The organism is Streptomyces sp. (genome assembly GCF_031181705.1).
Classification (GTDB): Bacteria; Actinomycetota; Actinomycetes; order Streptomycetales; family Streptomycetaceae; genus Streptomyces.
The window spans coordinates 1-55610 of the sequence record NZ_JAPSKN010000001.1 but is presented as its reverse complement, the minus strand read 5'-3'; the positions used below and the strand labels follow the sequence as shown (position 1 = coordinate 55610).

Here is a 55610-nt window from a genome sequence, read left to right as displayed (position 1 = left end):
ACGTCGGCATCCGCGAGCAGCTCCTGGTCGGGGCGGCGGCGGGACTGGCGCTGACCGGGCTGCGGCCCGTCGTGCACACCTTCGCCAGCTTCCTGGTCGAGCGGCCCTTCGAGCAGGTCAAGCTGGACCTCGGGCACCAGGACGCGGGCGCGGTGCTGGTGAGCGCGGCCGCCTCCTTCGACTGGCCGGCGGGCGGCTACACCCACATGGCGCCCGGCGACGTGGCACTGCTCGACACCCTGGACGGCTGGACCGTCCACGTCCCGGGCCACCCGGACGAGGCCGAGACACTGCTGCGGCACGCGGTCGCCGCGGGCGACGACAAGGTGTACGTCCGGCTCTCCGTGCAGTCCAACCGGCAGGGGCTGTCCGTCGACGGGCAGCGGTTCAGGACCGTCCGCGAGGGGCGCTCCGGCGTCGTCGTCGCCGTCGGGCCGATGCTCGACGCCACGCTCGCCGCCACCGAGGGCCTGGACGTCACCGTCCTCTACGCGACCACCGTCCGTCCCTTCGACGGGGCCGCCCTGCGCCGGGCCACCGAGGCGGCCGGGACGGACGTCGTCCTGGTCGAGCCCTATCTGGCGGGCACGTCGACGGCCGCGGCGAACGACGCCCTGGCGGAGGTGGGGCACCGGATCCTGGGACTGGGCGTGGGCCGTCGGGAACTGCGCCGCTACGGGCAGGTGGAGGAGCACGTCGCCGCGCACGGTCTCGACGCCCGCTCGCTGCGGAAGCGGATCGGGGGCTTCCTCGGGGCGGCGACGCCCGCGTGAGACCCCGGGGGCGTCAGTGTGCCGGGAGTCCGAGCCGGGGATGGGCCTCCAGCAGCCGGACCGGGGCCGCCTGGCGCCAGGAGTCGGCCAGGATGTCCCGCAGCTCGGCCTCGTCCTCCAGCGCGTCGAGCCGGGCGCGGACCCAGGCGAACTGCGCCTCGTGGTCGGCGATCCAGAACTTGCCCGGCTCGGCGAGCACCAGCTCGTCCCGCTCCTCCTTGGGGCAGCGCACGGCCAGGGAGGTCTCGTCCTCCGGCAGCGTGGCGAACATCTTCCCCGCGACCCGGAACGTGGGCATGCTCCAGGCGATCTTCTCCGTCGTGTCCGGCAGGGACAGGGCGATACGGCGTACGTCTTCGGCGTCCGGCATGGCAGGAACCGTAGCGCCCGGCACTGACATTCACCTGGTGGGAGCGGTCGCCGGCAGGCGCTTGTAGTAGAGGGTCGTCGGGCGCAGCACCCCGTCGGGGCGCGCCGCGTAGTCGGGGATCGCGCCGACGGGTGTCCAGCCGGCTGACCGGTACAGCCGCTCGGCGGGGCTGTCCGTCTCGGTGTCGAGGTGCAGCAGGGTGATGCCGGCCGCCGCGGCGGCGTCCTCCGCGGTGGCCAGGAGCCGGCGGCCGAGACCGCGCCCGCGGGCGTCCGGGTGCACCATGAGCTTGACGAGCTCGGCGCGGTGACGGCTGTTGGCCTTGGCCGGGAACGCGAGGCTCACGGTGCCCAGCACCCGGTCGCCGTCGGGCACGGCCCACACGGCGAGCCGGCCGGCGGCCACGTCGGCGGCCCGCTCCTCCCACCAGGCGAGGGCCTCGGCACGGCCGAGCGGGGCGAGGAAGCCGACCGAGGCTCCCGCGTGCACGGTGCCGGTCAGCAGGTCGGCCAACGCCCCGGCGTGGCCGCGCAGTCGCGTCGCGTCCAGGCGGATCACGGCCGCACCACCGCCAGCAGGTACCGGACACCCCCGGGACCGGCGCACCGGAAGCGCGTCGGCCCCCACACCCGCATGCGCAGGCAGTCGCCGCTGCCGAGGTGGTGCCCGGCGTCCTGCGCGGTCACCTCCAGGGCCCCCTCCAGCACCCAGATGTGCTGCTCCAGGCCGGCCACGGGCGGGCGGTCGTAGGCGATGTCGGCGCCGGCGTCCAGGCGTCCCTCGACGAGTTCGCCGCGCAGGGCGGGGTGCGGCGGGGAGACCGACCGGCGGACGAAGCCGGAGGACCGGTCCTGCCACACGTGCTGGGCGTCGGCGCGCACGACGGGAGCCGGCGCGGCCTCGACCTCGCTGAGCAGCTGGGACATGGTGCGGCCGTAGACCGCGCACAGGCGGTTCAGCACGGAGGCCGTGGGACTGGTCTCCGCGCGTTCGGCCCGGGACAGGGTGGATCTGCTCACGCCGCTGCGCTCGGCCAACTCGCCCAGGGACCAGCCGTGTTCGGCCCGCAGCTCGGCCAGTCGGGTACCCAGCCGGGCATCGACGGCGTCCGCATCGCTTCTCATATCCGGGAAACTATCCCGAATGCGAGACGGCCCGGTTACGGAGTCCTCACACCCGGGCCGCGGCGTCGAGCGCGTCCAGCACCGGGCGGATCAGAGGATGCTCCTCGGCTCCCCGGCGCACGGCGGCGAAGACCCGGCGGGTGGGCGCCGTCCCGTCGACCGGGCGGACGACCACACCGGCGAGATCCATGCCGCGCAGCGCCGAGCGCGGCACCAGCGCCACGCCGGCGTCGGCCGAGGCCAGCGCCACGACCGCGCGGAAGTCGTCCGAGGAGTGCTCCATGCGCGGCTGGAATCCGGCGCTCTCGCAGGCCAGGACCACCACGTCATGGCAGGGGTTGCCGGGGTACGGGCCGATCCAGGGGTCCTTGGCCAGTTCGGCGAGGGGCACCTCGGCCGCGTCGGCCAGCCGGTGGGTGACGGGCACGACCGCGTCGAAGGGCTCGGCGTACAGCGGTACGTGGGTCAGCCGCGGGTCGTCGGCGGGCGGGGCGCCCCGGTACTCGACGGCGACGGCGACGTCGACCTGCCGGTCCAGGACCATCGGCAGGCTGGCGTCGCCCTCGGCGTCCTGGACGCGGATGCGGATGCCGGGTGCCGACTCGGCGAGCCGGGCCACCGCGGGCGCCACGACCAGGGCGATGCCGGTGGCGAAGGAGGCCACCGTGACCGTGCCGGCGGCGCCCGAGCTGTACGCGGCGAGCTCCGCCTCGGCCCGCTCCAGCTGGGCGAGGACCGCGTTGGTGTGATTGAGCAGGATCTCCCCGGCCGGGGTCAGGCGTACGCCCTTGGCGCCGCGCTCGACGAGCCGGTGACCGGTCTCCTGCTCCAGCGCGGCGAGTTGCTGGGAGACGGCCGACGGGGTGAGGTACAGCGCGGCGGCAGCCGCCGTCACCGTGCGGTGGTCGGCCACCGCACGGAGGATGTGGAGCCGCCGCGCCTCGATCATGCGACCGATTCTCTCAGGTCACCGGCGGTTTTCAGCCGTCCAGCTCCGCCCGGGCCGCCACGAAGGCGTCCACGGCGCGGTGCACGTCGTCCGTGGAGTGCGCGGCGGACAGCTGGACGCGGATGCGGGCCTGGCCCTGCGGCACGACCGGGTAGGAGAACCCGATCACGTACACACCGCGCTCCAGCAGCAGTTCGGCCATGCGGCCGGCCTTCGCCGCGTCGCCGATCATGACCGGGGCGATGGCGTGGTCGCCGGGGAGGACGTCGAAGCCCTCCTCGGTCATCCGGCCGCGGAACAGGGCCGTGTTCTCGGCGAGCCGGACGCGCAGGTCGTCCGCCGACTCCAGCAGGTCGAGGACCTTCAGGGAGGCCGCCGCGATCACCGGGGCCAGCGTGTTCGAGAACAGGTACGGCCGGGAGCGCTGGCGCAGCAGGGCGACGATCTCGGCGCGGGCGGCGACGTAGCCGCCGGAGGCGCCGCCGAGGGCCTTGCCGAGGGTGCCGGTGACGATGTCGACGCGGTCCATGACGCCGTGCAGCTCGGGTGTGCCGCGGCCGCCGGGGCCCACGAAGCCGACGGCGTGCGAGTCGTCGACCATGACCATCGCGTCGTGGCGGTCGGCGAGGTCGCAGATCTCGCGCAGCGGGGCCACATAGCCGTCCATGGAGAAGACGCCGTCGGTGACGATCAGCTTGCGCCGGGCGTCTCCGGCGGCCTTGAGCCGGGCCTCCAGGTCGGCCATGTCGCGGTTGGCGTAGCGGAAGCGCTGCGCCTTGCTGAGGCGGATGCCGTCGATGATGGAGGCGTGGTTCAGGGCGTCCGAGATCACCGCGTCCTCGGGGCCGAGCAGCGTCTCGAAGACGCCGCCGTTGGCGTCGAAACAGGAGGAGTAAAGGATCGTGTCCTCCTGGCCGAGGAACGCCGACAGGCGTGCCTCCAGTTCCTTGTGCACCTCCTGGGTGCCGCAGATGAAGCGCACGGAGGCCATGCCGTAGCCCCAGCGGTCCAGGGCCTGGTGGGCGGCGGTGATCACCTCGGGGTGGTCGGCGAGGCCGAGGTAGTTGTTGGCGCAGAAGTTGAGGACCTCGCCGGGGCGGCCGCCCGCGGTGACGTTCACGGTGGCGGACTGGGGGGTGCCGATGACGCGCTCGGGCTTGTGCAGTCCGGCGGCGCGGATCTCGTCGAGGGTGGCGCGCAGGTCGTCGCGCACGGAGTCGAACATGGGGAAGCTCTCCTGAAGGTGCTCGCGGGGAAGGGGGTTTCGCGCTCGCGTGGCGTGCTACGCGGTCCAGTCGAGGATGACCTTGCCGCCGCGGCCGCTCGCCGCGTCCTCGAACGCCGCCTCGAAGTCGCGGTGGCCGTAGCGGCCGGTGATCACCGGGGCGAGGTCGAGGCCGCCCTCCAGCAGGACCGACATGGCGTACCAGGTCTCGAACATCTCACGGCCGTAGATGCCCTTGATGGTGATCATCGAGGTGACGATCCGCGCCCAGTCGACGGGGAACTCCTGGGCGGGCAGGCCGAGCATGGCGATGCGGCCGCCGTGCGTCATGTTGGCGATCATGTCGCGCATCGCCTCGGGGCGGCCGGACATCTCCAGGCCGATGTCGAAGCCCTCGCGCAGTCCGAGCGTGCGCTGCCCGTCGGCGATACCGGCCTCGGCGACGTTGAGCGCCAGGCTGACGCCGATCTTGCGGGCCAGCTCCAGCCGCTCCTCGCTGACGTCGGTGATCACGACATTGCGGGCACCGGCGTGCCTGGCCACGGCCGCGGCCATCAGGCCGATGGGGCCGGCGCCGGTGATCAGGACGTCCTCGCCGACGAGCGGGAAGGACAGCGCGGTGTGCACGGCGTTGCCGAACGGGTCGAAGATCGCGGCGACGTCGAGGTCGACGGGCACCCGGTGCACCCAGACGTTGCCGGCGGGCAGCGCCACGTACTCCGCGAACGCGCCGTCGCGGCCCACGCCCAGCCCGACGGTGGCCCGGCACAGGTGCCGGCGGCCCGCCTGGCAGTTGCGGCACTTGCCGCACACCAGGTGTCCCTCGCCGCTGACCCGGTCGCCGACGGAGACGTCGGTGACGTCGCGCCCGGTCTCGACGACCTCGCCGACGAACTCGTGCCCGACCACGAGCGGGGTGCTGATCGCCTGCCGGGCCCAGCCGTCCCAGGCCCTGATGTGCAGGTCCGTTCCGCAGATGCCGGTGCGCAGCACCTTGATCAGGACGTCACCGGGACCGATCACCGGCTCGGGGACGTCCGCGAGCCACAGGCCGGGCTCCGCCTTCTGCTTGACCAGCGCCTTCACCGCTACGGCTCCTGGGGGTGAGTCCCGGCTCCGGGCATGCCGAAGGAGCCCCTGGGCCGGGAGAGGAGTGGAATCGCACAGCAATCTGCCGTACGACGGCGCACCGGTCCATCGAGGTTTTCTTAAGCGCCGCCTCAGCTTTCCTTCACGCCCACGGCGGGAGCGGCCGGAGCCGCGGTGTTCCGGGCCGGGTGCGACTCACCAGGGCAGCAGGCCGCCCCCGCTCTCCAGGTGCACGACCAGCTCGGCGGCGTGTTCCTTGATGACCGTCAGGCCCGTCTTCCCCCACGGCCGCGGCGCGACGTCGGCGACGCTCACCGTGCCGAGCACCAGGCCCGTGCCGTCGATGAGCGGTGCCCCGAGGTAGGAGCGGATGCCGAACTCGTCGACCACCGGGTTGCCCGCGAACCGGGGGTAGTCGGCGACGTCCTCCAGGACCAGGGCCTTGCGGCGCGCCACCACATGGGGGCAGAAGCCGTGGTCGCGGGGCAGGGCACGGCCGAGGCACGCACCGGTGCCGTCGCTGCGCACCACCGGCGCCACGGCCGGCACGCACAGGCCGGCGTAGAACTGACCGTGCTCGCCGGGGAAGTTGACCATGGCGTACGGCGCCCCGGTGAGCTGGGCGAGACGCTGGGCGAAGGCGTCCAGGGCGGGTTCGGGGCGCTCCCCCAGGCCCATCCCGCGCAGTCGGCGAGCGCGGGCCGGGGCCTCCTTGTCCTCGGGTGTGAGCAGCAGACGACCGGCCGGGCGCGGCGGGTCGTAGCTCATGGGCGTGCTCCCGGAGTGTGGGCATGTGTCATACAGGTTCTCCCTGACGGGTGTTGGGATGTCACATGTGGGCGCCGTACCCCGTCGGGGTGGCCGGCGTGTGGGCGATCAGGTGGCGCACCAGGGTCAGCAGGGTCTGGACCCCGGAGCTGGAGATCCGCGCGTCACAGCACACCACGGGGACGTCGTCGGACAGGTCGAGGGCACCGCGCACCTCCTCGGGGTCGTAGCGATGGGCGCCGTCGAACTCGTTGACGGCGACGATGAATTCGAGGCCGCGCTGCTCGAAGAAGTCCACGGCCGCGAAACACTCCTGCAGGCGGCGCGTGTCGGCGAGGATGACCGCCCCGAGCGCGCCCTCGCACAGCTCGTCCCACATGAACCAGAACCGTTCCTGGCCGGGGGTCCCGAACAGGTACAGCACGTGTTCCGCGTCGAGCGTGATGCGGCCGAAGTCCATGGCCACGGTCGTCTCGACCTTGTTCTCGATGCCGTCGAGGTTGTCGGTCGCGGCGCTGACGGTGGTGAGCAGCTCCTCCGTGCTGAGCGGTGCGATCTCGCTGACCGCGCCGACGAAGGTCGTCTTGCCCACCCCGAACCCGCCCGCCACCAGGATCTTCAGCGCGGTCGGGAAGGGGTCGGCGCCGCGGTCGGCGCGGTCGGCGTGGTCAGAGCTGTCGTCGTAGTCCATCGAGCACTGCCTCCAGAAGAGCCCGGTCCGTCGGGTTGTGGTGGAACGCGGGGGGCTTGGTCGTCAACGCCCCGCAGTCGACGAGGTCCGCCAGCAGCACCTTGGTGACGGCCACCGGCAGTTTGAGATGGGCGGCGACCTCGGCGACCGCGACGGGCACGCGGCACCGTTCGAGCGCCTGCGCGTGTTCGGGGCCGAGATAGCCGAGGGGGGTCGCCCCGGTGGCCATCACCTGCGACATGAGGTCGAGCGCGACGGTGGGACGGGTGCGGCCGTTGCTGACCGTGAACGGCCGCACCAGCCGCCCGGCCGCGTCGTCGAGCCAGGGCCCGTCGCCGGCCGCCGTCACGTTCAAGCCCTCATCGCCGATGATTCGACGGACTGCTGGCGGGGAGCGGTCACCAGGTACGGCCGGACGCTCTTGACCAGCATCGCCATCTCGTAGCCGAGCACGGCCGCGTCGGCCTCGCGGCCGGCGAGCACGGCCAGGCAGGTGCCGGAACCGGCGGTCGTGACGAACAGCAGGGTCGAGGCGAGCTCGACGACGACCTGCCGCACGTCGCCGCCGTCGCCGAAGCGGACTCCGGCGCTGCGGCCGAGGGAGTACAGGCCGGAGGCCAGAGCGGCCATGTGGTCGGCGCTGTCCGGGTCCAGGCCGTGCACGGATTTCACGAGCCCGTCGCAGGACAGCAGCACCGCGGCACTCGTGTGCGGTACGCGCTGCACGAGGCCGCTCATCAGCCAGTCGAGATCGGATACGTGGGCGGTCGGCGCATCGCTCGCCATGGTGGATCGACTCCTTGGGGTACGAAGGTCTGCGGGAGCGCTGGGGGTGGGGGTGGAAACGGGGGTGGTCATCCGGCGGGTGCGCTCCCGTCGTGCCGGGTGGTGGTGTGGTCGGGGCGGGACACGTCCCGGTCGGCCGGGGTGGTCGAGGACGTCGGCCCGGTCGGGTACGAGCCCCGGGGGGACGGCCGCAGAGGGATCGGGTCCCTGGGGGCGGCCTCTGCGTGCGCCGGGTCCACGTGGGTCGGCTGCACGTGGGGGGACGCCGTGTGCGGAGGCGCCGTGTGCGCGGAGTCCATGTGCGTGGAATCCATGGGTGCGGACGACACCGTATGCGAGGGCTCCGCGGGTGCGGTCGCCGTGCCCGTCGACTCCGGATGCCCGGGCTCCCCGTGGCCCGGCTCCATACGACCAGGCTCCATATGGCTCGGCCCCATGTGGTCTCGCTCCATGGGTGCCGTCTCCCTGGATGCGGCCTCCATGTGCTGCTGGGCCTCGGCGAGGCTGATGCCGCGCTGGAAGGCCGCCATCAGACCGGGGTCGTGGCCGACGAGGACTTCGGAGTCCTGGCGCGGCACCGGGCCGTCGCGCAACTGGGGCGCGATGTGCTCCTGCGCGCGGCGGCGGGGCAGTTGGGGCTTGCCCATGGTGCCGCGCACGGCGCCGTTGCGAGGGGTGGGCATCGCGGTCACGTTCTCCGCGAGGACGCGCCGGTCGTCGTCGCTGATGCCGGGCCGGGCCTCGGCCGGGGTGGGCCGCTCACGGTGGGCGCCGCGCACGGGCAGCGGCGCGGGCCGGCCGGTGTCCCGGCCCCCCTCCGGGCCCGGTTCGGGCGCGTGATGCCTGCCGCGCGGTGCCGCGGGGATTCCGCTCGGGGCCGGGGGCCGCCCGTCGGACGCGGCCCCGGTGCCGGACCCGGCACCGCTCTCCGGAGCGAACCCGGAGGCCGACGAGGGGGCGGACGGCAACCCGGGCAACACCACGCCCGCGCCCGCGGCCTGCGCGCCGGACGCGCCCGCGCCCCCGGTCCGGGAGCCCTCCCCCGCTCCGCCTCCCAAACGGGCACCGGCCGATGCCCGCCCGTCCCGCCCGTCCCGCCCCGTGCCCCCGGCCGGAGACGCCCCGGCCTCCGCCCCCAGCAGCGCCTGCGGCACCACGAGCACCGCCTGCACCCCGCCGTAGATGTTGCTCTGCAGGCGGACGGTGATGCCGTGCCGCCGGGCCAGCTGCGAGACCACGTACAGGCCGATGCGGCCGTCCGCGAGGAGCCGTGCGACGTTCACCTGGTCGGGGTCGGCGAGCAGCGCGTTCATCCGCGTCTGCTCCTCCAGTGGCATGCCGAGCCCACGGTCCTCGACCTCGACCGCGAGCCCGGAGGTGACGAGGTTGGCGCGGAGCAGCACCTGGGTGTGCGGGGCGGAGAACACCGTGGCGTTCTCGACGAGTTCGGCCAGCAGGTGGATGACGTCGGCGACGGCGTGACCGCGCAGGGTTCCGTCGATCGGCGGGACGAGTTTGACCCGCGAGTACTGCTCGACCTCGGCGATGGCCGAGCGCAGCACCTCGGTCATGGAGACCGGGTTGCTCCACTGGCGGCGGGAGACGGCTCCCCCCAGCACGGCGAGGTTCTCGGCGTGGCGGCGGATGCGCGTGGCGAGGTGGTCGACGTGGAAGAGCCCCTTGAGCAGATCGGGGTCCTCCATCTCGTTCTCCAGCTCGTCGAGGATGGAGATCTCGCGGTGCACCAGCGACTGCAGGCGCCGCGCGAGGTTGACGAACACCTCGAGCTTCTGTTCGCTGCCCGCCTGGCTGGAGAGCTGCGAGGCCTGGACGACGGCGGTGACGGCACCGTCGTGCGCCCGGGCCAGGTCGCCCGCGAGGAGGTCGAAGTCGTCGGCGTCCTCGTCGGTGCCGGCGCGCCGGCTGTGCGGGGTGTGCTGCGGGGGCCCGTCGCCCCGGCGCAGCGTCTCGACCAGGGTGCGCAGATCGGCCTCGCGGCGTGCGGTGGCGCGGCGCAGCGCGCCGATGCGGTCGTGCACGGAGCGGGCGGCGCGGCCCGCGGCCACCGCGGCGACGGCGATGCCCACCAGGGTCACGAAGACGGCTCCGCCGAGTACGGCCCACAGGGTCGGTCCCGGCCGCGCTCCGGTGGACCGGACCGTGAAGAGGACGGCGGCACAGCCGCTCAGCGCGACGGCGACCGGCGGCAGGACGGCGAGACGCAGCAGCTGGAACCGTATGTGGGTCTCGGGCAGCGCGGGGGCGGTGCGGGCGGCGGGCCGCCCGTGCCGCGCGCCCTCACGGCGGTCCGCTCGTGCGGCCGGGGCGCGGAGGTGAGACATCGGTGTCCTCGTACTGGTCCGTCGGGCCTGGGTGCCGGGGGAGCTCGCGGGGGCGCGCCCGGGCTCCCGCGGCCGCTTCCGCGCGCCCCGGTCCGTCCGCCCGGAATTCCTGCGCGCCGTCCGCCCGGGTTCCTTAGGCGTCGTCCGCCCGGATTCCGCTCGCGTCGTCCGCCCGGACTCTCCCGGCGACCTCCCGGCGGCTTCCCGGACCGGTTCGGCCGGCCTCCGACCGCCGGGGGCCGGGGCGGTGCCCGGGCCGGCGTCGGTGGCGCGCGGGCAGCGGGGATCGCCCTCGCGTCGGCTCCCTCGTCCGCCTTGCGCCTGCACGTGCCGGCCCCCGCTCCCTGATCCGCCCTGCTTCCGACGGCCACTGACAGTAGTCGCCAGCGCATCATGTGCGGTGGGCAGTTGACAAACTCATACGGTGAGCGTCCCGCTCTGGTATGAGGTCTCGTACGACAGACCGATAACCCCGCCACTGAACCCGCCGTGAACGGTAAGTGTTCGATCAGACCTGGTCAGCAGTGGTCACACACAGACGGCGAGGGCCGGGGAGCATCTCGCTCCCCGGCCCTCGCCGTCGCCTCGCGCGCGTCCCGGATCAGCCCGCCGGAAGCGCTTCGGAGCCTTCGGTGCCCTTGTCCGCACTCCCCCGGTCGTCACTTACCGTATCGGCCTGGGCCATGGCTGCCGCGTCGGACGCGGTCCTGATCGCGGCGTCGGTGACGGCCTGCCCGGCCCGGGCGGTGCCACCCGCCGATGTGCGCGCCACCCCACGCCACCACGGCTCGGACGGGATGGTCCCGGCCGTGGGCTCGAAGGGCTCGCCCGGGCGGGGCAGGGCGATCCGGGCGCCCACCGCGGCGGCGGCCGAGCGGGTCCCCTCGCCCGGTTCCGCCCAGGGGTGCGTGGCCAGGTTGAAGGTGGCCCAGTGGATCGGCAGCATCGGGCCCCCTTCCGGTCCGCCCTGGAGGTCGAGGTGGGCGCGCATGCCCTCTTCCGGGGTCATGTGGATGTCGGGCCAGAAGTCGGAGTAGGCGCCGATCTGGATCATCGTGGCGTCGAACGGCCCGTGCTCCGCGCCGATCTCCTTGAAGCCCCCGAAGTAGCCGGTGTCCCCGCTGTGGTAGACCCGGTGGTCGCCGCCGGCGACCACCCAGGAGGCCCACAGGGTGTGCTGGGTGTTGCGCAGGCCGCGGCCGCAGAAGTGCCGGGCCGGGGTGGCGGTGAGGGTGAGGCCGGCGACCTTGGTCGTCTCGTGCCAGTCCAGTTCGCGCAGCCGGTCGGCGGGGACGCCCCAGTGCTCCAGGTGCGCCCCGACGCCGAGCGGCACGGCGAACAGCGTGTCCGTGCCGGCCAGGGCCTTGATGCTGGGCAGGTCCAGGTGGTCGTAGTGGTCGTGCGAGATGACGACGACGTCGACCGGGCCGAGTGCGGCCAGCGGCAGGGGCACCGGGTGCAGGCGCTTGGGGCCGGCGAAGGGGAACGGGGAGCAGCGTTCGCCCCACACCGGGTCGAACAGCACGCGCCGGCCGTCGATCTCCGCGAGCACGCTGGAGTGCCCCATCCAGGTCAGCCGCAGGCCGGTGGCAGGGGGCCGCGAGATGTCGGCGAGGGTGGTGGTGTGCACCGGCACCGGGCCCTGCGGGACGCGGCGGGGCCGGGTGTCCTTGTCGAAGAAGACCTTCGCGAAGTCCAGGGTCGAGCCCGAGGGCCGGGTCCGCGCGGGGCCGCCGGGGTTCTGGAAGACCCCGTCCTTGAAGTGGGGCGATCTGCGGATGCGCGCCATGCGCTCACCGCGCGGGTCCGCGCCGAACGCTTCGGGCCGCAGGGTGCGGAGCCCGGCGCTCAGGGTACGGAAACCGGCCACGGTACCTCCAGGTGGAGTCGGTCAGGCTTTCCATTATGGTCGGCCCCTCCGGCACCAGCGGGGCGCAGGGGTCCCTCCCGGCGCGATACTGACCGGCGATTCAGTTACCCTGCGAAGGAGATCCTCATGGCGGCCGGCCCCCTGCTGTCCCTCACCTGGACCGACCACGTCACCGGCCGGCAGGGCTTCCTGGTCGTCGACCGGCTGGTGCGCGGCGTCGCCAGCGGCGGACTGCGGATGCGCCCCGGCTGCACGCTGGACGAGGTCACCGGTCTGGCCCGCGGCATGACCATGAAGGAGGCCCTGCACTACGACCCGGCGAGCCGCTACGTCCCGCTCGGCGGTGCCAAGGGCGGCATCGACTGCGACCCGCGCGACTCCGGGGCGTACCCCCTGCTGGTGCGCTACCTGCGCGCGATGCGGCCGTACGTCGAGAGCGTGTGGACGACGGGCGAGGACCTCGGGCTCTCCCAGGACACGGTGGACCGGGCCGTGGCCGAGGCGGGGCTGGTCTCCTCCGTCCAGGCCGTGTATCCGCTGCTGGACGACGAGGCCGGGGCACGCCGACGGCTGGCGGACGCGTTCGCCGTCGAGGTGGACGGCATCGGGCTCGACGAACTGGCGGGCGGCTGCGGCGTCGCCGAGGCGGCCCTCACGGCGCTGGACCGGGCCGGTGTGCCGCACGCGGGGACCCGGGTCGCCCTCCAGGGGCTGGGCACCATGGGCGGTGCCACCGCACGCTTCCTGTCACGGGCGGGGCTCGGGATCGTGGCGGTCGCCGATCTCAAGGGCACGATCGCCAACCCGGCCGGACTCGACGTCGAGGCCCTGCTCGCCGCGCGGGACGCCCACGGCACGGTGGACCGCTCCGCGCTGCGGCCAGGCGACCTGGAGCTGCCCGGTGACGCCTGGCTGTCGGCCGACGCCGAGGTGCTGGTGCCGGCGGCGGTGTCGTACGCCGTCGACGCCGAGAACCAGCGGCACATCACGGCCCGCTGGATCGTCGAGGCGGCCAACATGCCGGTACGGCCGGAGGCGGAGCTGCTGCTGGCCGGGCGCGGGGTGACCGTGCTGCCGGACGTGGTGGTCAACTCCGGGACAAACGCCTGGTGGTGGTGGACGCTGTTCGGGGACATCGGCGCCGACGCCGAGGAGGCGTTCGCCCACACGCGCCGCTCCATGCGGGCCCTGGTCGAGCGGATGCTCACCCGCGCGCGGGCCGACGGGACGACACCGCGCGCGGCGGCCCACGCGCTCGCCGCGGACCGGCTGCCGGTGATCGCGCGGCGGTACGGCTGCTACCGCTGAGGCAGACCGGATCCGCACGTCGGCGAGACCGAGCGCGTGGGTAGGGTGACGGCGTGACGAGAGTCCGGTTGAGCGTGGCGGAACGGCGCGGGGAACTGCTGCGCGCCGCCGTGGAGCAGATCGAGGCCCGGGGCGTGGCCGCGGTCCGGATCGCCGACGTGGCCGCGGCGCTCGGCGTGAGCAACGCGCTGGTGCTCTACCACTTCGCGTCCAAGGAGCGGTTGGTCGCGGCGGCGTTCCGGCACGCGGCCGAGGCCGACCTCGCGCACCTGCGCAAGCTGCTGGGCCGCCGCACGTCGGCGCTGCGACGGCTGCGGTCGGCCGTCCGCTGGTACGCCCCGACCGGCCAGGCCAAGGGCTGGCGCCTGTGGATCGAGGGCTGGGCGGCGTCCCTGCGCGAGCCGGCGCTGCGGGAGGTCACGCAGGACCTCGACCGCCAGTGGAGGGCCGCGCTCGCGGAGGTCATCGCGGAGGGCGTGGCGGCGGGCGAGTTCCACTGCCCGGACCCGCAGGCCACGGCCCTGCGCCTCACCGCGTTCCTCGACGGCCTGGCCGTCCGGCTGACGTCCTACCCCGGCGCGATCCCCCGAGCCTGGGCCCAGCAGTGGACGGAGGACGCCCTGGCACGCGAACTGGGCCTGGAGCCGGCCCCTTTGACCCCGCCGATGAGCAACCCGGCCTAGGACCGCCCAGGCGGCACCCGAGCCCGCAGCCACGCGAAGGACCACCCGCACCCGCCGGACGACGCGAGGGGCCGTGCCTGGGGGTGTCCGCCCGCAGCGGTGGGCACGTCAACGGACAGTGGGTCGGCACGCAAGTCGATCGCGCCGTTCCGAGGACGGACACCCCCGGCGCGGCCCCGCCCCACCACCCACGGTCAGGCGAAGACGCGCACCCCCACACGCCCTCACGCCACAGCGGCGATCCGCATCCGGATGTCCGCCGGCGACAACGCGCCCTTGGCCGTCACATGGTCTCCGGAGGACTCCCCCCGCAACCGCCGCCCGATCCACGGCACCAGGAACTCCCGCGCCCAGTGCACATCGTCCCGCCGCACCTCCAGCGTCCCGCGCGGCGGCAGCGGCGGCCACGGCTGCTCGGGATCGGCCGGCACGTCCAGCCCCAGCACCTGCCCCGCGCGCAGCGCCACGCGCGTGTGCCCCTCGGGCGACAGGTGCAGCCGGTCGGCGTCCCAGGCCCTGCGGTCCTGCAGACTGCGCAGGGACCACAGGTCGAGCACCGGGCAGCCGTACCGGTCGGCGATGGCCCGGACATGCCCGTTGTACGTGGCGATCTTGCCCCGCAGATGCTTGAGCACGGGCACGCCACGCGTGTCGAACCCGGTCGTCACCATCACCGTCCCGGCCACCGCGGTGAGCCGCGCCAGCGCCCGCTCGAAGCGCTCGGCCACCTCGTCCGGGTCGGTGCCGGGCCGGATGATGTCGTTGCCGCCGGCACAGAACGAGACGAGGTCCGGGGCCATCTCGATGGCCCGCGGAACCTGGTCCGCCACGATCTGGTCGAGGAGTTTTCCGCGCACGGCGAGGTTGGTGTACTGGAAGTCGCCCTCGGGCCGGAGGTCGGCGAGCAGGACGGCGAACCGGTCGGCCCAGCCGACGAACGCCCCGTCGGGGCCGGGATCACCGACGCCCTCGGTGAAGCTGTCCCCCACCGCCACGTACGACCCGATCACTGCTCTGCTGTCACTCTTCGAATCGTCTGCCACAGCCGCTCATGATTCACCCTCGAATGTGACCTACGCGACCGTAGGAAAGGGTTGACGGGCGGTGAGATAAGCCACTCCCAAAGTGTTCACCAATTCCGGAATAGCCGACGCGTCAGGGGTGTTGGAGGGTGGGCCGCCAGACCCGGAAGCCACCGATCCGGAAGTGGCTCCGGGCGGTACGGAAGGCGGAGTGACCACCGGTGCACGGCTGCGGGCCGACGTGGTGGAAGACGAGCCGCCCGTTGTTCCACGAGGTCGCCCGGGGAGCGGACGTCGGTGGCGTTCGAGGAACGCGCACACCGAAGGCCGGACCCCGTTCCCCGGGGTCCGGCCTTCGGTGCGTGCCAGGCGTATCAGCCATGCCGGGCAGCTGGTGGCGCGATCGGTCAGCCGACGGAGACGCCGTGGGAGCGCAGGAAGGCGACCGGGTCCACGTCCGAGCCGTAGCCCGGGGCGGTGCGGATCTCGAAGTGCAGGTGCGGTCCGGTGACGTTGCCGGTGGCGCCGGACAGGCCGACCTGCTGCCCGGCCGTCACGGTCTGGCCGGCCGAGACGGACAGCTGGGACAGGTGGGCGTACTGGGCGTAGTGGCCGTCGTTCAGCTTGATGACGACCTGGTTGCCGTACGCGCCGCCCCACCCGGCGGAGACGACCGTGCCCGCGCCGACGGCCTTGAGGGAGGTGCCGGTCGGGACGACGAAGTCGACGCCGGTGTGGTAGCCGCTGGACCACATGCTGCCGGACATGCGGTACGGGGTGCCGACGGTGGCGCCGTCCACCGGCGAGCTGTAACCGCCGGCGTTGCTCTGGGCGGCCGGCTTGGCGGCGGCCGGCTTCGCCGCGGTCTCCGTCCCGGCGGACGATCCGGCGGACGAGGACTTCTTCGCGGACTTCTCCGCGGACTCCTTCTCCGCCTTCTCGGCCGAGGCCTTCGGCGCGGACGGCGCGGACGCCTCGGGGGCGCTCGCGGCGGCCTTCTTGCCGAGGGTGAGCTTCAGGCCCGGGTGGATCAGCGACGGGTCGTCGCCGACGGCGTCCCGGTTGTCGGAGTAGAGCTTCTTCCAGCCGCCACTGACGTTCTGGTCGTCGGCGATCTTCGCGAGATAGTCGCCGGCCCTCACCGTGTAGGTGCGCGCGCCGGTGGCCTTTTCCGCGGCCTTCTTCCCGGCGGCCGGGGCGGCCTGGACGGCCTTTTCCGGAGCCGACTGCGGGGTGGCGGCGTGGGCGCCGACGGCCCCCATGAGGGGAAGGGCGAGAGCGGCTCCACCCGTTCCGGCGACGGCGATGGAGCGGCTGAAACGCTGGGTCTTGGGGCGGCGATGCTTACCCTTGGCGGGCATGACGAATTCCTCTCCGTCGCCTGCGAGGTGAGCTGTCGGGTGCGGGCTGGAGATGCCCGGCCGCGCCAAGGCGCGGCTTAACCCCAAGCCCGTTCCGGGAACCGGAACAGGCGTCTTACCTGTGGGTCCCCCGCTCCTGCCGTACGTCGGGTCAGTGTGTGCGGGCTCCGGGCGGCGGCAGGATTAGGCGTCCGTCCGGATTGGTGTGGAACGTAAGCGACCAGGACGCGACGGGACAAGCTTGCGGTTGCCTGTGAAGGCGTTTTCCTCGACGCGTCGGCACATTTCCCGTCACCGAGCGTGGATTGCGGATCTCCGGATTTCCTCAATCGCCCTGAACAACGCCCTTATTACGTGCACATGGCGACAACGCATCGTCACGGATATGACGATGGTCACGCGCCCCGGCCCCATCTCCTTTACGACCGGGGCACGTTATGACGAAGCGACTGAAGCGCCTTATTCGGACAAGAAGGGCTACTTCCGCTTAAGGCGGACCACGGCGGCGTCCAGGTCTCCGCACAGGCCGACCCGCAGCCCGTGGTGCAGCAGGACGGCCCCTCGGTGCAGTTCGCCCGTTTCGAGACATTCGTACGTTGCCGTCGGATCGACACCGCGCAGCCGGAGCGCCGGAACGGGCTCGCCGTAGCGCTGCGCCTGGAGCCAGGCGAGGACGACGGTCTCGTCGCCGAGGACGTACTGCACGGCGCTCAGTCCGCCCTCCGGGGGCCGCAGCCGGTAGAGGTCACCGCGCTGCACCACGGGGCGGATCTCCTTGTAGCGCCCGACCCACTCCCGCGCCTCGGCGAGCTCCTCCTCCGCCCACTTCGTGAGGTCGCCGCCGACCCCGAGCACCCCGGCCATGGCGCTGACGAACCGGAACCGCAGGGAACTGGCCCGGTGGTTGAGCATGGCGTTCGGGCTGTCGGTGACCCAGGCGGCCATCACGCGCGCGGGATGGATCTGGCTGAAGCCGTGCTGGATGGCGAGCCGGTCGAGCGGGTCGGTGTTGTCGGAGGTCCACACCTGGTCCGTACGGCTCAGCACGCCGAGGTCGATCCGGCCGCCGCCGCCCGAGCAGGACTCGAAGGCCACGCCCGGGTGAGCGGCCCGCAACCGGTCCAGCAGGGCGTACAGGGCGCGGACGTGGTCGACCCAGAGCCGCTGCGGGTAGGGGTCACCGGGCCAGCCGGCGTCGGTGAAGCAGCGGTTGAAGTCCCACTTGACGTAGTCGATCGGGGCGCTGGAGAGGAGCCCGTCGAGCCGCTCCCACAGGTACTCCTGGACGTCCTCCCGGGCCAGGTTCAGCACCAGCTGATTGCGGAACTCCGTCCGGTTTCGTCCTGGTTGGTACTGCACCCAGTCCGGGTGGGCGCGGTACAGGTCGCTGTCCGGGTTCACCATCTCGGGCTCGACCCAGATGCCGAACCGCATACCGAGGCCGTGCACATGGTCGGCGAGCGGCTTCAGGCCGCCGGGGAAGCGGTCGGGGTTGGGCGTCCAGTCGCCGAGCCCGGCCCGGTCGCTGGTGCGCGTCCCGAACCAGCCGTCGTCGACGACGAACAGCTCGACCCCCAGGGCGGCGGCCCGCTCGGCGAGTGCCCGCTGCTGCTCCTCGGAGATGTCGAACCCGGTGGCCTCCCAGGAGTTGAACAGCACCGGCCGGTCCTGCCCGGCGTCCGGGATCACGTACGCCCGCTGGTAGGCGTGCCAGGCGCGGCTCGCCCCGCCGAAGCCGCCGTCGCTCCACAGCCCGGCGAAGACGGGGGTCGTGTACGACTCGCCCGTGCCCAGCGCCAGCAGGCCCGACTCGTCGTGGCCGGCGCCGCCGGTGATCTGCACGCGCGCGTCGGGGAGCTGCGCCACGGAGATCCGCCAGGAGCCGGACCAGCCCAGTGCGCAGCCGTAGACCTCGCCGTGCTCCTCGGTCGCGCCGGTGTCGAGGGCTACCCAGGGCAGGTGCTGGTGGCCGGTGTGGCCGCGCCTGCTGCCGATCACCTTCTCCCCGTAGGTCAGTTCGGAGCGCACCAGCCGGGATTCGGCGCCCCAGCGGCCGTGCAGCTGGGACAGCCGCCAGGTGCCGCGGTCGGGCAGGGTCCAGGTGGCGGAGTCGGCGCGCAGCACCTCGGCCTGCGGCCCCCGGTTGTCCAGGGTCACCCAGCGCTCGACGACGTCCGAGCAGGGGCGCATCCGGTAGTGCAGGGTGATGGTCAGGCCGTCGTCACGGAAGCGCAGGCGCAGCTCGCCGTCCTCGGTGTCGTGTCCCTCGTGGACCCACTCGGTGCCGCGCCGCCCGGCGGTGCGCACGGACAGGGCGGGGCGGACGAACCGGGGGCCGCCCTCGGCCGGGTACTCCTCGCGGCCGTCGAGCGGGGACTCGAAGGGCCAGTACTCCGGCAGCGGGCGCGCGGCGAGGGCCTCGGCGTCGGCGAGGGCGATCCGGGGGCCCCAGTGCAGGTGCAGCAGTTCATGCCGGTCGGTGACATGGAGGGCGTAGCTGCTGGCCGGCCCGGAGAGAACCCAGGTACGCCCGTCCTCGGAGATGTCCAGCATCGAGCCCCCACGGATTCCCACACGCGCGACCAGGTGCGATCAAGCAGCAACATCATCGAGGGCGGCGGGCGCTCCGGGCAACGCCTGTGGACGACTCATTGCCCCTGCCAGGCATGTCGTATGGTCGAGTGGTGCCCGCCGACGAGCCCGCGTCGGCGACGCCGATGGGGAGGAGCCCAGGTGACACAGCAGGTCCCGTCGACCGAGCCCGAGCTGGCCGGAGTGCGCAACTTCCGCGACGTGGGCGGACTGCCGACCGTGGACGGACGGCGGGTGCGGCAGGGCGTGCTGTTCCGCAGCGGCCACCTGGCGCACGCGACCGGGGAGGACGCCGCCTTCCTGGCCACGCTGGGTCTGCACACGGTCTTCGACTTCCGCAACGCCGCGGACCAGAAGCTCGAAGGCCCGGACATCGAGCTGCCGGGCGTGCGCAATGTGAACCTGCCGCTGAGCGACCCGGCCGACGGCGCCGAGTTCTGGAAGATGGTCCGCGACGGCGACCTGGACCAGCTGCGCGCGATCCTCGCGGACGGCAAGGGCGCGGACCGGATGATCGCGTCCTACCGCATGATCATCAAGGACCGCACCGCGGAGCACTCCCGGGTGCTGCACGCGCTCGCCGAGGACAGCGTCCCCGCGCTGATGCACTGCGCGGCGGGCAAGGACCGCGCGGGCCTGTCCATCGCGGTGACGCTGCTGGCCCTGGGCGTCGAGCGGGACGCCATCGTCGAGGACTACCTGAAGTCGAACGCCAAGCACCGCCGCTACAAGGTGCACCGCAGCAGCTCGCACGCCTCGGCCTACTCCCCCGAGGTCATGGAGCTGCTCAGCCCGCTGTTCGACGCGCGCGCCGAGTACCTGACGGCCGCCTTCGACACCATCGAGGAGACCTGGGGCGGCGTCGACCCCTACCTGGAGAAGGGCCTGAAGCTCTCCCCGCAGAGCCGGGAGCGGCTGCGCGAGCGGCTCCTCGACTGAGGCACCGCCCGGCGGCTACTTGGCGCCCACTTCGAACAGCAGGTAGACGAACGCGGCGAAGACGTGCCCCAGGATGAGGTAGACGAGCAGCCGGACCCACAGGGCGCGGGGGAACTTCTCCTCCATGTCGCTCATGACGCGTCTCCGGGGGCCGGCCCCAGGCACAGGGCGGCCGTGGGGCTCTGCAGCAGGGTGTGGACGAACAGCAGGTCGACGCCGTCGTGGTCCTCGGCGGCGATGCGGTGCGGGGTGAGCGAGTCGAAGTGGGCGCTGTCGCCGGCCGCCAGCCGGTGCGTGGTGTCCCCCAGGCGCAGCCGAAGCCGGCCCCGCAGGACGTGCAGCCACTCCTCGCCGGGGTGGACGCGCACGATGTCGCCCTGGGAGCCGTACGGGACGTGGACCCGCAGGGCCTGCATCCCGCGACCGGAGGCGCCGGCCTGCCAGTACGTCCAGCCGCCCGCAGCGGTGGGTTCCATGTCGGCCGCGCGCACGACGGCGTCCCGGCCGGCGACGGTCTCACCGAGCAGCTCGGAGACGGTCGTACCGTAGACGCGGGCGAGCGTGAGCAGCATCGGCAGCGAGGGCTGGCGCTGCCCGGTCTCCAGACGGGAGAGGTGGGCGGGCGACAGTCCGGCGGCGCGGGCCGCGGCCTCCAGGGTCAGGGAGGCCTGGCGCCGCAGGGCCCGCAGCTGCGGCGCGACCGCGGGCAGCGCACCGGCCGGGTCGGCCGGCGAGTCGGCCCCGGGGGGCCGCTCGGTCTCGGAGGAGCTCATGGCTCCATTCAGCCGAAGTCTTGCCTCAGCGGCAAATTTTTTGCCTCTGAGGCAAAGAGGAGTCGTCTCACCGGTTGGCGACCGCCTGCTTGACGAGCGTCTTGCCGAAATCCCACACCAGTCCGCCGTCGTGAGCGTCGTCCATCACGGCCGTGAACGCGTCGACGAACCGGTCCACCTCCCGCTCCCCGATGATCAGCGGCGGGATCAGCTTGATCACCTCCATGTGGTCACCGGAGACCTGGGTGAGGATCCGGTGCCGCTGCAGCAGCGGCACCACCACCATCTGCGCGAACAGTCCCTTGCGCGCGGCCTGGAGCATGGTCCACCGGCTGCGCAGCTTCAGCGACTTCGGCCGGCCGAACTCGATGCCGATCATCAGGCCCCGGCCGCGGACGTCGGCGAGCATCTCGTACCGGTCCGTCAGCGCCGCGAGCCGGGTCCTCAGCCGCTCCCCGGTGGCCCGGACGCCTGCGACGATCTGCTCGTTCTCCATCACCGACAGCACGGCGAGGCCCGCCGCCATGGCCTGCGCGTTCGAGCCGAAGCTCGCCGAGTGGACCAGCACCCGGTCCATGGACGAGTAGACCTTCCTGAAGATCCAGTCCTTGCCGAGCGTGGCGCCGACCGGCACGTAGCCGCCGGACAGCGCCTTGGCCACGCACACCAGGTCGGGTTCCACCCCGTCCTCGTGCTGGTAGCCGTAGAAGTCGCCGGTCCGGCCGAGGCCCGTCTGCACCTCGTCGGCGATGAGCAGCGCCTTGTGCCGGTGCAGCAGCTCCTGGGCGGCGAGCAGGTAACCGGGCGGGGCCTGCAGCACGCCCTTGCCCTGGATGGGCTCGACGATCAGGGCGGCGACGTCGCCCTTCCGCAGCTCCCGCTCCAGCGCGTCGAGGTCGCCGAGCGGCACGGCCGTGTCGGGCAGCAGCGGGGCGAAGCCGTCGCGGAAGGCGGACTCGCCGTTGACGGAGAGGGAGCCGGTGGTCAGGCCGTGGAAGGCGTGCGCGCAGTACAGGATTCTGGGACGGCCGGTGGCGAACCGGGCGAACTTCAGGGCACCCTCGACGGCCTCGGTGCCGCTGTTGCCGAAGAACACCCGGTCCAGGTGCGGGCTGTGCGCCAGCAGCTTCTCCGCGAGCAGTCCGGGCAGCGGCTGGCAGTCGAACCGGGTGAGGTCGGCGAGAGAGGCGTCCAGCACGTCGTGCAGCGCCTTGCGGATCACGGGGTGGTGGCGGCCGAGCCCCATCACCCCGAACCCGGCGAGCATGTCCAGGTAGTCGTTGCCGTCCGCGTCGTAGAAGTAGGCGCCCTCGGCGCGCTCGTAGACCTTGTCGAAGCCGATGGTGTGCAGCATGCGCGGCAGCTGGTGGTTGAGGTACCGGCTGTGCAGCTCGTAGCGCTCGGCCCCGCGCTCGGCCAGCAGCCTGCCGAGGTCGAACTCTGCGGCCCGCGACGACTCCGACGCGGATTCGGCGGTTGTCATTCCTGTGGCTCCTTGGACAGCTCTTTCTTCACGGTGAGGCTCGCGCTGATCCGTCCGGCGATCTCGACGGGCGTCAGGCCGATGTCGGCGAGCACCTCGGCGCGCTTGGCGTGCGCGAGGAACTGCTCCGGGATGCCGAACCGCCGTACGGGCACGTCCACTTCTGCGTCCCCGAGGGCCAGTGCCACGGCCGAGCCGACCCCGGCCGCCCGGCTGTTGTCCTCGACGACGGCGACCATGCGGTGCTCGGCGGCGAGTGCGGGCAGTGCCGGGTCGACGGGCTTGACCCAGCGCGGGTCGACGACGGTGCAGCCGATGCCGCGGGCTTCCAGCAGTTCGGCGGCCTGGAGGCAGACGGACGCCATCACGCCCACGGCCACCAGCAGCACCCGCGGCCCGGGCGCACGGTGCAGCACGTCCAGTCCGCCCACGCGGTCGACGGCGGGGACGTCCGGGCCCACCGACTCCTTGGGGAAGCGCACCAGGGTCGGCGCGTCGTCGACGGCGACCGCCTCGCGCAACTGGGCCCGCAGCTGCTCCGCGTCGCGCGGCGCGGCGATGCGCAGGCCCGGGACGACCTGGAGGACGGACAGGTCCCACATGCCGTTGTGGGAGGCCCCGTCCACGCCGGTGACCCCGGCCCGGTCCAGGACGAAGGTCACCCCGCAGCGGTGCAGGGCCACGTCCATCAGGAGCTGGTCGAAGGCGCGGTTGAGGAAGGTGGCGTAGACGGCGACGACCGGGTGCAGGCCGCCCGTCGCCAGCCCTGCCGCGGAGACGGCCGCGTGCTGCTCGGCGATCCCGACGTCCCACACCCGGTCCGGGAACCGCTCGGCGAACCGGCCGAGACCCACCGGGTGCAGCATGGCGGCGGTTATCGCCACGACGTCCGCGCGCTCCTCACCGATCCGGACCATCTCGTCGCCGAACACGGACGTCCAGGACGGGCCGCCGGCGGGCGAGAGGGGCGCGCAGGTCAGCGGGTCCATCACGCCGACGGTGTGGAAGTGGTCCTCCTCGTGCGCGAGGGCGGGTTCGTAGCCGCGGCCCTTCTCCGTGAGGCAGTGCACGAGGACCGGCCCGTGGAAGCGCTTGGCGCGGCGCAGCGCGGACTCCACGGCCCCGATGTCGTGTCCGTCGATCGGGCCGACGTATTTCAGTCCCAGGTCCTCGAAGAGGCCCTGGGGGGCGAACGCGTCCTTGAAGCCCTTCTTGGCGCCGTGCAGGGCCTCGTAGAGGGTGGTGCCGACCAGCGGGGTGGCCTGGAGCACGTCCCTGCCCCAGGCGAGGACCCGTTCGTAGCCGTCGGTGGTGCGCAGCGTCGCGAGGTGGTCGGCGAGACCGCCGATGGTCGGCGCGTAGGAGCGCTCGTTGTCGTTGACGACGATGATCAGCGGACGGTTCCTTGCGGCCGCGATGTTGTTCAGGGCCTCCCAGGCCATGCCGCCGGTGAGGGCGCCGTCGCCGACGACCGCGACGACGTGCCCCTTCTCCCCCTGCACCTGGCGGGCCTTGGCGAGGCCGTCGGCCCAGCCGAGCGCCGTGGAGGCGTGGCTGTTCTCGATGACGTCGTGCTCGGACTCCTCACGCGAGGGGTAGCCGGACAGGCCGCCCTTGCCGCGCAGCTTGGAGAAGTCCTGGCGCCCGGTCAGCAGCTTGTGCACGTAGCTCTGGTGGCCGGTGTCCCACAGGATGCGGTCGGCCGGCGACTCGAAGACCCGGTGCAGGGCGACGGTCAGTTCCACCACGCCCAGATTGGGTCCCAGATGGCCGCCGGTTCTGGCGACCGCGTGCACCAGGAACTCCCTGATCTCGTCGGACAGTTCCCCCAGTTCGGCCTCGGACAGCGCCTTCAGGTCGCGTGGTCCCCGGATGCTCTCCAGAATCGTCACGCTCGGGCCCCCTTCGGTTCCGTGCTGCTCAGCTCACGGTGACGGCCGGCTCCCCCGGCCCCACGCCGTCCTGCTCCATCTGCTCGGCGAGCTTCATCGCCTCGTCGATCAGCGTCTCGACGATCCTCGACTCGGGGACGGTCGTGACGACCTCGCCCTTCACGAAGATCTGCCCCTTGCCGTTGCCGGAGGCCACCCCCAGATCGGCCTCCCGCGCCTCGCCGGGCCCGTTGACCACGCACCCCATGACGGCGACGCGCAGCGGCACCTCCATGCCCTCCAACCCGGCCGTGACCTCCTCGGCCAGCTTGTACACGTCGACCTGGGCGCGTCCGCAGGAGGGGCAGGAGACGATCTCCAGCCGGCGTTCCCTGAGCCCCAGCGACTGCAGGATCTGGATGCCGGCCTTGACCTCCTCGACCGGCGGCGCGCTCAGCGACACCCGGATCGTGTCGCCGATGCCCCGCGACAGCAGCGCCCCGAACGCCACCGCCGACTTGACCGTGCCCTGGAACGCCGGTCCGGCCTCGGTCACGCCGAGGTGCAGCGGGTAGTCGCACTGCTCGGCGAGCTGCCGGTAGGCCTCGATCATCACGACCGGGTCGTTGTGCTTGACGGAGATCTTGAGGTCGCGGAAGTCGTGTTCCTCGAACAGCGAGGCCTCCCACAACGCGCTCTCCACGAGCGCCTCCGGGGTGGCCCTGCCGTACTTCTGCAGCAGCCTGCGGTCCAGCGATCCGGCGTTGACGCCGATCCTGATCGGGGTGCCGTGGTCCCTGGCCGCCCGGGCGATCTCCCCGACCCGGTCGTCGAACTGCTTGATGTTGCCCGGGTTGACGCGGACGGCGGCGCAGCCCGCCTCGATGGCTGCGAACACGTACTTCGGCTGGAAGTGGATGTCGGCGATCACCGGGATCTGCGACTTGCGGGCGATGGTCGCCAGCGCGTCCGCGTCGTCCTGCGTGGGGCAGGCGACCCGGACGATCTGGCAGCCGGACGCGGTGAGCTCGGCGATCTGCTGCAACGTGGCGCCGACGTCCGAGGTGCGGGTCGTCGTCATCGACTGCACCGACACCGGGGCCCCGCCCCCGACCGGCACCGTACCGACCTGGATCCGCCGCGACGCGCGCCGCCGGGCGACCGGCCGGAGGGGCACCTCGGGGACGCCCAGCGCGATGGCCGTCATGTCCTCACTCCCGGTTCCCGGAAACCGTCTCGCGCATGGCGCGCAGGGACTCCTTCAGCGACCCCATGGTGGCCAGGACGGCGGTGGGCTCGTAGCCGCAGTGCGCCATGCAGTTGGCGCAGCGCGGGTCCTTGCCGCGGCCGTACTTGTCCCAGTCGGTCTCCTCGACCAGCTCCCGGTAGGTCGGCACGTACCCGTCGCTCATCAGGTAGCAGGGGCGCTGCCAGCCGAAGAGGGAGTAGTTCGGGATCGCCCACGCCGTGCACGGGAAGTCGACCTTGCCCTCCAGGAAGTCCAGGAAGAGCGGGGAGTGGTTGAGCCGCCAGCGTCGCCGGTTGCCGCCCGCGAACGCCTTCTTGAACAGCTCCCGGGTCTGCTCCACGCCGAGGAAGTGCTCCTGGTCGGGGGCCTTCTCGTAGGCGTAGGCGGGAGAGATCATCATCTCGTCGACCTGGAGGTCGTCGTTGAGGAAGTTCAGCACCTCGACGATGGTCTGCGGGGTGTCGGTGTTGAAGAAGGTGGAGTTGGTGGTGACCCGGAAGCCGCGCCGCTTGGCCTCCTTGATCGCCTCCACCGCCTCGTCGAACACGCCCTCCTTGGCCACGGACTCGTCGTGCCGCTCGCGCAGTCCGTCGATGTGCACCGCGAAGGCGAAGTAGGGCGACGGCGTGAACTTGTCCATCTTCTTGCGCAGCAGCATGGCGTTGGTGCAGAGGAAGACGTATTTGCGCTTGGCCACGAGCTGACGCACGATCTCGTCGATCTGCGGGTGCATCAGCGGCTCGCCGCCGGCGATGGACACCATGGGGGCGCCGGACTCCATGACCGCCCCCACCGCCTGGGCGACCGGCATCCGCTGTTTGAGCACCCCGGCCGGATGCTGGATCTTGCCGCAGCCCTCGCACTTGAGGTTGCAGGCGAACAGCGGCTCCAACTCGACGATCAGGGGGAACTTGTCCCGCCGCCGGAGCTTCTGTTCAGCCAAGTACGTAGCGACCTTGATGGACTGTCGGAGCGGCATGGCCATCTGGCTCACCTCCTGGGGAGCAGCAAGGAACGGTGCCATTCGAAGAAAGCGGGAAGGACCGAGCGAAGAACACGGAAAGCTGATATTCCACCGCGCACCGTGCCGATCCGGACGAGTTCATGTTCAGGAGCGTCCACGACCACCCGGACGGCCGCAACCGGGCGCTCGCCCGCGCGCACGGCGCTCAGGAGCGTGGCCGCCGACTCCATGTCGACGGCGATCGCGCCGGTCGCGAGCAGGGCGGACCGCTCGTGGCCGCGCACGACGTGGTCGGATCCGGTCAGCGGCCCGGTGTGCACGGTCCGCCCGGGCACCGCCCGGCCCAGCTCCTCGACCAGCAGCTCCGTCCCGACGCAGGGGGTCGTGGAGCGTGGGTCGCGGGTCTCCTCGGCGACCACCAGGTCACCGGGGTGCATGCCGGGCGCCAGGCCCGCGCAGAAGCCGGTGGCCAGCACGGCGGCGTCCCGCAGGGCCGGGCCGGCCAGCACCCGGGCGACGGCCCGCTCGGCCGCCGCCGGTCCCATACCGGTCCGCAGCACGGTGACCGGACCGCCGGCGCCGCCCCGCCCGCCCGCGCGCAGGGCGAACTGCTCGATGCCGAGCGCGCAGGCGATCAGCAGCGGGGCCGGGCCGGGCTGTGCGCCCATCAGTCCCCCTTGACCCGGCCGGCGAGGGGTTCCCCGTGGAGGTACCGGCCGAGCGCCGTCAGCGGGAAGACCTGGCGGTAGAGGTGGTAGTTGATCGAGAAGTCCCAGGGGAAGCCGGTGCCGGTGAAGTAGGGCTCGTCCCAGGAGCCGTCCTCCCGCTGGGTGGCGGCGAGCCACGCGACGCCGCGTTCGACGGCCTTGGAGTTCCGCTCGCCCGCCGCGAGCAGCGCCATCAGCGCCCAGGCCGTCTGGGAGGCGGTCGAGGCGCCCCTGCCGCTCCACCGCGCGACGTCCTGGTAGGAGCGCAGGTCTTCGCCCCAGCCGCCGTCGTCGTTCTGCACCGACTCCAGCCAGGCCACCGCCCGCCGGATCGCCGGGTGCGCGGCGGGGATGCCGGCGGCGACCAGGGCGGGGACGACCGACCCGGTGCCGTAGACGTAGTTGACGCCCCAGCGCCCGAACCAGGAACCGTCCGGTTCCTGTTCGGCCAGCAGCCATTCGATGCCGCGCCGGGTGCGCGGGTCGTGGGCGAGGCCCTCGGCTGCGAGCATCTCGACGACGTGCGCGGTGACGTCGGCGGAGGGCGGGTCGATGACCTCGCCGAAGTCGCAGAACGGCAGCCGGTTGGGGAAGGGGCTGGTGTTGTCGGCGTCGAAGGCGGCCCACGCCCCGTTCCTCGACTGCATCCCGAGCGTCCAGCGCAGGCCCCGGCCGATGGCCCCCTCGACCCGCTCCGGGTCGTGGTGGGCGATCCGGCGCAGCGCGAGGATCACCTCAGCGGTGTCGTCGATGTCGGGGTAGTTGTCGTTGTGGAACTCGAACGCCCAACCGCCGGGCGGCAGTTGGGGCCGCCGTACCGACCAGTCGCCGGGCCGGACGATCTCCTCGCCCAGCATCCAGTCGGCCGCCTTCACCAACTGCGGGTGGTCGGCGGGCAGTCCGGCGTCGACCAGCGCGATCGCGGCGAGGCAGGTGTCCCACACCGGCGACTGGCAGGCCTCGATCATCCGGGCCCCGTCCTCGCGCCACACGGCGAACCGGTCCAGGGACGCGAGCCCTTCGCGCATCACCGGGTGCTGGAGGTCGTAGCCGAGCAGGTGCAGGGCGATGATCGAGTACACGGCCGGGGGCTGGATGCCGCCCCAGCAGCCGTCGTTCTCCTGCCGTTCGATGATCCAGCGGGCGGCGCCTCTCATGGCGGCCGCGCGGAGTCTGCGCGGAGCGACCTTCCGCAGGGCGTGCAGGCCCCTGTCCATCCGCTGGAAGGCGCCGTCCCAACTGAGCGCAGGCGCCAGGGGTTTGGCCGGGTTCGGGTGCCGCGGGTCGGTGTGCAGCTCGTCGAGCGGGAAGGGCGCGGGCCGGACCGGGCGCTTCGCGGAGACGACCGTCAGCGGGACGATGGTCTGGCGGGCCCAGCAGCCGAAGTCGTAGATGTTGAGCGGCACCCACGTGGGCAAGAAGATGAGCTCCGGCGGGAGTTCGGGCAGGTCCTCCCACTTCCACCAGCCGAACAGGGCCAGCCAGATGCGGGTGAAGACCCGGGCGGCGGCGATGCCGCCCCGCGCGCGGATCCAGGCGGAGGCCTTGGCCATGTGCGGGGCGTCCGGCGCGTCCCCGGCCAGGCGGAGGGCGACGTAGGCCTCGATGGTGGTGGAGAGTTCGCCGGGGCCGCCGTGGAAGGTGGCCCAGGTGCCGTCCTCGCGCTGCTCGCCGCGGATGAAGAGCGCGGCGGCCTGCGTGGTCCTCTCGTCGCGGATACCGAGGAACTGACGGAGCAGCAGATCCTCGGCGTCCATCGTGACGTTGGTCTCGAGGTCGCCCTTCCACCAGCCCTGGGCGTCCTGGCGGGAGAGCAGGAAGTCGGTGGCCCGCCGGGCGGCGCGGGCGGCGGCTTCGGGCACCCCGGCCGCCCCGGGGGTGTGCGTGTCGGTGTCGCTGGCCGCGGCGGCGCGGGGTGGCAGGGCCCCGGTGCTTCCGTCGGTCGTCGCTGTCATGGCTTCCCCTTCGTGCAGTGGTGCAAGGTGTGCAGCTGCTGTGGGTCCGCCGTCGGCCGGTGCTCCGTGCTGGCTCGCGGCACCGGCCGGCGACTACGCGAGGGTTATTCGGCCGATAGTGATCATCTCTTCCGTACGACGACGAAGTCCGCGAGCGCCGTGAACTGTGCCCGCACCCGGTCGGGCATGTCCACGGCGTCGAGGGCCTCGAGGGCGATGGTGTGCTGACGGCGTGCCTCGTCGGCGGTCCACTCGCGGCCGCCGGCCTCCTCGATGAGGGCGGCGCGGGCCGCGAACTCCTCCTCGGAGAAGTTCTCGAAGTCGCTGGCCTTGGCGTCGGCGGCGAGGATCTCGCCGAGCCGCTCCGAGGCGGGGCCGCCGGCCGCGAGCGCGGCGACGACCGGCAGGGACTTCTTGCGCTGGCGCAGGTCGCTCCAGGTCTGCTTGCCGGTGGAGACCGGGTCGCCCCAGATGCCGAGCAGGTCGTCGACGGCCTGGAAGGCGAGGCCCAGGTGGTAGCCGTACTTCTCCAGCGTGTCGGCGGTGCGGTCGTCGGCGCCGCCGAGGACGGCGCCGATGGAGCTGGCGCAGGCGAGCAGGGCGCCGGTCTTGTTGCCCTCCATCTCCAGGCACTCCTCGACGCTGACGCGGTCGCGGTGCTCGTAGGAGATGTCCTGGGCCTGGCCGTCGATCAGGGCGCGGGTGGCGGTGGTCAGGCGGCGGGTGGCGCGGCCGGCGTCGACGGTGCCGAGTTCGAGGAGCACCTCGCCCGCGAGGGCGAACAGGGCGTCGCCGACCAGGATGGCCTGGGCGGGGCCGTGCACCTTCCACACCGTGTCGCGGTGGCGGCGCTGTTCGTCGCCGTCCATGAGGTCGTCGTGGAGGAGGGAGAAGTTGTGGACGAGTTCCACGGCGACGGCGCCGGGGACGCCGGTCTCGGGAGCGGCTGACATGACCTCGGCGGACAGCACCGCGAGGGCGGGGCGCACGGCCTTGCCACCGTCGCCCTCGGCGGGCCTGCCCTGGGCGTCGATCCAGCCGAAGTGGTAGGCGGCGACCGTGTCCATGGGGGGTGCCAGACGGTCGACGGCCGCCCGCAGCACCGGAGTGGCCAGGGTCCGGCCGCGCTCCAGCAGCGCGGTCACGTCCACCGCCTCGGCAGTCCTCGAGGCCGGGGGCACAGTGGGCACAGTCTCTCCTCTTGTTGCGGTACCGGGGGTGCGGGGGCCGCCGCCCGCCGCGCCGGCCTGGGCCGGCATCACGCCGCCTCCTCGAAGTCGAAGAGGTGACGGGGGCGGGGCCGGCCCAGGGCGCCCAGCACGGCGTCCGCCGCGCTCACACCACTGCGGACCGCACTCTCCATGGTCGCGGGCCACCCGGTGGCGGTCCACGCTCCGGCCAGGCACAGGCCGGTTGCCTTGGTGCGGGCGCCGGGCCTGAGGCGTCCGACGCCGGGGGTGGGAGCGAACGTCGCGGTGCGCTCCCGGGTGACGAAGAAGTCCTTCACCCCGGCGCCCCGGGTCAGCGGCAGCAGCCGCTCCAGCTCGGGCAGGTACCGCTCGCGCAGGACGGCGACGGGCGCGTCGATCTCGTCCTGGGCCGCCGACTGGGACAGGGCCAGGTACTGCCCGGAGCGCAGTCCGGACGCCTCGGTCCGGTCGAACACCCACTGGACCGGCGTGCCGAGGGCGGTGAGGAAGGGCCGGGCGAGGACCTTGCGGTCGTACACCACATGGACGTTGAGGATCGGCGCGGTGCCGATCTCCAGGAGCCGCTCGGGCGCGTCGAGGGCGCCCTGGGGAAGCAGGTCGTGCGCCTCGCGCTGCGGTACGGCGAGCACGACGGCGTCGGCGCCGAGCGTCTCGCCGGGAACCTGGACGCTCCACCCGCCGTCCACGTTCCGGGAGACGGAGCTGACGCGGGTACGGACCTCGGTGCGCACGCCCGCGGAGTCCAGGGCCTTGCGGGCCAGCCGGTCGTGCAGGTCGCCCAGCGGGACGCGCGCCCAGCCGATGTCGGCCGCGCCCGGGTCGGACAGCAGACCGGTCTTGAACACCATCGCGGCGAGCCCCAGGGAGGCCTCCGACGCGACCGCGTTGAGCGTGGCGACGCCGACCAGGTCCCACAGTGCCTCGACGGCGCGCGGCGACTGGCCGTGCGCCGCGAGCCAGCTGCCGAAGTCCTGCGTGTCGAGCGCCGGGTCGGCGAGGTCGAGCCCTTTCAGCGCGAGCGCCGCCCGGCCCACCCGGGCACGCTCGGCCAGCGACAGGTGCGGGTAGGTGGCGAGGCTGCGGCCCAGGTGCAGGGGCACGGGCAGCGCGTCGCGCCGCAGCCTGCCGAGCCGCCGCCCTTCGGGCCGCGCGAGGTCCACGACGGGGACGTCGAGCCGGTCCTGCAGCGGGGCCAGCGCCGCGCCCTCGATGCGGTCGAGGAACCAGCGGTAGGCGGTGCAGCAGCGCAGGTACACGTGCTGGCCGTTGTCGACGGTGAGGTCGCCGCGCTGGAAGGAGAAGGCCAGGCCGCCGAGCCGGGGCCGGCCCTCCAGCAGGGTGACGCGCACTCCGGCGTCGGCGAGCGCGAGCGCGGTGGTGACGCCGGCGAGCCCGCCGCCCACCACGACGGTGTGCCGGCCGTCCGCGACCGGTCCGTGGGACCGTGTGCTCATCACGTGCCCTCCCCTGTGCGGCGGCCGTGCTGCCCGGACCGTGCGCGGCCGGCCGTCTGTGTCAGGGACGCGGGCCCCGGCCGGAGGGTTGCCCGCCGCTTTCCGCCGAGGGCGGTGCCGCCGGTCATGCGCGCCTCCTGACGGCCTGTCGGGTCACGTGCCGGGCGTCCAGGCCGGACAGCCCGCGCACGGCGACGTACGCCTTCTCCCGGCCGGGCAGCGAGACCCGGCCGCGCAGCACGGCCTCGGGGTCGCGCTCGATGCGGTCGAGCAGGCGGCGGTAGATGCCGGCCATGGCGGCGACGCAGGCGCCGCTGCGTCGGTCGAGCATGGGCAGCAGCCGGTAGCCCTCGGCGAAAAGAGCGCGGGCCCGTCGCACTTCGAAGTGCACCAGGCCCGCGAAGTCGGAGCCCTCGGGTGGCTTCGGCCCGCTGAAGCCGGCCGAGCAGCCGAACTTCGCGAGATCGTCGGCGGGCAGATAGGTACGGCCCCCCACGGCGTCCTCGCGAACGTCCCGGAGGATGTTGGTGAGCTGGAGCGCGAGACCGAGCGTGTCGGCATACTCGGGCGCGCGCTCGACGCCGCGCGCCCCTGGTTCGGTGCCGAACACGCCGAGCGAGAGCCGCCCGATGGCGCCCGCCACGCAGCGGCAGTACACCTTCAGGTCGTCCCAGGTCTCGTAGGTCTCGCCGCGGACGTCCATGAGCACGCCGTCGATGAGTTCGTCCAGGCCGCCCAGCGGGATCGGGAACCGCCCGGCCGCGTGGGTGAGGGCGACCGCGACCGGGTCGGTGTCGTCCTCGTCGACGCCGCCCTCGCGGATCCGGGTGAGCAGCGCCCGGGTCTCCTCCAGCCGGGCGACCTTGACGTCGTCGGCGAGCGCGCCGTCACCGATGTCGTCGACCCGCCGCGAGAACGCGTACAGCGCCGACATCGCCCGGCGCTGGGCCGTCGGCAGCAGCCGGATGCCGTAGGCGAAGTTACGGGCCTGCCGCCCGGTGACGACCTCGCAGTAGCTGTAGGCGGCGAGTACCGGCGGGGACGCGTGCGGTTCCGACTCCACGGTCCGGATCACCCCTCTCCTCGCAGGATCACGCCCACCTCACGCAGCAAGCGGACCTTGCCGGGCTTGGGCGGGCCGGGAAGTACGTCGTAGTCGGCGGCGGCGATCGCGTGCAGAGCCGCCCTCCCTCCCGCCACGAACCCGGCGAGCAGCAGCTTCAGCCTGCCGTGGACGCTACCCACCAGGGGGGCGCCCTCGTTCAGCAGATCCCGGGCCCGTTGCGCCTCGTACGCGATCAGCGCGCGGACCGGGGCCCCGGCGGTGTCCGCGGCGAGATCCGCCTCCTCGACGTGGAAACGCTTCAGGTCGGCGGCGGGCAGGTACACCCGGTCCCGGCCGAGGTCCTCGGCCACGTCCTGGAGGTGCTCGACGATCTGCAGGGCGGTGCAGATCATGTCGGAGCGGCGGATCCGCTCGGGCGTGGAGGTGCCGGTGACGGCGAGAACGAGACGCCCCACGGGGTTGGCCGACAGCTCGCAGTAGGCGAGCAGGTCGTCGTAGGTCTCGTAGCGGCCGACCACCTGGTCCTGGCGGTTGGCGGCGATCAGGCCGAGGAACGGCTCGGGGGTCAGGCGGCGGCGGCGGACGGTCGGCTGCAGGCGGCGCAGCAGCGGGTGACGGGGCGTGCCGTCGAAGACCCGGCGCAGGTCGGCCTCGAACGCGTCGAGCAGGACCAGCCGGTCCCCGGCCTCCTGCGGGGAGACCCCGAGCAGCCGGGCGTCGGCGCCGCCGGGGGCGAGATCGCCGTCGCCGATGTCGTCGACGAGGCGGGCGAAGCCGTAGACGGCCATGAGGTCGGTGCGCCAGGCCCGGGGCAGGAAGAAGGGGGCCACCGGGAAGTTCTCGCCTGCGGCCTTGTCGAGGGTGCCGCGCTCCGGGTCGAGGGCGCGCGCCGTGCCGGTTCCCGTCACCGCCGGCTGCCCGGCGCGGGGACGGCACGTGCTGCGTGGAGCTGGGGAGTTTCCGTAGCCATCGCCGTCACATCTCCCGTTCTACACTGCCGACCCAATACGCACTATTTCGGACACGCCGCCCGGCCGTCCGCGAGGCGACCCGACGAGCGGTGTCGCGCATTATCGCCCTGATTGCCGTCTTTCGGGACCGGTACAGCTTACGTTGTACAACGCATCGCGGATCGCCTGGGTGTCCTGCACATCACGAGAACACACCGATTGGCCCCAAGCTTCCTGCAAAGGGCCGGAGTTGACGTTTCCTTTGCAGACGCGGGGCCCCGCCGGAACAAGTTCCGCCGGGGCCCTGGCCGAGCCGGGCTACTTGTTGGTGAACTTCTCGTACTCCTTGAGCACCTCGTCGGTCGGGCCGTCCATGCGCAGTTCGCCGCGCTCCAGCCACAGGACGCGGTTGCAGGTGTCGCGGATGGACTTGTTGTTGTGGCTGACCAGGAACACCGTGCCGGCTTCCTTGCGCAGCTCCCGGATGCGGTCCTCGGAGCGCTTCTGGAACTTGCGGTCGCCGGTGGCCAGCGCCTCGTCGATCATCAGGACGTCGTGGTCCTTGGCCGCGGCGATGGAGAACCGGAGCCGGGCCGCCATGCCGGAGGAGTAGGTGCGCATGGGCAGGGTGATGAAGTCGCCCTTCTCGTTGATGCCGGAGAAGTCGACGATGTCCTGGTAGCGCTCCTTGATCTCCTCGCGGGACATGCCCATGGCCAGCCCGCCCAATATGACGTTGCGTTCGCCGGTGAGGTCGTTCATCAGGGCCGCGTTGACACCGAGCAGCGAGGGCTGGCCGTCGGTGTAGACCTTGCCCCGCTCGGCGGGCAGCAGGCCCGCGATGGCGCGCAGCAGGGTGGACTTGCCGGAGCCGTTGGAGCCGATCAGGCCGATGGCCTCGCCCCGGTAGGCGACGAAGGAGACCCCGCGCACGGCGTGCACCGTGCGCACCCCGCGCGCGGTGTCGTCGGAGCCGCGCCTGAGGATGCGGCTGAGGGCGGCGGTGGCGCTGCCCTTGCCGGTCTTGGCGCCGTTGACGCGGTAGACGATGTGCAGATCGTCCGCGATGACGGTGGGGATCTTCGCGTCCTGCTTCTGCTCAGCCACGGCCGTACCTCTCCTCCGCCTTCCAGAAGTACACGAAGCCGCCGAGGGCGAACAGCACGGCCCAGCCGCCCGCTACCGCCCAGACGTGGTCGGGCAGGTACTGCGAGCCGTAGTCGTCGATGAGCGCGAAGCGCATCAGGTCCATGTAGATCGCGGCCGGGTTCCACTGCAGGACGTTGGCGATCCAGGCCGGCTTGTCCTCGAGGAAGATCGGGATGGAGAACATCACGCCGGACGCGTACATCCACGTCCGCATCACGAACGGCATCAGCTGCGCGAGGTCGGGGGTCTTGGCGCCCGCCCGGGCCATGATCAGCGCGAGGCCGGTGTTGAAGCAGAACTGCAGGACGAGCACCGGCACGATCAGCGCCCAGGACAGGTCCGGGTAGTGGCCGAACCCGATCGCCACGGCGAACAGCACGATCATCGAGAACAGCAGCTGCTGCAGCTGCTGCAGCGCGAACGAGATCGGCAGCGAGGCGCGCGGGAAGTGCAGGGCGCGGACCAGGCCGAGGTTGCCGGAGATCGCGCGCACGCCCGCCATCACCGAGCTCTGCGTGAAGGTGAACACGAACACGCCCGTGACCAGGAACGGGATGTACACCTCGCGGGACATGCCCCGGTCGGCCTCCAGCAGCAGGCCGAAGATGAAGAAGTACACGGCCGCGTTGAGCAGCGGCGTGGCCACCTGCCACAGCTGGCCGAGCTTGGCCTGGCTGTACTGCGCGGTCAGCTTCGCCTGGGAGAAGGCGAGGATGAAGTGCCGCCGTCCCCAGAGCTGACGGACGTACTCGATGAGGGACGGCCGGGCGCCGCTCACGCTCAGCCCGTACTTGGCGGCGAGCTCCCTCGCCGTGAGGCCCTCGTCGGGCGCCGCGGGCGCGCTCACCGCGACCGTGGCGTCGTGCGTTGTCTCACTCACTAGTGGAAACTTTCGTCTTCGAGATGCGCGGCCTGTGCGGGCCTGGCATGAGCCGGGGGCCGGGGTACGGCCCCTCCCGGATGCTCCCGGACGCTCGCGGACACGAGCTTGTCAGATGACGGGCGGCCGGCCCAGTCGGGTCAGCCGCCACACCGTACGCCACTTCATGGGCCGGCGGGGCCCGCAGGGGGTGGCCCAGCCCTCGCGGAATCCGCCGAACCAGGCCCGCAGCGCACGGCGGGAGGGGCGGCGCAGGAGGGTGAGCAGCAGCCACACGCCGAGGTAGACCGGGACGAGGAGGGCGGGGAGGTTGCGGCGGGCCAGCCAGACCCGGTTGCGGGCGACCATCCGGTGGTAGACCGCGTGCCGCGAGGGGGCGGTCGTCGGGTGGTAGAGCACCATGTCGGACCGGTAGTCGATCATCCAGCCGGCGTCGAGGGCCCGCCAGGCGAGGTCGGTCTCCTCGTGGGCGTAGAAGAACGCGTCGGGCAGGCCGCCGACGTCGGCGAAGACGCGGGTGCGGACGGCGTTGGCGCCGCCCAGGAAAGTGGTGACCCGGGAGGAGCGCATCGGGTCGGCGGCGCGCAGCCGGGGGACGTGGCGGCGCTGGGTGACACCGGTGTCCGGGTCGGCTATGCGGAAGCTGATGATGCCGAGCTTGGGGTCGGCCTCGAACGCCTTGCGGCACAGTTCGGCGGTGTCGTGGCTCGCGAGGAGCCCGTCGTCGTCGAGGAAGAGCAGGATGTCGACGTCCCGGCCGGCCGGGCCGAAGGCCTCGATGCCGACGTTGCGGCCGCCGGGGATGCCGAGGTTCTCGGGCAGCTCGATCGTGCGCACGCCCTCGGGGACGTCCGGTACGGGCGAGCCGTTGCCGACCACGACCACCTCGACCGGGTCGCCGTCCTGCTTGGCGACCGAGTCGAGCAGGGCGCGCAGCTCGTCGGGGCGGTTGCCCATGGTGATGATGACGGCGCCGACCTTCATGCCGCTCACTTCAGCCTGCTCGAAGCGAGGATGGAGACGAGGTGCAGCAGCGTCTGCACCAGGGCGATGCCGGCCAGCACCGCCACGCCGAGCCGGGAGAAGAACAGGTCGCCGCGGGTGTGGTCGACGATCGCCAGGACAAGGATCAGCAGGGACGCCTCGATGCCGAGGATGAGGCGGTGGAACTTCAGGAAGGCGGCGGCCTTGCGGGCCAGCGCCATGCCGGAGGAGCGCATCTCGGCGGCGGCCTCCTTGACCGGCGGCTTGCCGGCCTGGTGCCGGGCGACGCCCACGAGGTCGGTCTCGGCCTTGATGAGGATGGCGCCGAGGGCGGCCAGGGTGCCGAGGAAGGCCCACAGCCAGTCGATGCGGCCGCTGCCCCACAGATCGGCGGCGCGCAGGCCGAAGCCGGTGAGCACGGCGGCGTCGGTGAGGTAGGCGCCGACGCGGTCCAGGTAGACGCCGTTGAGCGAGTACTGCTTCTTCCAGCGGGCGATCTCGCCGTCGACGCAGTCCAGCAGCAGGTACATCTGGACGCACACGACGCCGAGCACGGCGCCCGGGATCCCCGGCACGAGCAGTGCCGGGGCCGCGAGCACACCGAAGACGGTCATCAGGTACGTGAGCTGGTTGGGCGTGACCCTGGTGTTGACCAGGTAGCGGTCGACCCGCAGGGACACCTCGCGCATGTAGAGGCGTCCCATCCAGTGCTCACCGCTGCGCCGGTCCTTCACCCCTGCGGGGTGAACGACGGGGCGTAGTTCAGCTACCGATGGCCTTGACATAGTCGGTGTAGGTGTCCTTGATCTGTTCGGTGTTCAGGTCGAGGTGTTCGAGGATGGTGTAGCGGCCGGGGCGGGTCTCGGGGGCGAACTCGACGACCCTGACGAACTCGTCCGTGGTGAAGCCGATCTCGTCCGGCAGCACGGGCAGACCGTGGCGGCGCAGCACCTCGGCCATGTACGCCGACTGCTCGTGCGCCCCGCGCAGCCACATCGCGAAGGCCGCGCCGAGACCGCACTGCTCGCCGTGGGCGGCGGCCCGCTTCGGGTAGAGCAGGTCGAAGGCGTGGTTGATCTCGTGGCACGCCCCGGAGGACGGCCGCGAGTCACCCGACACCGACATGGCGATGCCGCTGAGGACGAGCGCCTCGGCGAGCACCTGGAGGAAGTCGTTGTCCCCGATGCCGCCCGGGTGCCGCAGCACGGCCTCGCCGGCCTGGCGGGCCATGGCCGCGGCGAGTCCGTCGATCCGTTCGCCCTTGACGCGGCCCGCCAGCTCCCAGTCGGCGATCGCCGAGATGTTGGAGACGGCGTCGCCGATGCCGGCCCGGACGAAGCGGACCGGGGCCTCGCGGATGACGTCGAGGTCGATGACGACCGCGATCGGGTTCGGCACGCCGTAGGAGCCGCGGCCCGCGTCGTTGTCGAGGGTGGCGACCGGCGAGCACAGGCCGTCGTGCGCGAGGTTGGTCGGCACGGCGACCAGGGGCAGCCCGACGCGTGCCGCGGCGAACTTCGCGCAGTCGATGATCTTGCCGCCGCCGAGGCCGACGACCGCGTCGTAGTGGCCGGCCTTTATGTCACTGGCCAGCCGGACCGCGTCGTCGAGGGTGCCGCCGCCGACCTCGTACCAGGTGGCGCCGGGCATGCCGGGCGAGATGCGCTCGCGCAGCTTCGCGCCCGAGCCGCCACTGACGGCGACGGCGAGACGGCCGGAGTGCGAGATGCGCTCGTCGGCGAGGACGCACGCCAGGTCGTCGAGGGCACCGGGGCGGATGTCCACGACGAGCGGCGAGGGGATCAGCCGCGTCAGTACTGGCATGCGATCTCCCGTCCACGGGCGAGATCGTCGTGGTTGTCGATCTCGACCCAGCTGACGTCGCCGATGGGTGCCACGTCGATGCGGAAGCCGCGGTTGACCAGCTCCTGGTAGCCGTGCTCGTAGAACTGCTGCGGGTCGGTCTCCCAGACGGCCTTGAGCGCGTCGGCGAGCTCCGGGGCCGCGTCGCCCTCGATGAGGGTGACGCCGATGTACTCGCCGGTGGCCTCGGCGGGGTCCATCAGCTTGGTGATCTTCGTCATGCCCTTGGCCGGGTCGACGACGACCTTCATCTCCTCGTCGGCGAGCTGCTTGACCGTGTCGAGCGCGAGGATGATCTTCCTGCCCTCGCCGCGGGCGGCGAGCAGCGTCTTCTCGACGGAGACCGGGTGGACGGTGTCGCCGTTGGCGAGGATCACGCCGTCCTTGAGGGCGTCACGCCCGCACCACAGGGAGTAGGCGTTGTTCCACTCCTCGGCCTTGTCGTTGTCGATGAGGGTGAGCTTGAGGCCGTACTTCCGCTCCAGCGCCTCCCGGCGCGCGTAGACGGCCTCCTTGCGGTAGCCGACGATGATCGCCGCTTCCGTGAGGCCGACCTCGGCGAAGTTGGCGAGGGTCAGGTCGAGAACCGTTGGTTCGCCCTCTATGCCCGCGGGCCCCACCGGCACCAGCGCCTTGGGAAGGCTGTCGGTGTAGGGGCGCAGACGCCGTCCGGCGCCGGCCGCCAGCACGAGGCCGATCATGCGGGTTCTCCTTCATCGTGTACGGCGGGTGCGCCGCCCTTGTGGGCGGCGACCCAGAAGCGGATGCTCTCGACGAGCACCACCAGGGCCACGGCCACGGCGAGGACCATGAGCGCGACCGTGAACTGCGGGGCGGCGAGCAGCGCGGCGAGGACGGTGACGAGCAGCGTCCGTCCCTCGTGCCCCCCGATGGAACGCACCAGCCAGGCGGGGGGCGCTCCGGCGTCGCCGCGGATGCGGTACACCGTGTCGTAGTGATGGTAGGCGACCGCGGCCACCAGCCCGAAAGCCGCAGGAAGGGCTCCGTTCACGTCCGCCCGGGCCGCCAGCACCAGGACGGTGCCGTACTCGGCGGCGCGCAGGAACGGGGGCACGAGCCAGTCGAGGGCGCCCTTGAGGGGGCGGGCGACGGCGAGGCCCGAGGCCAGGGCGTAGGCGAGTGCGGCGACGACCGGCCAGGGCCCGCCGAAGCCGGTCACCGCGGACGTGAGGACGACGGCGAGGCCGCCGAGGAGGGCGACGGCGGGTGCGGTGAAGCCCGGCAGCGAGCGCGCGGGCCTGCGCAGCGCCTCGGCGATGCCCTGGGCGAGCGGGCCGCTGTCCGCGAGGTCGGCCAGGGCGCGTGCCGCCCGGTCGGTGCGCTGCGCCCGGCGGGTGAGGGAGCGCAGTACCCGGCCCGCCGTCGTGTACGTCGCCGCGAACGCGCAGCCGGCGAGCAGGGCGTAGAAGGTGACGCGGGGGGTGGTGAGGGCCGTGAGCACCGCGATCATCGCCCAGCGTTCGCCGATGGGCAGGACGATCATGCGGCGCACCCAGACCGTCCAGCCGACGCTGTCGAGCTTGTCGGACAGGGCGGCGGTGGGGCTGGTGTTGGCGGTGGCGTCGTGGTTGGCCTCGTTGAAGGAGAAGTCCACGACGTGCCGGCAGGTCTGCAGGACCATGGCGCCGAGGGCCAGGGCCCAGACGTCGTCGCCGCCGCGCGCGGCACCGAGGGCGAGGCCGGCGTAGTAGGCGTACTCCTTGGCCCGGTCGAAGGTGGCGTCCAGCCAGGCGCCGAGCGTGGAGTACTGCAGGGAGTAGCGGGCGAGCTGGCCGTCGGTGCAGTCGAGCACGAAGGAGGCGATCAGCAGGACACCGGCCGCGACGAAGCCGCCGCGGGTGCCGGTGGCCGCGCAGGCCGCCGCTATGAGGGCGGTCAGCAGCGAGGCGGTGGTGACCTGGTTCGGGGTCAGGCCCCGGCGGGCGCACCAGCGGGCGAGGTAACGGGAGTACGGGCTGACGCAGAAGGTGGTGAAGAAGCCGTCGCGGGCCTTCACGGCCGACTTCAGGCGTACGGCCTCGTCGTCGACGTCCGCGACCGCCTGCCGGGCCTCGTTGCGGGCCTGCGGGTCGACGGGGACGGCGGCGACCAGGGTGCCCAGCTCGGGGCGGTGCACGGCGGTTCCGTCGGCGTCCAGGGCGGTGAGGACGCGGTCGGCGAGGCTGTCGACCAGGGTGGTGCCGCCGCCTGAGGAGTTCTCGCGGGCCATGGCCCGGGTGAGGGCCTGGCGGCCGGCCGGGCGGGCGGTCACGGCGCCGGGGATCGCGGCGAGCGGGAAGCGGGGGTCGGTGAGGCCGAGGCGCAGTGCGTGCACGTGCCCCACGAAGCGGGCGTCGACCAGGGCGACCCGCTCGTCGCCCGGCACCTCGGCGAGCAGTGTCTCGGCCTCGGCGGCGTCGGCCGCGACCCGGACGTCGAACCCGAGGGACCGCAGGTCGCCCTCGATCGACGATCCGGGGACCGGCTGACCGGTGAGGATGGCGGTCGGCAACCGAATTCACTCCCTGGTACCGACGCGTCCGCGCCGGTGGTGTGCACGATGGGGGCGCCCGTGCCGGTGACTGCCGGGCGGCTGTCGGCAGAGGCTATCGGATGCCGGGAAGGGCGTGTTCACCACCCGTTCGGCGGATGGATCGACGCAGTTCGCCCGAGCCCTTGCCGCGATCATCATCGTGGATCCGGGGGCCGCCCCACAAACCGCGCTTCCCGTACCGGACATCGGGGACATTGCGCCGGGCGCGGTGACGGCGGCATAGGGTGGGCGACCATGACTTGGCTGATCACCGGCGGGGCCGGCTACATCGGGGCCCATGTGGCCAGGGCCATGACGGAGGCCGGGGAGCGCGTCCTCGCCCTGGACGACCTCTCGGCCGGGGTGCCCGCGCGGCTGCCGTCCGGCGTTCCGCTGGTGCGGGGCTCCTCGCTCGACGGGGCGCTGCTGAAGCAAGTGTTCGCGGAGCACGGCGTGACGGGGGTGGTGCACCTCGCGGCGCGCAAGCAGGTCGCCGAGTCCGTGGCGCAGCCGACGCGGTACTACCGGGAGAACGTGGGCGGCCTCGCGACCCTGCTGGACGCGGTGGCCCAGGCGGGCATCCGGCGCTTCGTGTTCTCGTCGTCGGCGGCGGTGTACGGCGACCCGGGTGTGGACCTCATCACGGAGGACACGCCCTGCGCGCCGGTGAACCCGTACGGCGAGACCAAGCTGGCCGGGGAGTGGCTGGTGCGGGCGGCGGGCCGGGCGCACGGGATCTCCACCGTGTGCCTGCGCTATTTCAACGTGGCGGGGGCGGCCGCGCCCGAGCTGGCGGACACGGGGGTGTTCAACATCGTGCCGATGGTGTTCGACCGGCTGACCCGCGACGAGGCGCCCCGGATCTTCGGCGACGACTACCCGACCCCGGACGGCACCTGTGTGCGCGACTACATCCACGTCGCCGACCTGGCCGAGGCGCACCTCGCGGCGGCCCGGCGGCTCGCCGGGGACGGCGTCCCGGGCGATCTGACGGTCAACATCGGCCGCGGGGAGGGCGTCTCGGTGCGCGAGCTGATCACGGTCATCGGTGAGGTCACGGGCGACCGGCGGCCCCCGGTCGTCGAGGGCCGGCGCCCCGGGGACGCGCCGCGGGCGGTCGCGTCCGCGGCGCGGGCGGCCGCGGAACTCGACTGGACCGCCCGGCGCGGGGTGCGCGAGATGGCCGAGTCGGCCTGGCGCGGCTGGCTGCTGCACCACGGCTCCCGACCCGCCGAGAGTCGCTGAGGGCGCCCTGACCTGCGTATCGTTTTCGCAGGTCAGGGCACATGACAACGGTGTTCAGTGCCGCGTTGCGCATACCCCCTCCCCGTAGTTCACTGGGGTCCCCGAGCAGGATGAGGCGGACGCGGAAGGGTGGCTTTTCATGGGGGCTGGGCACGATCACGGGCACGCGCACGGCGGGCCGGGCGGCGCCACGGCGACCTCGGCGTACCGCGGCCGGCTGCGGGTCGCGCTGGCGATCACGCTCGGCATCGTGGCGGTCCAGATCGTCGGTGGCGTCCTCGCCGACTCGCTGGCGCTGGTCGCGGACTCGGCGCACATGGCGACGGACGCGCTGGGCCTGGCCATGGCGCTGGCCGCGATCCACTTCGCGAACCGCCCGCCGAGCGACCGGGCCACCTTCGGCTACGCGCGGGCCGAGATCCTCGCCGCCCTGGCCAACTGCCTGCTGCTGCTGGGGGCCGGCGGGTACGTCGTGTACGAGTCGGTGCAGCGCTTCCTCACCCCGGCGCAGACCGAGGGCCGGCTGGCGCTGCTGTTCGGTGCGATCGGCCTGGTCGCGAACCTGGTGTCGCTGGCGCTGCTGATGCGGGGCCAGAAGGAGAGCCTGAACGTGCGCGGCGCGTTCCTCGAGGTCGCGGCGGACGCGCTGGGGTCGGTCACGGTGATCGTCTCCGCTGTGGTGATCATGCTCACGGGCTGGCAGGCGGCCGACCCGATCGCCTCGCTCGTGATCGCGCTGATGATCGTGCCCCGGACCCTGAAGCTGCTGCGCGAGACCCTCGACGTGCTGCTGGAGGCGGCCCCCAAGGGCGTCGACATGGCGCAGGTGCGGGCGCACATCCTCGCCACGGACGGGGTGGAGGACGTCCACGACCTGCACGCCTGGACCATCACCTCGGGCATGCCGGTGCTGTCGGCCCACGTGGTCGTCAGCTCGGAGGCGCTGAGTGCGACAGGCCACGAGAAGATGCTGCACGAGCTGCAGAACTGCCTCGGTGACCACTTCGACGTGGAGCACTGCACCTTCCAGCTGGAGCCGGGCGGGCACGCGGAGCACGAGGCGCATCTCTGTCACTGAGGCAGGGGAGGCCCGTGGGGCGCGTGACGTCTGGTGTGCGCCGGGGTGCACGACCGTCCGGCGCGCGCCCGCGCCGGAGGCTCTCACCGCCTCGGCGGAGACGATTTTCGGCCCATCGGCCCGGGCACGATCCCCTGCGGGGTCCCTCCTTCCGGCGTCCCGGCGACGCCACCCGCCGTGCGGGACATGCGGGGACAGCGAAGTGCCGGGAGTGCCGGATTCGTACGGCAGACTTGGGGCGCGAAGACCGATGTGAAGGATGGGTATGCCGATCACACCTGCCACCGCGACGCACAGCCCGTCGAACGGCACCGCAGACGCGATTTTGCTGGAACTGGTCGACGAGGACGGCGTGACGGTCGGCACCGCGGAGAAGCTCGCCGCACACCAGCCGCCCGGGCAGTTGCACCGCGCGTTCTCCGTGTTCCTCTTCGACGAGTACGGCCGGCTGCTGCTCCAGCGGCGCGCGCTGGGCAAGTACCACTCCCCCGGGGTGTGGTCCAACACCTGCTGCGGCCACCCCTACCCGGGTGAGGCGCCCTTCGCGGCGGCGGCGCGGCGCACCTTCGAGGAGCTCGGCGCCTCCCCCTCCCTGCTGGCCGAGGCGGGCACGGTCCGCTACAACCACCCGGACCCGGAGTCGGGACTGGTGGAGCAGGAGTACAACCACCTCTTCGTCGGCATGGTGCAGGCCGTGCTGCGGCCCGATCCGGCGGAGGTGGCGTCGACGGCGTTCGTGACGCCGCCGGAGCTCGCGGAGCGGCACGCCAAGGACACCTTCTCGGCCTGGTTCATGACCGTCCTGGACGCCGCCCGGCCGGCGATCAGGGAGCTGACGGGCACCTCGGCCGGCTGGTGAGGACCCGCCGGCAGGCCTAGGAGAAGCGGGCGGGCCGGAGCGGCAGGGCGGCCCAGATCACCTTGCCGCCGCTCGCGGTGTGCTCGACCTCGCACAGACCGCCCGCCTCGCGGGTGATCTCGCGGACGAGGAGCAGGCCGCGGCCCCCGGTCCGGCCGTGGTCGGTCTCCAGGGCCGTCGGCCGGTAGGGGTGGTTGTCCTCCACGGACACCCGGAGCCACTCGGCGCCGACGGCCAGTTCGACCGCGATCGTCGGCGACAGCACGGCGGCGTGTTTCACGGCGTTCGTCACCAGTTCCGAGACGATCAGCAGCAGCCCCTGGGCCAGGTCGTCCGCGACCGGCACCCCCTGACGGCGCAGCAGGTCCCGTACGGCGTGCCGCGCCTGCGGGACCGAGGCGTCGACGGCCGGTGCGGTGAACCGCCAGATCCCCTCGTACGGCAGCGGATCAGCCGGCGCGGCACCCAGGGGCGCGGCGCCCCTGGGTGCCGCGCCGCCCTCTGGGCGTGGGCCGAACCCGCGCCCTTCGTCGTCCATCGTCCGGTCGCCACCCTCGCGCTCGATTGTCGCCACGTGTCGAGTGTTGGCAACGATGCGCTCCGGACCCCGGGGCTGAACAGAAGTCAGCAAGTATCGAGCACTTCTGACCGTTGGCGTATGACACGGTCAGTTGTGGGACTGGTCCTGTCCCCGTTGTGCCGTCTCGGCGAACTATTCGGGTTGTACGGGTTTGGCCTCCGGATAGCATCCGGCGCATGGATCCGCAGCTGCAGCACAGCGTGGCCGAGTCGGTCGCGACGGTCGTCATCAGCCACCCGGAGAAGCGCAACGCCATGACGGCCGCGATGTGGCGCGCCCTGCCGCCGCTGCTCGGGAAGCTCGCGGGCGACCCGGCCGTGCGGGTGCTGGTGCTCACCGGGGAGGGCGGGACGTTCTGCGCCGGGGCCGACATCTCCACGCTGCGGGGCTCGCCCCAGGAGGCGCAGGAGCTGGCCGTGCGGGCCGAGGAGGCGCTCGCGGCGTTCCCCAAGCCGGCGCTCGCGGCGATCCGGGGGCACTGCGTGGGCGGCGGTGCGCAACTGGCGGCGGCCTGCGACCTGCGGTTCGCCGAGGAGGGCGCGCTGTTCGGGGTGACGCCCGCGAAGCTCGGCATCGTGTACCCCTCGTCCGCCACCCGGCGGCTGGTGTCCCTGGTGGGGCCGGCCACCGCCAAGTACCTGTTGTTCTCGGCGGAGTTGATCGACGCGGAGCGGGCGCTGCGCACCGGCCTCGTCGACGAGGTGCTGCCCGCGGGCGAACTCGGCAAGCGGGTGGCCGAGTTCGCCCGGGTCCTGGCGTCCCGCTCCCAGCTGACGCAGGCGGCGGCCAAGGAGTTCGCGGACGGCCGCACGGACCGGGACGCGCACTGGGCCGGGCAGGCACGCGCGAGCGGTGACACCGCGGAGGGGGTCGCCGCGTTCCTCGAGCGCAGGCAGCCCCGGTTCGGCTGGAGCGCGCCTACGTCAGGATGAGCCCGGCGTGGGTCCGCACCAGGTCGACCAGGTGGGCGGGGGCCTTCTCCGGTGATCCGGCGTCGTAGGGCGGCCGGGGGTCGTACTCGGTGGCCAGCTGGACGATGCGCGCGTGGTCGTCGCCGGCGATCCGGCCGAGCAGGGTCAGCCCCATGTCGATGCCGGCGGAGACGCCGGCGGCGGTGACGTACTTGCCGTCGGTGACGACCCGCTCCCCCGTCGGCTCCGCGCCGTGGCGGGCGAGTTCCTCCAGGGCCAGCCAGTGGGAGGTGGCGCGGCGGCCGCGCAGGAGCCCGGCCGCCGCGAGCAGCAGGGAGCCGGTGCACACGGACGTCGTCCAGGTGCTGGTGGCGTCGGCGGCGCGCAGCCAGGTGAGCAGGGGGCCGTCGGCCGCCTGCGGCAGCGGGCCGGGGCCGCCGGGGACGACGATGATGTCGGGGTTCGGCACGTCGGCCAGGGCCCGGTCGGCGGTGAGGGCGAGGCTGCCCGAGTCGTTGCGCACGGGACCGGGCTCCTCGGCGACGAAGACGGTCTGCGCGCCCGGGAGCCGCCCGAGGGTCTCGTAGGGGCCGACGGCGTCGAGTGCGGTGAAGCGGTCGTAGAGGACGATGGCGATCTGCATGGGATCCCTTCCGGTCGGGTGCGGTGGTCAGGGGGCCGGCGCGGGGCGGAAGCGGCGGCGGTACTCCGCCGGGGGCGTGCCCAGGGCCTTGACGAAGGCGCGGCGCATGGCCTCGGGTGTGCCGTAGCCGCTGGTGCGGGAGATCTCCTCGACGCCGTCGGCCGTGTCCTCCAGGAGGCGGCGGGCGTGTTCGAGGCGGACGCGGTCCACGTAGCGGCCGGGTGTCACGCCGGTCTCCGCGCGGAAGGCGCGGGCGAAGTGGCGGGGCGAGAGGCGGGCCCGGGCGGCGAGGGACTCGACGGAGAGGTCGGCGTCCGGGCACTCGGCGATGTGGCGCTGGACCTCGCGCAGGGGCTCGCGCCGGGCGGTCTGGGCCGCGAGCTGGGCGCTGAACTGGGCCTGGTTGCCGGGCCGGCGCAGGAACACCACGAGGTGCCGGGCGATGGTGAGGGCCACGTCCCGGCCCAGGTCCTCCTCGACCAGCGCGAGGGCGAGGTCGATGCCGGCGGTGACACCGGCCGAGGTGGCGATGTGCCCGTCGCGGACGTAGACCGGGTCGGGGTCGACGTCGACGGCCGGATGGTCGCGGGCGAGCCGGGCGCAGTAGGCCCAGTGGGTCGTGGCGCGCCGGCCGTCCAGCAGCCCGGCCGCGGCGAGCACGCTCGCGCCGGTGCACACGGAGACCAGCCGCCCGGCGCGCGGCCCGTGCTCGCGCACCCAGCCGACCAGTCGCGCATCGGGCCGCAGACCGCCGGTGCCGCCGGGGACGAGGAGGATGTCCGGGTCCGGCGCGGCGTCCAGGGACGCGTCGGGTACGAGCGTCAGGCCGCTGGTGGTCCGTACGGGCGCGCCGTCCAGGGAGGCCGTGCGGATCCGGTACGTCCCCGGGGCGAGCAGTTCCGCGCCCGCGAAGACCTCCACGGGGCCGGACACGTCGAGACTCTGCACGCCGTCGTAGAGGACGGCGAGAACCGTGCGCTGGGCCATGCCGTCGATGGTGCGCGGGCACGGCGCACGGCCGCAATGACGAGTACCCCACCTTTCCTGCCCTGCCGCGCACGCCCGTGGAGGTCATACCAAGCGGTTGGTAACCTGCGCGGCATGACGACTGCCGCCCTGGAGCCGCGTGCCGGCCGACGCTGCCACAACGTGCTCAACTCCCTGCACGCGACGCACTACTTCTCGCCGGACCTCGGCCGGGAACTGGGTGCCGTCGGGATCACCGACCCCCGGGCCGTGAACTTCGCCGTGCGGTCCGCCGCCTTCGGTCCGGTCGGCGCCGGGCCGGTGGCCGCGGCCTTCTACAACTACAGGTACGAGCTGGTGGCCCGGCACGTGCCCGCGGTGTGGAAGACCGCCACGCCCGGGCAGGTGCTGGCCGCACGCGTGCGTGCCGTGGACGCGACCCTGCGCAGGCTGCTCGGGGAGGAGGCGCCGGCGTCGGCGGGAATGGCGGAGGCCGCCCGGCTCGCCCTGCGGGCCGCCGAGGCCTGTGCGCGCGAGGCACGGCCGCTGTACGCCGCCCACGCCGACCTGCCCGTCCCCGAGGAACCGCACCTGAGGTACTGGCACGCGGCGACCCTGCTGCGCGAGCACCGGGGCGACGGGCACCTGGCCGCCCTGATGTCCGCGGGCCTGGACGGACTCGAAGCCCTGGTGACCCATACCGCCACGGGCAAGGGCATGACGCCGAAGTGGGTGTTCGCCACCCGGGGCTGGAGCCGGGAGGACTGGGACGCGGCGTCGGACCGGCTGCGCGAGCGCGGGCTGCTGGACGGGAGCGGCGAGCTCACCGAGCGGGGCGCGGCCTTGCGCGGCGAGATCGAGCAGGAGACGGACCGCCTCGACCGGGCCCCGTACGAGCACCTGGGCCCCGAGGGCGTGGCCCGGCTGACCGAGCTGGGCGGAGCGTTCGCGCGGGCCGCGGTCATGGCGGGGGCGTTCCCGGCGGACCTGATCGGCAAGGGCTGACGGCTTCTTGGGCGGGGCGTTCGTCGGGGCCGCTCCGCCCACGCCCCGGACCCTTCCGGGCACGCGTGTCCGGCCGTGACGCATGGTGAGGCGTCTGCGCGGTACCCGCTCCGCACCGGCCGTCGCGGCCGGGAGTGGAGAAAGGGGAATTTCGTGTTCCGTGCTATCGCAGACGTGCTGCGCCAGATCGGCGGGGCCGTCGCCACCGTCGTGACGCTGCCCTTCCGGGCTCTGGCCCGGCTCTTCGGCGGGGCCTCGTCCTCCACCCGCAGCCGCAGGGCCTGACCGCTGCCGACGGGCCGCCGCGTGCCGCCCTGATCCCCGGGTGTCGGTGTCACCTGCCACAATTGCCGCGCAACCTCAGCGGAGAAGGCGGTACGGGATCGTGACGACACCCGGGTCCAACGGGTCCACCAGCGCAGCGTCCATCGAAGGCAGGATCGCCGAGGAGCTCGGCGTACGGGAGCGGCAGGTCAGGGCCGCCGTGGAACTGCTCGACGGCGGTTCCACGGTGCCCTTCATCGCTCGCTACCGCAAGGAAGCGACCGAGATGCTCGACGACGCGCAACTGCGCACGATCGAGGAGCGGCTGCGCTATCTGCGGGAGCTGGAGGAGCGGCGGGCCGCGATCCTGGACTCGGTGCGCGAGCAGGGCAAGCTCACCGGGGAGCTGGAGGCCCGGATCCGGGGCGCGCAGACCAAGGCGCGCCTGGAGGACATCTATCTCCCGTTCAAGCCCAAGCGGCGCACCAAGGCGCAGATCGCGCGCGAGGCGGGCCTGGAGCCGCTGGCGGAGGGGCTGCTCGGCGATCCGACCGTCGAACCCCTCGCCGCGGCCACGGCGTTCGTCGACGCGGACAAGGGCGTGGCCGATCCGCAGGCCGCCCTCGACGGCGCCCGGGCGATCCTCACCGAGCGGTTCGCCGAGGACGCCGACCTCATCGGCGAGTTGCGCGAGCGCATGTGGGTGCGCGGGCGGCTGGTCGCCAAGGTGCGCGAGGGCAAGGAGGAGGCGGGCGCGAAGTTCGCCGACTACTTCGACTTCGCCGAGCCGTTCACAAAGCTGCCCTCGCACCGCGTGCTGGCGATGCTGCGCGGCGAGAAGGAGGAGGTCCTCGACCTCGTCCTGGAGCCCGAGGAGCCGACGGACGGCCCGTCGTCGTACGAGGGGATCGTCGCGCACCGGTTCGGGATCGCCGACCGGGGCCGCCCCGCCGACAAGTGGCTGACGGACACGGTCCGCTGGGCCTGGCGCACCCGCATCCTCGTCCACCTCGGCATCGACCTCAGGCTGCGGCTGCGCACGGCAGCCGAGGACGAGGCGGTGCGGGTCTTCGCGGCGAACCTGCGCGACCTGCTGCTCGCCGCCCCGGCCGGCACGCGCGCGACGCTCGGCCTGGACCCCGGCTTCCGTACCGGTGTGAAGGTCGCCGTGGTCGACGCCACCGGCAAGGTCGTCGCCACGGACGTCATCCACCCGCACGTCCCGGCCAACCGCTGGGACGAGGCCATCGCCAAGCTGGCCCGGCTGGCGAAGGAGCACGCGGTCGAGCTGATCGCCATCGGCAACGGCACGGCCTCGCGCGAGACCGACAAGCTCGCCGGGGAACTGATCGCCAGGCACCCGGAGCTGAACCTCACGAAGGTGATGGTCTCCGAGGCCGGCGCGTCGGTGTACTCGGCGTCCGCGTTCGCCTCGCAGGAGCTGCCCGACATGGACGTCTCGCTGCGCGGCGCCGTGTCGATCGCCCGCCGGCTGCAGGACCCGCTGGCGGAGCTGGTGAAGATCGACCCCAAGTCGATCGGCGTCGGCCAGTACCAGCACGACCTGTCCGAGGTGAAGCTGTCGCGCTCGCTGGACGCGGTGGTGGAGGACTGTGTGAACGGCGTGGGCGTGGACGTCAACACGGCCTCGGCGCCGCTGCTCGCCCGGGTCTCCGGCATCACCTCCGGGCTCGCCGAGAACATCGTGGCGCACCGCGACCAGAACGGGCCGTTCACGTCCCGCAGCCAGCTGAAGAAGGTGGCGCGGCTCGGCCCGAAGGCCTTCGAGCAGTGCGCGGGCTTCCTGCGCATCCGCGGCGGCGACGACCCGCTGGACGCGTCGAGCGTGCACCCGGAGGCCTACCCGGTGGTCCGGCGCATGGTGAAGACGGCCGGGCAGGAGGTCGCCGCGCTCATCGGCAACACCTCCGTGCTGCGCTCGTTGAAGCCCGAGGACTTCGTCGACGAGTCGTTCGGTCTGCCGACGGTGACCGACATCCTCAGGGAACTGGAGAAGCCGGGCCGCGACCCGCGTCCGGCGTTCCGGACGGCCGCCTTCAAGGAGGGCGTGGAGAAGATCTCCGACCTGTCGTCCGGAATGGTCCTGGAGGGCGTGGTGACCAACGTGGCCGCCTTCGGGGCGTTCGTCGACATCGGTGTCCACCAGGACGGGCTGGTCCACGTGTCCGCGATGTCGAGGACGTTCGTCAAGGACCCGCGTGACGTGGTCAAGCCCGGCGACATCGTCAAGGTGAAGGTCCTGGACGTCGACATCCCGCGCAAGCGGATCTCGCTGACGCTGCGCCTGGACGACGAGGCGGCCCCGCAGGGCGGCCAGGGCGGCGGCTCCGGCGAGCGCGAGGGCCGTCGGCGGGGCGGGCGACCGCCCCAGCAGCGCCAGGGCGGTGGCGGCGGTCGCGGGGGCCAGGGCGGGGGCCGCGGGGGCCAGGGCGGGGGGTCGCGTCAGGCGCCCGCGCCGGCGAACAGCGCGATGGCCGATGCGCTGCGCCGGGCCGGTCTGGCCGATCCGAAGAACGGCCGCCGCTGACGGCTCGGCCGGGGTGGTCGTGGCGTGGGGAGCCGCGGGTCCGTCGTGGCTGGTCGCGCCCACGCGGCGGCAGCCGCACATCGACCGCAGCCCGCGCCCCTGGCGGGGCGGATCTAGACTGTCGGTATGTCTGCTGCACGCGTCCTCACCTGGGAGGTGTCCGCGAGCCGGGGGCTCGAGACCGCCTGGGTCCAGGTGCGGGACGGCGTCCTGCGGGCGCGCGGGCGGGCCGTCGGGACCGAGCCCGAGCCCTACTGGGTCACGTACGACCTGGACACCGCCGAGGGGTTCGTCACCCGGCGGCTGCGGGTGACGGTCGACTCCGCCGGCGGCAGCCGCACGCTCGATCTGCGGCACGACGGCGGGGGCGGATGGTCCGCGGACGGCGAGCGGTTGCCGGACGTCGACGGGGCCCTCGACTGCGACCTCGGGCTGTGTCCGCTGACCAACAGCATGCCGGTGCTGCGGCACGGGCTCCATCGCGGGCCGGGCGAACCGGAGTTGCTGATGGCCTGGGTGTCCGTGCCGGACCTGGCGGTGCGGCCGTCGCGGCAGACGTACACGCATCTGCGCCCCGGGCGGGTCCGGTACGCCTCCGGTGACTTCCGCAGCGACCTGGAGTTCGACGAGGAGGGGTTCGTCGTCGACTACCCCTCGCTCGCGAGGCGCTTGGCGGCCGCCTAGGTCGTGTCCGCGAAGTCCCTCCGTCCGCCCGGAGGGCGCCTAGCGCTCGGTCACCTTGCCGTCCGCCACCTCCAGGCGGCGGGTGACGTGCACGGCGTCCAGCATGCGGCGGTCGTGTGTGACCAGCAGGAGGGTGCCTTCGTAGGCGTCGAGGGCCGACTCCAGTTGCTCGATGGCCGGCAGATCCAGGTGGTTGGTGGGCTCGTCGAGGACCAGGAGGTTGACGCCCCGGCCCTGGAGCAGGGCGAGGGCGGCCCGGGTGCGCTCGCCCGGGGAGAGGGTGGCCGCCGGGCGCAGCACGTGGTCCGTCCTGAGACCGAACTTGGCCAGGAGGGTGCGGACCTCGGCCGGCTCGGTGTCCGGGACGGCCGCGCGGAACGCGTCGAGCAGGGACTCCTCGCCGTGGAACAGCTTGCGGGCCTGGTCGACCTCACCGAGCAGGACACCCGAGCCGAGCGCGGCGTGCCCGGCGTCCAGCGGGATCCGGCCCAGCAGGGCGGCGAGCAGCGTGGACTTGCCGGCGCCGTTCGCGCCGGTCACCGCCACCCGGTCCGCCCAGTCGATCTGGAGGGACACCGGGCCGAGGACGAAGCCGCCGCGGCGCACCTCGGCGTCCCGCAGGGTCGCGACGACGGCACCCGAGCGGGGCGCCGACGCGATCTCCATGCGCAGTTCCCACTCCTTGCGGGGTTCCTCCACGACGTCCAGGCGTTCGATCATGCGCTGGGTCTGGCGGGCCTTCGCGGCCTGCTTCTCGCTGGCCTCGCTGCGGAACTTGCGGCCGATCTTGTCGTTGTCGTTGCCCGCCTTGCGGCGCGCGTTCTTCACGCCCTTGTCCATCCAGGAGCGCTGCGTCTGCGCGCGGTCCTGGAGGGCCGCCTTCTTGTCGGCGTACTCCTCGTACTCGTCGCGGGCGTGCCGCCGGGCGACGTCCCGTTCCTCCAGGTAGGCCGCGTAGCCACCGCCGTAGAGGTTGATCTCCCCCTGGGCGAGGTCGAGTTCGAGGACCTTGGTGACCGTGCGGGTGAGGAACTCGCGGTCGTGGCTGACGACCACCGTGCCGGCGCGCAGGCCGCAGACGAAGCGTTCGAGGCGCTCCAGGCCGTCCAGGTCGAGGTCGTTGGTCGGCTCGTCCAGGAGGAAGACGTCGTAGCGGGACAGCAGGAGGGAGGCGAGTGAGGCGCGGGCGGCCTGGCCGCCGGACAGGGAGGTCATCGGCTGGTCCAGGTCGATCGCGAGACCGAGGGAGTCGGCCACCTCCTCGGCGCGGTCGTCGAGGTCGGCGCCGCCGAGGGCGAGCCAGCGCTCCAGGCTCGTGGCGTAGGCGTCGTCGGCGCCCGGCGCCGCGTCGACCAGGGCCTGCGTCGCCTCGTCCAGGAGCCGCTGCGCCTCGGCGACGCCGGTGCGGCGGGCCAGGAACGCCCGGACGGTCTCGCCGGGCCGGCGGTCGGGCTCCTGCGGCAGGTGGCCGACGGTGGCGCTCGGCGGGGACAGGCGCAGTTCCCCCTGCTCGGGTGTGGTGAGGCCGGCGAGCATCCTCAGCAGGGTGGACTTGCCCGCGCCGTTGGCGCCGACCAGGCCGATCACGTCGCCGGGCGCGACGACGAGGTCGAGCCCGGTGAACAGGGCGCGGTCGCCGTGGCCGGCGGCGAGGTTCTTGGCGACGAGGGTGGCAGTCATCTCAGGGCCGATCCTAAGGGGCCGCCGGGTGGGTCACCGCCGTCACCAGGACGCTGCCCGTGGTGCGCGCGACGAGGAAGGACTGCCCCTTCACCGCCTTGGCGTCCAGCGGGAGGCGGTGGCGGCCCGGTGGCAGGACGCCGTCGAACAGTTCGTGGGTGTGGGTGCGGGAGAGCCGGTCGACGCGGAACGCGGTGAGGGTGAGCCGGCAGGCGGAGGTGACCTCGACGTCCGCGCCGCCGCCGTCGGCGGTCAGGGCGGTGAGGCGGCGCTGTCCGGCGGGGCTGCGGTCCAGGGCGTGTTCGGTCTGGGCGACGAGGAGCGGGACGATCGGGGCGAGGCCGTCGACGTGGGCGACCGGGACCCGGGCGTGTTCGAAGGCGCGGCGGACGGCGGCGCGTTCCCGCTCGGCGGTGTCCGGGCCGAAGACGACGGCGGCGTAGCCGCGCAGTTCGTCGGGGGGCACGCCGTGGGCGTCGTGGGCGATGTCGGCGCCGACCCCGATGGTGCGTAACGCGGCGGCGAGCCTGGCCAGGACGGCGACGCGGGCGCCGATCAGCAGGACGCGGCGGCGGGGGTCCGGGGCGGAGCCGTCGAGCAGGGCGGTCAGGGCCGTGCGGTACTCGCCGCCGCGGAAGCGGAACGGGCCGATGCCGTGGTAGCCGTTGCGTTCGAGGTCGGCGTGTTCGTCGGTCTGCCAGGCGAAGTCCCGCCAGACGACGTCCTCGCCGTCGGGGCGGATCACGGCGGTCACGGCGCCGCAGGCCAGGTCCTCGCACTCGGGGCAGCCGTAGACGACGTACCGGTCCCCGGGCAGCGGGGCCGGGCTCTCCAGGAGCAGGCTGCGGACCTGGGCGGTGAAGATCGCGGGCGGGACGTCGGAGGCGAGCGGGGAGACCGCGTCGAGGTCGGAGAGCTGGAACAGCAGGGGGCGTCCGTCGACGATGAAGTCGAGGAAGTCCCGGTGGACCTGGTAACCACCGTCCGTGAGGACTCCGCCGGCCCGCATCGCGGGGGCCAGGCCGAAGGTCGTGTACTGGGCGTACTCGGCGCACATGGTGTGAGTATCCCCACACAGGGTGTGATGTGAGCACGGCATGACTTATTCGCTACGGTCCGGCCATGGCAGACGAACCGAGTGACGAGATCGTGGTGGTCGGAGGCGGGGTCGTCGGGCTGACGACCGCGGTGGTTCTCGCCGAGCGCGGGCGGCGGGTGCGGCTGTGGACGCGGGACCCCGCCGAGGCGACCACCTCCGCCGTTGCCGGTGCGCTGTGGTGGCCCTACCGGATCGAGCCGGCCGGGCTGGCGCGGGCGTGGGCCCTGCGGTCGCTGGAGGTGTACGAGGAACTGGCCGGACGGGCCGGGACGGCCGGCGTACGCATGGTCGAAGGGGTACTGGGCGAGACCCGGCTCGACGAGGTGACCGGGTGGCTGGCTCAGCGGGTGCCGGGGCTGCGGGCCACCACGGCCGGGGAGTACGCGGGGCCGGGCGTGCGCGCGCGGCTGCCGCTCATCGACATGCCGGTGCACCTGGCGTGGCTGCGCGAGCGGTTCGTCGCGGCGGGCGGGATGGTCGAGGCGCGTACGGTGTCCTCGTTCGCGGAGGCCGACGCGCCGGTCGTGGTCAACTGCACCGGGCTCGCGGCGCGGGAGCTGGTGCCGGATCCGTCCGTGCGGCCGGTGCGCGGCCAGTTGGTCGTGGTGGACAACCCCGGCATCGACACGTGGTTGGTCGCCACTGACGCGACCGGGGAGTACGCGTACCTGTTCCCGCAGCCGGGCGGGCTCGTCCTCGGCGGTACGGCGGAGGAGGACGTGTGGTCCCTGGAGCCGGACCCGGCGACGGCCGAGGCGATCGTCGCACGCTGCGCGGCGCTGCGGCCGGAGGTCGCCGGGGCGAGGGTACTGGAGCACCGGGTGGGGCTGCGTCCCACCCGCCCGGCGGTCCGCCTGGAGCGCGACGCCCTGCCGGACGGCCGGCTCCTGGTGCACAACTACGGCCACGGCGGCGCGGGCGTCACGGTGGCGTGGGGGTGCGCGGAGGAGGCGGCCGGACTGGCCACCGGCTGAGGCGGGGCCCGCACCCGGCTGCTTCGGCACCGGGCCGGAGTCGCCCGACCCACCGCGCCCGGCAGCTTTGGCGCCGCGCCGGAGCCCACA

53 protein-coding genes, 1 pseudogene and 1 riboswitch (1 of these 55 running past the window's edge) are annotated in these 55610 nt (G+C 73.0%); of the genes and pseudogenes, 13 read left to right on the top strand and 41 right to left on the bottom strand.

Annotated elements, in window-relative coordinates:
- Positions 1 to 773, top strand: the 3' portion of a protein-coding gene (locus RIN80_RS00265; protein ID WP_309093375.1) for a transketolase C-terminal domain-containing protein. 139 nt of this gene lie to the left of the window's left edge; the window shows 773 of its 912 coding nt (coding positions 140–912); the start codon falls outside the window, past its left edge; its stop codon occupies positions 771 to 773.
- A 13-nt stretch (positions 774 to 786) separates the two neighbouring features.
- Here the strand turns inward: RIN80_RS00265 and RIN80_RS00260 are convergent, their stop codons facing one another.
- The 12 genes from RIN80_RS00260 to RIN80_RS00205 all read right to left on the bottom strand — a co-directional run bounded on the left by RIN80_RS00260 (position 787) and on the right by RIN80_RS00205 (position 11987).
- Entirely contained in the window at positions 787 to 1143 is a 357-nt protein-coding gene (locus RIN80_RS00260) for an MmcQ/YjbR family DNA-binding protein (protein ID WP_309093374.1), read from the bottom strand.
- Positions 1144 to 1173: 30 nt separating this feature from the next.
- Positions 1174 to 1701, bottom strand: coding sequence for a GNAT family N-acetyltransferase (locus RIN80_RS00255; protein WP_309093373.1), 528 nt, complete (start codon positions 1699 to 1701; stop codon positions 1174 to 1176).
- Positions 1698 to 2267 (bottom strand): helix-turn-helix domain-containing protein, encoded by a 570-nt coding sequence (locus tag RIN80_RS00250; RefSeq protein WP_309093372.1) that lies wholly within the window; start codon positions 2265 to 2267, stop codon positions 1698 to 1700. The genes RIN80_RS00255 and RIN80_RS00250 overlap by 4 nt, the downstream gene beginning before the upstream one ends.
- Before the next feature lie 46 nt (positions 2268 to 2313).
- A complete protein-coding gene (locus RIN80_RS00245) occupies positions 2314 to 3216 on the bottom strand; it encodes a LysR family transcriptional regulator (RefSeq protein WP_309093371.1) in 903 nt (300 codons plus the stop codon).
- Between the two features lie 31 nt (positions 3217 to 3247).
- Positions 3248 to 4441: a glycine C-acetyltransferase gene (locus tag RIN80_RS00240; RefSeq protein WP_309093370.1), complete on the bottom strand. Its 1194-nt coding sequence runs from the start codon at positions 4439 to 4441 to the stop codon at positions 3248 to 3250.
- Positions 4442 to 4498: 57 nt separating this feature from the next.
- Positions 4499 to 5527 (bottom strand): L-threonine 3-dehydrogenase, encoded by a 1029-nt coding sequence (tdh, locus tag RIN80_RS00235; protein WP_309093369.1) that lies wholly within the window; start codon positions 5525 to 5527, stop codon positions 4499 to 4501.
- Positions 5528 to 5725: 198 nt separating this feature from the next.
- Positions 5726 to 6298: a GAF domain-containing protein gene (locus RIN80_RS00230; protein ID WP_309093368.1), complete on the bottom strand. Its 573-nt coding sequence runs from the start codon at positions 6296 to 6298 to the stop codon at positions 5726 to 5728.
- A gap of 61 nt (positions 6299 to 6359) precedes the next feature.
- Positions 6360 to 6989, bottom strand: a complete 630-nt coding sequence (locus RIN80_RS00225; RefSeq protein ID WP_309093367.1) for an ATP/GTP-binding protein — start codon at positions 6987 to 6989, stop codon at positions 6360 to 6362.
- Positions 6967 to 7338, bottom strand: coding sequence for a DUF742 domain-containing protein (locus tag RIN80_RS00220; protein ID WP_309093447.1), 372 nt, complete (start codon positions 7336 to 7338; stop codon positions 6967 to 6969). The genes RIN80_RS00225 and RIN80_RS00220 overlap by 23 nt, the downstream gene beginning before the upstream one ends.
- 2 nt (positions 7339 to 7340) lie before the next feature.
- Positions 7341 to 7775 carry a roadblock/LC7 domain-containing protein gene (locus tag RIN80_RS00215; RefSeq protein WP_309093366.1) on the bottom strand — a complete coding sequence of 145 codons (435 nt, stop codon included), beginning with the start codon at positions 7773 to 7775 and terminating at the stop codon, positions 7341 to 7343.
- Positions 7776 to 7843: 68 nt separating this feature from the next.
- The gene (locus RIN80_RS00210; protein WP_309093365.1) at positions 7844 to 10117 is read right to left on the bottom strand and encodes an ATP-binding protein; all 2274 of its coding nucleotides are present in this window, start codon (positions 10115 to 10117) and stop codon (positions 7844 to 7846) included.
- Between the two features lie 601 nt (positions 10118 to 10718).
- Positions 10719 to 11987, bottom strand: a complete 1269-nt coding sequence (locus RIN80_RS00205; RefSeq protein WP_309093364.1) for an MBL fold metallo-hydrolase — start codon at positions 11985 to 11987, stop codon at positions 10719 to 10721.
- Positions 11988 to 12113: 126 nt separating this feature from the next.
- Between RIN80_RS00205 and RIN80_RS00200 the strand changes: the two genes are divergently transcribed.
- Together RIN80_RS00200 and RIN80_RS00195 are read left to right on the top strand one after the other, a co-directional pair.
- Complete coding sequence (locus RIN80_RS00200) at positions 12114 to 13295, top strand: Glu/Leu/Phe/Val dehydrogenase dimerization domain-containing protein (RefSeq protein ID WP_309093363.1); 1182 nt, start codon at positions 12114 to 12116, stop codon at positions 13293 to 13295.
- A 53-nt stretch (positions 13296 to 13348) separates the two neighbouring features.
- Positions 13349 to 13978, top strand: coding sequence for a TetR/AcrR family transcriptional regulator (locus RIN80_RS00195; protein WP_309093362.1), 630 nt, complete (start codon positions 13349 to 13351; stop codon positions 13976 to 13978).
- Between the two features lie 224 nt (positions 13979 to 14202).
- Here RIN80_RS00195 and RIN80_RS00190 read toward each other — a convergent pair whose 3' ends face one another.
- The 4 genes and pseudogenes from RIN80_RS00190 to RIN80_RS00175 all read right to left on the bottom strand — a co-directional run bounded on the left by RIN80_RS00190 (position 14203) and on the right by RIN80_RS00175 (position 18914).
- Positions 14203 to 14988: an SGNH/GDSL hydrolase family protein gene (locus RIN80_RS00190; RefSeq protein WP_309093446.1), complete on the bottom strand. Its 786-nt coding sequence runs from the start codon at positions 14986 to 14988 to the stop codon at positions 14203 to 14205.
- Between the two features lie 145 nt (positions 14989 to 15133).
- Positions 15134 to 15271, bottom strand: a pseudogene (locus tag RIN80_RS00185) (Tat pathway signal sequence domain protein); the annotation flags it as partial.
- A gap of 136 nt (positions 15272 to 15407) precedes the next feature.
- The gene (locus RIN80_RS00180) at positions 15408 to 16361 is read right to left on the bottom strand and encodes a LysM peptidoglycan-binding domain-containing M23 family metallopeptidase (RefSeq protein WP_309093361.1); all 954 of its coding nucleotides are present in this window, start codon (positions 16359 to 16361) and stop codon (positions 15408 to 15410) included.
- Positions 16362 to 16365: 4 nt separating this feature from the next.
- Positions 16366 to 16528, bottom strand: a riboswitch (cyclic di-AMP (ydaO/yuaA leader).
- A 310-nt stretch (positions 16529 to 16838) separates the two neighbouring features.
- Positions 16839 to 18914 carry an alpha-galactosidase gene (locus tag RIN80_RS00175; protein WP_309093360.1) on the bottom strand — a complete coding sequence of 692 codons (2076 nt, stop codon included), beginning with the start codon at positions 18912 to 18914 and terminating at the stop codon, positions 16839 to 16841.
- Between the two features lie 180 nt (positions 18915 to 19094).
- Between RIN80_RS00175 and RIN80_RS00170 the strand changes: the two genes are divergently transcribed.
- Positions 19095 to 19892: a tyrosine-protein phosphatase gene (locus tag RIN80_RS00170; protein WP_309093359.1), complete on the top strand. Its 798-nt coding sequence runs from the start codon at positions 19095 to 19097 to the stop codon at positions 19890 to 19892.
- Positions 19893 to 19907: 15 nt separating this feature from the next.
- Here RIN80_RS00170 and RIN80_RS00165 read toward each other — a convergent pair whose 3' ends face one another.
- From RIN80_RS00165 to RIN80_RS00075, 20 genes are all read right to left on the bottom strand, one after another.
- Positions 19908 to 20027 (bottom strand): DUF6126 family protein, encoded by a 120-nt coding sequence (locus RIN80_RS00165; RefSeq protein ID WP_309093358.1) that lies wholly within the window; start codon positions 20025 to 20027, stop codon positions 19908 to 19910.
- Positions 20024 to 20665, bottom strand: coding sequence for an XRE family transcriptional regulator (locus RIN80_RS00160; RefSeq protein WP_309093357.1), 642 nt, complete (start codon positions 20663 to 20665; stop codon positions 20024 to 20026). Before RIN80_RS00160 ends, RIN80_RS00165 begins: the two co-directional genes overlap by 4 nt.
- Before the next feature lie 67 nt (positions 20666 to 20732).
- A complete protein-coding gene (locus RIN80_RS00155; RefSeq protein ID WP_309093356.1) occupies positions 20733 to 22148 on the bottom strand; it encodes an aspartate aminotransferase family protein in 1416 nt (471 codons plus the stop codon).
- Positions 22145 to 24040: a 1-deoxy-D-xylulose-5-phosphate synthase gene (dxs, locus tag RIN80_RS00150; RefSeq protein ID WP_309093355.1), complete on the bottom strand. Its 1896-nt coding sequence runs from the start codon at positions 24038 to 24040 to the stop codon at positions 22145 to 22147. Before dxs ends, RIN80_RS00155 begins: the two co-directional genes overlap by 4 nt.
- Positions 24041 to 24068: 28 nt before the next feature.
- Complete coding sequence (ispG, locus tag RIN80_RS00145) at positions 24069 to 25226, bottom strand: flavodoxin-dependent (E)-4-hydroxy-3-methylbut-2-enyl-diphosphate synthase (protein ID WP_309093354.1); 1158 nt, start codon at positions 25224 to 25226, stop codon at positions 24069 to 24071.
- Positions 25227 to 25230: 4 nt separating this feature from the next.
- A complete protein-coding gene (gene hpnH, locus RIN80_RS00140) occupies positions 25231 to 26253 on the bottom strand; it encodes an adenosyl-hopene transferase HpnH (RefSeq protein ID WP_309093353.1) in 1023 nt (340 codons plus the stop codon).
- A gap of 5 nt (positions 26254 to 26258) precedes the next feature.
- A complete protein-coding gene (locus tag RIN80_RS00135; protein WP_309093352.1) occupies positions 26259 to 26900 on the bottom strand; it encodes a 1-hydroxy-2-methyl-2-butenyl 4-diphosphate reductase in 642 nt (213 codons plus the stop codon).
- A complete protein-coding gene (gene shc / locus RIN80_RS00130) occupies positions 26900 to 28894 on the bottom strand; it encodes a squalene--hopene cyclase (RefSeq protein WP_309093351.1) in 1995 nt (664 codons plus the stop codon). Before shc ends, RIN80_RS00135 begins: the two co-directional genes overlap by 1 nt.
- A 122-nt stretch (positions 28895 to 29016) precedes the next feature.
- Complete coding sequence (locus RIN80_RS00125) at positions 29017 to 30153, bottom strand: polyprenyl synthetase family protein (protein WP_309093350.1); 1137 nt, start codon at positions 30151 to 30153, stop codon at positions 29017 to 29019.
- On the bottom strand, positions 30153 to 31559 hold the full coding sequence (gene hpnE, locus RIN80_RS00120) for a hydroxysqualene dehydroxylase HpnE (RefSeq protein ID WP_309093349.1): 1407 nt from the start codon (positions 31557 to 31559) through the stop codon (positions 30153 to 30155). Before hpnE ends, RIN80_RS00125 begins: the two co-directional genes overlap by 1 nt.
- Positions 31559 to 31687 (bottom strand): DUF6380 family protein, encoded by a 129-nt coding sequence (locus RIN80_RS26525; RefSeq protein ID WP_375141574.1) that lies wholly within the window; start codon positions 31685 to 31687, stop codon positions 31559 to 31561. Before RIN80_RS26525 ends, hpnE begins: the two co-directional genes overlap by 1 nt.
- On the bottom strand, positions 31684 to 32634 hold the full coding sequence (gene hpnD, locus RIN80_RS00115) for a presqualene diphosphate synthase HpnD (protein ID WP_309093348.1): 951 nt from the start codon (positions 32632 to 32634) through the stop codon (positions 31684 to 31686). The genes RIN80_RS26525 and hpnD overlap by 4 nt, the downstream gene beginning before the upstream one ends.
- Positions 32631 to 33533 (bottom strand): squalene synthase HpnC, encoded by a 903-nt coding sequence (hpnC, locus tag RIN80_RS00110; protein WP_309093347.1) that lies wholly within the window; start codon positions 33531 to 33533, stop codon positions 32631 to 32633. The genes hpnD and hpnC overlap by 4 nt, the downstream gene beginning before the upstream one ends.
- A 360-nt stretch (positions 33534 to 33893) precedes the next feature.
- Positions 33894 to 34682: an ABC transporter ATP-binding protein gene (locus tag RIN80_RS00105; RefSeq protein ID WP_309093346.1), complete on the bottom strand. Its 789-nt coding sequence runs from the start codon at positions 34680 to 34682 to the stop codon at positions 33894 to 33896.
- Positions 34675 to 35604 carry an ABC transporter permease gene (locus RIN80_RS00100; protein ID WP_309093345.1) on the bottom strand — a complete coding sequence of 310 codons (930 nt, stop codon included), beginning with the start codon at positions 35602 to 35604 and terminating at the stop codon, positions 34675 to 34677. Before RIN80_RS00100 ends, RIN80_RS00105 begins: the two co-directional genes overlap by 8 nt.
- A 111-nt stretch (positions 35605 to 35715) precedes the next feature.
- Entirely contained in the window at positions 35716 to 36588 is an 873-nt protein-coding gene (locus tag RIN80_RS00095; RefSeq protein WP_309093445.1) for a glycosyltransferase, read from the bottom strand.
- A 5-nt stretch (positions 36589 to 36593) separates the two neighbouring features.
- The gene (locus RIN80_RS00090) at positions 36594 to 37373 is read right to left on the bottom strand and encodes a CDP-alcohol phosphatidyltransferase family protein (protein ID WP_309093344.1); all 780 of its coding nucleotides are present in this window, start codon (positions 37371 to 37373) and stop codon (positions 36594 to 36596) included.
- Complete coding sequence (locus tag RIN80_RS00085) at positions 37351 to 38412, bottom strand: iron-containing alcohol dehydrogenase family protein (protein ID WP_309093343.1); 1062 nt, start codon at positions 38410 to 38412, stop codon at positions 37351 to 37353. The genes RIN80_RS00090 and RIN80_RS00085 overlap by 23 nt, the downstream gene beginning before the upstream one ends.
- On the bottom strand, positions 38400 to 39152 hold the full coding sequence (locus tag RIN80_RS00080) for a phosphocholine cytidylyltransferase family protein (RefSeq protein WP_309093342.1): 753 nt from the start codon (positions 39150 to 39152) through the stop codon (positions 38400 to 38402). The genes RIN80_RS00085 and RIN80_RS00080 overlap by 13 nt, the downstream gene beginning before the upstream one ends.
- Entirely contained in the window at positions 39149 to 40963 is a 1815-nt protein-coding gene (locus RIN80_RS00075) for a DUF5941 domain-containing protein (protein WP_309093341.1), read from the bottom strand. The genes RIN80_RS00080 and RIN80_RS00075 overlap by 4 nt, the downstream gene beginning before the upstream one ends.
- A gap of 276 nt (positions 40964 to 41239) precedes the next feature.
- Here RIN80_RS00075 and galE point away from each other — a divergent pair, with 276 nt between their 5' ends.
- The 3 genes from galE (at position 41240) to idi (ending at position 44166) form a co-directional block, all read left to right on the top strand.
- Positions 41240 to 42229 (top strand): UDP-glucose 4-epimerase GalE, encoded by a 990-nt coding sequence (gene galE, locus RIN80_RS00070; protein ID WP_309093340.1) that lies wholly within the window; start codon positions 41240 to 41242, stop codon positions 42227 to 42229.
- Positions 42230 to 42368: 139 nt separating this feature from the next.
- On the top strand, positions 42369 to 43307 hold the full coding sequence (locus RIN80_RS00065) for a cation diffusion facilitator family transporter (RefSeq protein WP_309093339.1): 939 nt from the start codon (positions 42369 to 42371) through the stop codon (positions 43305 to 43307).
- 265 nt (positions 43308 to 43572) lie between these two features.
- On the top strand, positions 43573 to 44166 hold the full coding sequence (idi, locus tag RIN80_RS00060; protein WP_309093338.1) for an isopentenyl-diphosphate Delta-isomerase: 594 nt from the start codon (positions 43573 to 43575) through the stop codon (positions 44164 to 44166).
- Between the two features lie 16 nt (positions 44167 to 44182).
- Here idi and RIN80_RS00055 read toward each other — a convergent pair whose 3' ends face one another.
- Positions 44183 to 44704 carry an ATP-binding protein gene (locus RIN80_RS00055; RefSeq protein ID WP_309093444.1) on the bottom strand — a complete coding sequence of 174 codons (522 nt, stop codon included), beginning with the start codon at positions 44702 to 44704 and terminating at the stop codon, positions 44183 to 44185.
- 218 nt (positions 44705 to 44922) lie between these two features.
- On the opposite strand from RIN80_RS00055, the gene RIN80_RS00050 reads away from it, so the two are divergent.
- On the top strand, positions 44923 to 45678 hold the full coding sequence (locus RIN80_RS00050) for an enoyl-CoA hydratase/isomerase family protein (protein WP_309093337.1): 756 nt from the start codon (positions 44923 to 44925) through the stop codon (positions 45676 to 45678).
- On the opposite strand, the gene RIN80_RS00045 is transcribed toward RIN80_RS00050, so the two are convergent.
- On the bottom strand, positions 45665 to 46300 hold the full coding sequence (locus tag RIN80_RS00045; RefSeq protein WP_309093336.1) for a DJ-1/PfpI family protein: 636 nt from the start codon (positions 46298 to 46300) through the stop codon (positions 45665 to 45667). The genes RIN80_RS00050 and RIN80_RS00045 overlap by 14 nt on opposite strands.
- A gap of 27 nt (positions 46301 to 46327) precedes the next feature.
- On the bottom strand, positions 46328 to 47287 hold the full coding sequence (locus RIN80_RS00040; RefSeq protein ID WP_309093335.1) for a GlxA family transcriptional regulator: 960 nt from the start codon (positions 47285 to 47287) through the stop codon (positions 46328 to 46330).
- Between the two features lie 114 nt (positions 47288 to 47401).
- Between RIN80_RS00040 and RIN80_RS00035 the strand changes: the two genes are divergently transcribed.
- The 4 genes from RIN80_RS00035 to RIN80_RS00020 all read left to right on the top strand — a co-directional run bounded on the left by RIN80_RS00035 (position 47402) and on the right by RIN80_RS00020 (position 51767).
- Positions 47402 to 48271 (top strand): hypothetical protein, encoded by an 870-nt coding sequence (locus RIN80_RS00035; protein ID WP_309093334.1) that lies wholly within the window; start codon positions 47402 to 47404, stop codon positions 48269 to 48271.
- 153 nt (positions 48272 to 48424) lie between these two features.
- The gene (locus RIN80_RS00030; RefSeq protein WP_309093333.1) at positions 48425 to 48556 is read left to right on the top strand and encodes an LPFR motif small protein; all 132 of its coding nucleotides are present in this window, start codon (positions 48425 to 48427) and stop codon (positions 48554 to 48556) included.
- A 100-nt stretch (positions 48557 to 48656) separates the two neighbouring features.
- Positions 48657 to 51083 (top strand): Tex family protein, encoded by a 2427-nt coding sequence (locus tag RIN80_RS00025; RefSeq protein ID WP_309093332.1) that lies wholly within the window; start codon positions 48657 to 48659, stop codon positions 51081 to 51083.
- A gap of 126 nt (positions 51084 to 51209) precedes the next feature.
- Positions 51210 to 51767 (top strand): putative glycolipid-binding domain-containing protein, encoded by a 558-nt coding sequence (locus RIN80_RS00020; protein WP_309093331.1) that lies wholly within the window; start codon positions 51210 to 51212, stop codon positions 51765 to 51767.
- Between the two features lie 39 nt (positions 51768 to 51806).
- On the opposite strand, the gene RIN80_RS00015 is transcribed toward RIN80_RS00020, so the two are convergent.
- On the bottom strand, positions 51807 to 53447 hold the full coding sequence (locus RIN80_RS00015) for an ABC-F family ATP-binding cassette domain-containing protein (RefSeq protein ID WP_309093330.1): 1641 nt from the start codon (positions 53445 to 53447) through the stop codon (positions 51807 to 51809).
- 13 nt (positions 53448 to 53460) lie between these two features.
- Positions 53461 to 54504 (bottom strand): oxidoreductase, encoded by a 1044-nt coding sequence (locus tag RIN80_RS00010; protein ID WP_309093329.1) that lies wholly within the window; start codon positions 54502 to 54504, stop codon positions 53461 to 53463.
- Between the two features lie 65 nt (positions 54505 to 54569).
- On the opposite strand from RIN80_RS00010, the gene RIN80_RS00005 reads away from it, so the two are divergent.
- On the top strand, positions 54570 to 55520 hold the full coding sequence (locus RIN80_RS00005; protein WP_309093328.1) for an FAD-dependent oxidoreductase: 951 nt from the start codon (positions 54570 to 54572) through the stop codon (positions 55518 to 55520).
- Positions 55521 to 55610: the final 90 nt, after the last annotated feature.

Bases quoted from the DNA above. Each gene is read 5' to 3' on its own strand.
- RIN80_RS00260 (WP_309093374.1), bottom strand. From the start codon at position 1,143: ATGCCGGACGCCGAAGACGTACGCCGTATCGCCCTGTCCCTGCCGGAC.
- RIN80_RS00250 (WP_309093372.1), bottom strand. From the start codon at position 2,267: ATGAGAAGCGATGCGGACGCCGTCGATGCCCGGCTGGGTACCCGACTG.
- RIN80_RS00245 (WP_309093371.1), bottom strand. From the start codon at position 3,216: ATGATCGAGGCGCGGCGGCTCCACATCCTCCGTGCGGTGGCCGACCAC.
- RIN80_RS00240 (WP_309093370.1), bottom strand. From the start codon at position 4,441: ATGTTCGACTCCGTGCGCGACGACCTGCGCGCCACCCTCGACGAGATC.
- RIN80_RS00230 (WP_309093368.1), bottom strand. From the start codon at position 6,298: ATGAGCTACGACCCGCCGCGCCCGGCCGGTCGTCTGCTGCTCACACCC.
- RIN80_RS00225 (WP_309093367.1), bottom strand. From the start codon at position 6,989: ATGGACTACGACGACAGCTCTGACCACGCCGACCGCGCCGACCGCGGC.
- RIN80_RS00215 (WP_309093366.1), bottom strand. From the start codon at position 7,775: ATGGCGAGCGATGCGCCGACCGCCCACGTATCCGATCTCGACTGGCTG.
- RIN80_RS00210 (WP_309093365.1), bottom strand. From the start codon at position 10,117: ATGTCTCACCTCCGCGCCCCGGCCGCACGAGCGGACCGCCGTGAGGGC.
- RIN80_RS00200 (WP_309093363.1), top strand. From the start codon at position 12,114: ATGGCGGCCGGCCCCCTGCTGTCCCTCACCTGGACCGACCACGTCACC.
- RIN80_RS00180 (WP_309093361.1), bottom strand. From the start codon at position 16,361: ATGCCCGCCAAGGGTAAGCATCGCCGCCCCAAGACCCAGCGTTTCAGC.
- RIN80_RS00175 (WP_309093360.1), bottom strand. From the start codon at position 18,914: ATGCTGGACATCTCCGAGGACGGGCGTACCTGGGTTCTCTCCGGGCCG.
- RIN80_RS00165 (WP_309093358.1), bottom strand. From the start codon at position 20,027: ATGAGCGACATGGAGGAGAAGTTCCCCCGCGCCCTGTGGGTCCGGCTG.
- RIN80_RS00160 (WP_309093357.1), bottom strand. From the start codon at position 20,665: ATGAGCTCCTCCGAGACCGAGCGGCCCCCCGGGGCCGACTCGCCGGCC.
- RIN80_RS00155 (WP_309093356.1), bottom strand. From the start codon at position 22,148: ATGACAACCGCCGAATCCGCGTCGGAGTCGTCGCGGGCCGCAGAGTTC.
- ispG (WP_309093354.1), bottom strand. From the start codon at position 25,226: ATGACGGCCATCGCGCTGGGCGTCCCCGAGGTGCCCCTCCGGCCGGTC.
- hpnH (WP_309093353.1), bottom strand. From the start codon at position 26,253: ATGGCCATGCCGCTCCGACAGTCCATCAAGGTCGCTACGTACTTGGCT.
- RIN80_RS00135 (WP_309093352.1), bottom strand. From the start codon at position 26,900: ATGGGCGCACAGCCCGGCCCGGCCCCGCTGCTGATCGCCTGCGCGCTC.
- shc (WP_309093351.1), bottom strand. From the start codon at position 28,894: ATGACAGCGACGACCGACGGAAGCACCGGGGCCCTGCCACCCCGCGCC.
- RIN80_RS00125 (WP_309093350.1), bottom strand. From the start codon at position 30,153: ATGCCGGCCCAGGCCGGCGCGGCGGGCGGCGGCCCCCGCACCCCCGGT.
- hpnE (WP_309093349.1), bottom strand. From the start codon at position 31,559: ATGAGCACACGGTCCCACGGACCGGTCGCGGACGGCCGGCACACCGTC.
- RIN80_RS26525 (WP_375141574.1), bottom strand. From the start codon at position 31,687: ATGACCGGCGGCACCGCCCTCGGCGGAAAGCGGCGGGCAACCCTCCGG.
- RIN80_RS00095 (WP_309093445.1), bottom strand. From the start codon at position 36,588: ATGAAGGTCGGCGCCGTCATCATCACCATGGGCAACCGCCCCGACGAG.
- RIN80_RS00090 (WP_309093344.1), bottom strand. From the start codon at position 37,373: ATGTCAAGGCCATCGGTAGCTGAACTACGCCCCGTCGTTCACCCCGCA.
- RIN80_RS00085 (WP_309093343.1), bottom strand. From the start codon at position 38,412: ATGCCAGTACTGACGCGGCTGATCCCCTCGCCGCTCGTCGTGGACATC.
- RIN80_RS00080 (WP_309093342.1), bottom strand. From the start codon at position 39,152: ATGATCGGCCTCGTGCTGGCGGCCGGCGCCGGACGGCGTCTGCGCCCC.
- galE (WP_309093340.1), top strand. From the start codon at position 41,240: ATGACTTGGCTGATCACCGGCGGGGCCGGCTACATCGGGGCCCATGTG.
- RIN80_RS00065 (WP_309093339.1), top strand. From the start codon at position 42,369: ATGGGGGCTGGGCACGATCACGGGCACGCGCACGGCGGGCCGGGCGGC.
- idi (WP_309093338.1), top strand. From the start codon at position 43,573: ATGCCGATCACACCTGCCACCGCGACGCACAGCCCGTCGAACGGCACC.
- RIN80_RS00055 (WP_309093444.1), bottom strand. From the start codon at position 44,704: ATGGACGACGAAGGGCGCGGGTTCGGCCCACGCCCAGAGGGCGGCGCG.
- RIN80_RS00050 (WP_309093337.1), top strand. From the start codon at position 44,923: ATGGATCCGCAGCTGCAGCACAGCGTGGCCGAGTCGGTCGCGACGGTC.
- RIN80_RS00045 (WP_309093336.1), bottom strand. From the start codon at position 46,300: ATGCAGATCGCCATCGTCCTCTACGACCGCTTCACCGCACTCGACGCC.
- RIN80_RS00040 (WP_309093335.1), bottom strand. From the start codon at position 47,287: ATGGCCCAGCGCACGGTTCTCGCCGTCCTCTACGACGGCGTGCAGAGT.
- RIN80_RS00035 (WP_309093334.1), top strand. From the start codon at position 47,402: ATGACGACTGCCGCCCTGGAGCCGCGTGCCGGCCGACGCTGCCACAAC.
- RIN80_RS00020 (WP_309093331.1), top strand. From the start codon at position 51,210: ATGTCTGCTGCACGCGTCCTCACCTGGGAGGTGTCCGCGAGCCGGGGG.
- RIN80_RS00015 (WP_309093330.1), bottom strand. From the start codon at position 53,447: ATGACTGCCACCCTCGTCGCCAAGAACCTCGCCGCCGGCCACGGCGAC.
- RIN80_RS00010 (WP_309093329.1), bottom strand. From the start codon at position 54,504: ATGTGCGCCGAGTACGCCCAGTACACGACCTTCGGCCTGGCCCCCGCG.
- RIN80_RS00005 (WP_309093328.1), top strand. From the start codon at position 54,570: ATGGCAGACGAACCGAGTGACGAGATCGTGGTGGTCGGAGGCGGGGTC.